This is a genomic window from Thermovirga sp., assembly GCF_017656375.1.
In the GTDB taxonomy this organism is placed as follows: Bacteria; Synergistota; Synergistia; order Synergistales; family Thermovirgaceae; genus Thermovirga.
The window spans coordinates 115343-163238 of the sequence record NZ_JACDOB010000002.1; the positions used below are offsets into that span (position 1 = coordinate 115343).

The 47896-nt window shown below is 41.4% G+C and carries 46 protein-coding genes and 3 tRNA genes (1 of these 49 only partly in view); 11 read left to right on the forward strand and 38 right to left on the reverse strand.

Annotated elements, in window-relative coordinates:
- The 13 genes from nrdD to hrcA form a co-directional block, all read right to left on the reverse strand.
- A protein-coding gene (gene nrdD / locus H0Z23_RS02005; protein ID WP_296867287.1) for an anaerobic ribonucleoside-triphosphate reductase crosses the window boundary here: on the reverse strand, positions 1-1836 show its 5' portion. Its footprint begins 324 nt before the window's first position; 1836 of the gene's 2160 nt are visible here — the first part of the coding sequence; the start codon lies at positions 1834-1836; its stop codon lies beyond the left edge, outside the window.
- The gene (gene nrdR, locus H0Z23_RS02010; protein WP_296867335.1) at positions 1826-2317 is read right to left on the reverse strand and encodes a transcriptional regulator NrdR; all 492 of its coding nucleotides are present in this window, start codon (positions 2315-2317) and stop codon (positions 1826-1828) included. Before nrdR ends, nrdD begins: the two co-directional genes overlap by 11 nt.
- Before the next feature lie 196 nt (positions 2318-2513).
- The gene (locus tag H0Z23_RS02015) at positions 2514-2966 is read right to left on the reverse strand and encodes a GatB/YqeY domain-containing protein (RefSeq protein ID WP_296867288.1); all 453 of its coding nucleotides are present in this window, start codon (positions 2964-2966) and stop codon (positions 2514-2516) included.
- 4 nt (positions 2967-2970) lie between these two features.
- Positions 2971-3147, reverse strand: a complete 177-nt coding sequence (gene rpsU / locus H0Z23_RS02020; RefSeq protein WP_014163487.1) for a 30S ribosomal protein S21 — start codon at positions 3145-3147, stop codon at positions 2971-2973.
- 28 nt (positions 3148-3175) lie between these two features.
- The gene (locus tag H0Z23_RS02025; RefSeq protein ID WP_296867289.1) at positions 3176-3517 is read right to left on the reverse strand and encodes a histidine triad nucleotide-binding protein; all 342 of its coding nucleotides are present in this window, start codon (positions 3515-3517) and stop codon (positions 3176-3178) included.
- 81 nt (positions 3518-3598) lie between these two features.
- Positions 3599-4660: a bis-aminopropyl spermidine synthase family protein gene (locus H0Z23_RS02030; protein WP_296867336.1), complete on the reverse strand. Its 1062-nt coding sequence runs from the start codon at positions 4658-4660 to the stop codon at positions 3599-3601.
- 48 nt (positions 4661-4708) lie between these two features.
- Complete coding sequence (gene mtaB, locus H0Z23_RS02035; protein WP_296867290.1) at positions 4709-6025, reverse strand: tRNA (N(6)-L-threonylcarbamoyladenosine(37)-C(2))-methylthiotransferase MtaB; 1317 nt, start codon at positions 6023-6025, stop codon at positions 4709-4711.
- A 4-nt stretch (positions 6026-6029) separates the two neighbouring features.
- A complete protein-coding gene (locus H0Z23_RS02040) occupies positions 6030-6743 on the reverse strand; it encodes a 16S rRNA (uracil(1498)-N(3))-methyltransferase (RefSeq protein ID WP_296867291.1) in 714 nt (237 codons plus the stop codon).
- Positions 6703-7599, reverse strand: coding sequence for a 50S ribosomal protein L11 methyltransferase (locus tag H0Z23_RS02045; protein WP_296867292.1), 897 nt, complete (start codon positions 7597-7599; stop codon positions 6703-6705). The genes H0Z23_RS02040 and H0Z23_RS02045 overlap by 41 nt, the downstream gene beginning before the upstream one ends.
- Before the next feature lie 41 nt (positions 7600-7640).
- The gene (gene dnaJ / locus H0Z23_RS02050) at positions 7641-8756 is read right to left on the reverse strand and encodes a molecular chaperone DnaJ (RefSeq protein WP_296867293.1); all 1116 of its coding nucleotides are present in this window, start codon (positions 8754-8756) and stop codon (positions 7641-7643) included.
- An 18-nt stretch (positions 8757-8774) separates the two neighbouring features.
- A complete protein-coding gene (gene dnaK, locus H0Z23_RS02055) occupies positions 8775-10604 on the reverse strand; it encodes a molecular chaperone DnaK (RefSeq protein ID WP_296867294.1) in 1830 nt (609 codons plus the stop codon).
- Between the two features lie 37 nt (positions 10605-10641).
- Positions 10642-11292: a nucleotide exchange factor GrpE gene (locus H0Z23_RS02060; RefSeq protein ID WP_296867295.1), complete on the reverse strand. Its 651-nt coding sequence runs from the start codon at positions 11290-11292 to the stop codon at positions 10642-10644.
- Positions 11289-12320, reverse strand: a complete 1032-nt coding sequence (gene hrcA, locus H0Z23_RS02065; RefSeq protein WP_296867296.1) for a heat-inducible transcriptional repressor HrcA — start codon at positions 12318-12320, stop codon at positions 11289-11291. Before hrcA ends, H0Z23_RS02060 begins: the two co-directional genes overlap by 4 nt.
- Before the next feature lie 159 nt (positions 12321-12479).
- Between hrcA and H0Z23_RS02070 the strand changes: the two genes are divergently transcribed.
- The 5 genes from H0Z23_RS02070 to H0Z23_RS02090 all read left to right on the forward strand — a co-directional run bounded on the left by H0Z23_RS02070 (position 12480) and on the right by H0Z23_RS02090 (position 17239).
- Positions 12480-13139: a histidine phosphatase family protein gene (locus H0Z23_RS02070; RefSeq protein ID WP_366928863.1), complete on the forward strand. Its 660-nt coding sequence runs from the start codon at positions 12480-12482 to the stop codon at positions 13137-13139.
- Between the two features lie 69 nt (positions 13140-13208).
- Positions 13209-14654, forward strand: coding sequence for an FAD-dependent oxidoreductase (locus H0Z23_RS02075; protein ID WP_296867297.1), 1446 nt, complete (start codon positions 13209-13211; stop codon positions 14652-14654).
- A gap of 114 nt (positions 14655-14768) precedes the next feature.
- Positions 14769-15980, forward strand: a complete 1212-nt coding sequence (folP, locus tag H0Z23_RS02080) for a dihydropteroate synthase (protein ID WP_296867298.1) — start codon at positions 14769-14771, stop codon at positions 15978-15980.
- On the forward strand, positions 15981-16466 hold the full coding sequence (folK, locus tag H0Z23_RS02085; RefSeq protein ID WP_296867299.1) for a 2-amino-4-hydroxy-6-hydroxymethyldihydropteridine diphosphokinase: 486 nt from the start codon (positions 15981-15983) through the stop codon (positions 16464-16466). It abuts the gene before it with no gap.
- A gap of 26 nt (positions 16467-16492) precedes the next feature.
- On the forward strand, positions 16493-17239 hold the full coding sequence (locus H0Z23_RS02090) for a hypothetical protein (protein ID WP_296867300.1): 747 nt from the start codon (positions 16493-16495) through the stop codon (positions 17237-17239).
- A 19-nt stretch (positions 17240-17258) separates the two neighbouring features.
- Here H0Z23_RS02090 and H0Z23_RS02095 read toward each other — a convergent pair whose 3' ends face one another.
- A complete protein-coding gene (locus tag H0Z23_RS02095; protein WP_296867301.1) occupies positions 17259-17459 on the reverse strand; it encodes a heavy-metal-associated domain-containing protein in 201 nt (66 codons plus the stop codon).
- A gap of 4 nt (positions 17460-17463) precedes the next feature.
- Complete coding sequence (locus H0Z23_RS02100; protein WP_296867302.1) at positions 17464-19683, reverse strand: cation-translocating P-type ATPase; 2220 nt, start codon at positions 19681-19683, stop codon at positions 17464-17466.
- A 136-nt stretch (positions 19684-19819) separates the two neighbouring features.
- On the opposite strand from H0Z23_RS02100, the gene H0Z23_RS02105 reads away from it, so the two are divergent.
- The 3 genes from H0Z23_RS02105 (at position 19820) to H0Z23_RS02115 (ending at position 21305) form a co-directional block, all read left to right on the forward strand.
- On the forward strand, positions 19820-20317 hold the full coding sequence (locus H0Z23_RS02105) for a nitrophenyl compound nitroreductase subunit ArsF family protein (RefSeq protein ID WP_296867303.1): 498 nt from the start codon (positions 19820-19822) through the stop codon (positions 20315-20317).
- Complete coding sequence (locus tag H0Z23_RS02110) at positions 20317-21003, forward strand: aromatic aminobenezylarsenical efflux permease ArsG family transporter (RefSeq protein ID WP_296867304.1); 687 nt, start codon at positions 20317-20319, stop codon at positions 21001-21003. The genes H0Z23_RS02105 and H0Z23_RS02110 overlap by 1 nt, the downstream gene beginning before the upstream one ends.
- Positions 21004-21134: 131 nt before the next feature.
- A complete protein-coding gene (locus H0Z23_RS02115; protein WP_296867305.1) occupies positions 21135-21305 on the forward strand; it encodes a hydrogenase expression protein HypA/HybF in 171 nt (56 codons plus the stop codon).
- A gap of 121 nt (positions 21306-21426) precedes the next feature.
- Here the strand turns inward: H0Z23_RS02115 and H0Z23_RS02120 are convergent, their stop codons facing one another.
- Positions 21427-23046 carry a carbon starvation protein A gene (locus H0Z23_RS02120; RefSeq protein WP_296867306.1) on the reverse strand — a complete coding sequence of 540 codons (1620 nt, stop codon included), beginning with the start codon at positions 23044-23046 and terminating at the stop codon, positions 21427-21429.
- Between the two features lie 45 nt (positions 23047-23091).
- Positions 23092-23565: a hypothetical protein gene (locus tag H0Z23_RS02125; RefSeq protein WP_296867307.1), complete on the reverse strand. Its 474-nt coding sequence runs from the start codon at positions 23563-23565 to the stop codon at positions 23092-23094.
- A gap of 149 nt (positions 23566-23714) precedes the next feature.
- Here H0Z23_RS02125 and H0Z23_RS02130 point away from each other — a divergent pair.
- Positions 23715-23789: transfer RNA gene (locus H0Z23_RS02130), tRNA-Val, on the forward strand.
- A 72-nt stretch (positions 23790-23861) separates the two neighbouring features.
- Here H0Z23_RS02130 and H0Z23_RS02135 read toward each other — a convergent pair.
- The 16 genes from H0Z23_RS02135 to H0Z23_RS02210 form a co-directional block, all read right to left on the reverse strand.
- Entirely contained in the window at positions 23862-25148 is a 1287-nt protein-coding gene (locus tag H0Z23_RS02135; RefSeq protein WP_296867308.1) for an adenylosuccinate synthase, read from the reverse strand.
- A gap of 2 nt (positions 25149-25150) precedes the next feature.
- Positions 25151-25903, reverse strand: a complete 753-nt coding sequence (locus H0Z23_RS02140) for a divergent polysaccharide deacetylase family protein (protein WP_296867309.1) — start codon at positions 25901-25903, stop codon at positions 25151-25153.
- Between the two features lie 53 nt (positions 25904-25956).
- Complete coding sequence (locus H0Z23_RS02145; protein ID WP_296867310.1) at positions 25957-27165, reverse strand: S41 family peptidase; 1209 nt, start codon at positions 27163-27165, stop codon at positions 25957-25959.
- Positions 27166-27211: 46 nt separating this feature from the next.
- Positions 27212-28420 (reverse strand): peptidoglycan DD-metalloendopeptidase family protein, encoded by a 1209-nt coding sequence (locus H0Z23_RS02150; RefSeq protein ID WP_296867311.1) that lies wholly within the window; start codon positions 28418-28420, stop codon positions 27212-27214.
- A gap of 21 nt (positions 28421-28441) precedes the next feature.
- Positions 28442-29200 carry a permease-like cell division protein FtsX gene (locus H0Z23_RS02155; RefSeq protein WP_296867312.1) on the reverse strand — a complete coding sequence of 253 codons (759 nt, stop codon included), beginning with the start codon at positions 29198-29200 and terminating at the stop codon, positions 28442-28444.
- A gap of 115 nt (positions 29201-29315) precedes the next feature.
- Entirely contained in the window at positions 29316-30011 is a 696-nt protein-coding gene (locus tag H0Z23_RS02160; RefSeq protein WP_296867313.1) for an ATP-binding cassette domain-containing protein, read from the reverse strand.
- Positions 30012-30013: 2 nt separating this feature from the next.
- A complete protein-coding gene (locus H0Z23_RS02165) occupies positions 30014-30958 on the reverse strand; it encodes a transketolase C-terminal domain-containing protein (protein WP_296867314.1) in 945 nt (314 codons plus the stop codon).
- Positions 30951-31814 (reverse strand): transketolase, encoded by an 864-nt coding sequence (locus tag H0Z23_RS02170; RefSeq protein ID WP_296867315.1) that lies wholly within the window; start codon positions 31812-31814, stop codon positions 30951-30953. Before H0Z23_RS02170 ends, H0Z23_RS02165 begins: the two co-directional genes overlap by 8 nt.
- A gap of 6 nt (positions 31815-31820) precedes the next feature.
- Positions 31821-32840 (reverse strand): polysaccharide pyruvyl transferase CsaB, encoded by a 1020-nt coding sequence (gene csaB, locus H0Z23_RS02175; RefSeq protein ID WP_296867316.1) that lies wholly within the window; start codon positions 32838-32840, stop codon positions 31821-31823.
- Positions 32837-34741: a DUF5693 family protein gene (locus tag H0Z23_RS02180; protein ID WP_296867317.1), complete on the reverse strand. Its 1905-nt coding sequence runs from the start codon at positions 34739-34741 to the stop codon at positions 32837-32839. The genes csaB and H0Z23_RS02180 overlap by 4 nt, the downstream gene beginning before the upstream one ends.
- Positions 34738-35349 carry a nucleoside triphosphate pyrophosphatase gene (locus tag H0Z23_RS02185; RefSeq protein ID WP_296867318.1) on the reverse strand — a complete coding sequence of 204 codons (612 nt, stop codon included), beginning with the start codon at positions 35347-35349 and terminating at the stop codon, positions 34738-34740. The genes H0Z23_RS02180 and H0Z23_RS02185 overlap by 4 nt, the downstream gene beginning before the upstream one ends.
- Positions 35334-35576: a DUF4321 domain-containing protein gene (locus tag H0Z23_RS02190; protein WP_296867319.1), complete on the reverse strand. Its 243-nt coding sequence runs from the start codon at positions 35574-35576 to the stop codon at positions 35334-35336. Before H0Z23_RS02190 ends, H0Z23_RS02185 begins: the two co-directional genes overlap by 16 nt.
- Before the next feature lie 6 nt (positions 35577-35582).
- On the reverse strand, positions 35583-36386 hold the full coding sequence (locus tag H0Z23_RS02195) for an undecaprenyl-diphosphate phosphatase (RefSeq protein ID WP_296867320.1): 804 nt from the start codon (positions 36384-36386) through the stop codon (positions 35583-35585).
- 5 nt (positions 36387-36391) lie between these two features.
- A complete protein-coding gene (locus H0Z23_RS02200) occupies positions 36392-38008 on the reverse strand; it encodes a Na/Pi cotransporter family protein (RefSeq protein WP_296867321.1) in 1617 nt (538 codons plus the stop codon).
- A gap of 36 nt (positions 38009-38044) precedes the next feature.
- On the reverse strand, positions 38045-39769 hold the full coding sequence (locus tag H0Z23_RS02205) for a ribonuclease J (protein ID WP_296867322.1): 1725 nt from the start codon (positions 39767-39769) through the stop codon (positions 38045-38047).
- A 38-nt stretch (positions 39770-39807) separates the two neighbouring features.
- Positions 39808-41073: a class II fructose-bisphosphate aldolase gene (locus tag H0Z23_RS02210; protein WP_296867323.1), complete on the reverse strand. Its 1266-nt coding sequence runs from the start codon at positions 41071-41073 to the stop codon at positions 39808-39810.
- 216 nt (positions 41074-41289) lie between these two features.
- Here H0Z23_RS02210 and H0Z23_RS02215 point away from each other — a divergent pair.
- Positions 41290-41364 (forward strand) — tRNA-Gln (locus tag H0Z23_RS02215).
- Positions 41365-41374: 10 nt separating this feature from the next.
- Positions 41375-41450, forward strand: a tRNA-Glu gene (locus H0Z23_RS02220).
- A 64-nt stretch (positions 41451-41514) separates the two neighbouring features.
- Here H0Z23_RS02220 and H0Z23_RS02225 read toward each other — a convergent pair.
- From H0Z23_RS02225 to H0Z23_RS02240, 5 genes are all read right to left on the reverse strand, one after another.
- Positions 41515-42687, reverse strand: coding sequence for an RtcB family protein (locus H0Z23_RS02225; RefSeq protein ID WP_296867324.1), 1173 nt, complete (start codon positions 42685-42687; stop codon positions 41515-41517).
- A gap of 21 nt (positions 42688-42708) precedes the next feature.
- Entirely contained in the window at positions 42709-43119 is a 411-nt protein-coding gene (gene speD / locus H0Z23_RS02230) for an adenosylmethionine decarboxylase (protein ID WP_296867325.1), read from the reverse strand.
- Between the two features lie 305 nt (positions 43120-43424).
- Complete coding sequence (locus H0Z23_RS09010; RefSeq protein ID WP_366928865.1) at positions 43425-43607, reverse strand: type I restriction endonuclease; 183 nt, start codon at positions 43605-43607, stop codon at positions 43425-43427.
- A 270-nt stretch (positions 43608-43877) separates the two neighbouring features.
- Positions 43878-45998: an ATP-binding protein gene (locus tag H0Z23_RS02235; RefSeq protein WP_296867326.1), complete on the reverse strand. Its 2121-nt coding sequence runs from the start codon at positions 45996-45998 to the stop codon at positions 43878-43880.
- Positions 45982-47499 (reverse strand): SIR2 family protein, encoded by a 1518-nt coding sequence (locus H0Z23_RS02240; protein WP_296867327.1) that lies wholly within the window; start codon positions 47497-47499, stop codon positions 45982-45984. Before H0Z23_RS02240 ends, H0Z23_RS02235 begins: the two co-directional genes overlap by 17 nt.
- Positions 47500-47896 lie beyond the last annotated feature (397 nt).

Genomic DNA, 47896 nt, shown 5'->3' on the forward strand with positions numbered 1-47896 from the left:
CTCTTCCACCACCCTGGTCACAGGATCAACAGGGGCATCATAAGCAAAATGAGTACTGTTAGTGTAATAAACCTCTCCAGTCTTAAGGTTGCCTTTAATATACATGGGAGCTAATTCAGGAAACTGCCTTATGTCAAGTTTCGCAAATCTGTAAGCCGTGCTCTCTGCCGGTGTCTGCTCGATAACAATCTTAAGCCCATGCCTTTCCGACAATTCCTGGCATTTGAGATCCATATACTTGATAACTGCCAGTCCAAGATCCATAGCATCTTGACCTTCGTGCAAGGATTTCCCAGTCAAATGCTGTATCATCTCTTCTAAGCCCAACACGCCTACAAGATAGCTCGCCTTTCTCATACGAAGGTAAGGCTCACCATCATGTTTTACACAAAGAGCTGCTAAGGGCCCCTCTTCCTCTAAAGACAATATCTCCTCTAAGAAACGTTTTTTGCACTCATGTGCCTTAACAACCAATTCAAGGGCCTCATCCAAAAGAGCAAATGCTGTATCGATATCCCCCATGCTCCTATAAGCAATCCTTGGGAGGTTGACAGTGACATTCTGAAGGGCACTGTACCTCATTTTCCAAGGTGTGGACGCTTCCTTAAGGTCTTCATCCGTCAATTCAAAGCTCAACCTGCAGCATTCGCTGAGCTTCGCCACTCCACCCCTGTCAAAAACAAAATACGTGTTTCCCTTCTCAGAAGCCACCTTGCAAGCCAAGTGCAAACACTCTTCCCAGCCGGGCTCCTTGAAGAAATCATCGGTAATATGAAGTAGAGGCTTCGGGAAGAAGAACGGCTGTCCCCTTTCATCTCCCTCAAGATATACTTCAAAAAGGGCCTTCAAGAACTTTTTAGCCTCATTGGAGTACTCTGAATATGTCTTCCCGGTAGGGATTCCTCCCGGGCCTAACGCTTCAACGTTCCTGAAATGTTTAGGTATCTCATAATACAAATTTATGTCTGTAAAGGCGACTTGTCCGCCTCTGCCTCCTGCCAGTTGGTTAAACTCAAAAATCATCATTTGAGCTAATTGCTTTATTCTTTTATAATCCACACCTACAAGAAAGGGTGCAAAGAACATATTCACAGCATCCCAACCGATAGCGCCAGCGAAATTATTCTGAAGCACCGACGTCATCTTGGACATGTGAGCTATAAGAACTTCTGGATGTTTCGCAGGAGAAGAAACACTTGTTATAGAAGGCAAGTTTATACCATACTTGATCACATAAGCCAGGCTCTGCCCCGAACAATAAGGCCTGTTTACCATCCCAAGATCATGAAGATGTATGTCCCCCGAAAGATGTGCCCTTGCTACGTCAGAAGGGAAAATCTTTTTTAGGGCATACTCCTTTAGGATTCGTTCAGCTATTGACAGATTTATTGACTCTGGGTTATGGGTTGTGTTGCTGTTCTCCCTATTGGGAGCCAAAAGCAACCTCTCCAAATCATAAAGTGGCAACCCTAACCTTGAATGATCTTTTAGCTTGGCGTCGAGGCCTCGTTGGAAAAGTTTCACATTGACGATTTCCCTTATCAAATCTGTAGTTACTCTTTTTCTACCATACCGAGATATATCTTCCTCTACCTCTATGGCTATTTCCTCCGCTAGTGAGGGCTCTACCCCTGCCTCCCTTATCATTGCATTCCTTATTTTGGTCAGGTCCCACGGTGCTTGTTCCTCTCCACTCAAAGCCTCAACCATCAATATCAAATCGGTTGATTCCTGGTTGTGAACAAAATCGCCGGAAGAATTAAAAAACAGGCCCTGCCTTCTTTTATAACCCACAGCACCATCATCAAAAATCCCATTAGAGCTGCTATTTCTCATGACTTTTATCCATCTCCCCTCTTCTCATCTCATCGGTGATGTACTTTATTTCCTCAATAAAACTGGACACATCGGTAAACTCCCTATAGACAGAAGCAAACCGCACATAAGCAACCTTATTTATCCCTCTCAGCTCCTCCATGGCCATCTCTCCTATTATTTGGCTTGAAATCTCATTTTGGCCGGAGCTTCGGAGATTATTTTCTATCCTGGTTACCGCCTCCTCCAACACGTCCAGAGGAATTGAAAGTTTTTCACAAGCTCTAGCCATTCCTTTCAACAGCTTGTCCCTATCAAAAGCTTCCCTTCGCCCCCCCTTCTTTACAACCCATAACACTTGGGTCTCCTCAAAGCGCTCATAAGTGGTAAAGCGCTTTTGACAATTCGGACATTCTCTTCTTCTTCTTACAACTCTACCTTCACTAACTGTCCTTGTCTCTAAAACTCTGGTTTCCCAAGCACCACATTGGGGACATCTCAAACCTACCACCACCATATATATTGTGTTTTCTGTTATTATAACACTAGATTTGCCGTTTTGGTATTATCAGATTGTTTTTACTTTTCTCAAACCTATAAAAAGCGGGCCGGTTAACACCGGCCCGCTTATATTTTTATATCATCGCATTATTTCTACTTATTATCCTAGAAATCCTTAATCCAAGACAAAATCATCGCTACCTAAGCAACCTCTCCACCACGTTTCTCACCGTAGCACCATCAGCTTTACCTTTTACATGAGGCATAAGCTTACCCATAACCTTCCCAAGATCCGAAATGCCTTTGGCGCCTGTTTCTTCTATTATCTTCTTCGCCAACTGCAGGATCTGCTCCTCAGATAGCTGCTCTGGTAGGTATTTCTCTAGAATAGACACCTCCGCTCTCTCCTGCTCAGCTCTATCTCTGACTCCAACAGCTTCGTATTGTTCAGCAGCTTCTTTCCGTTGTTTTATCATTCGCCTCAGTAATACTATATAATCATCTTCACTCAAGGAAGCATCCTTCCCTTTTTCAACCTTTTTGTTTTGTATGGAAGATTTCAACATCCTGAGGACATCTACTACTTTAGTATCGCCCTTTTTAAGCGCATCTACAAAGTCCTGCTGGATCTTTTTCTCAAACTCTTTCAACTCGCTACCTCCTCTTTTTTCTCCTGGCAGCCTCTCTCTTCCTTTTCTTTTCCTCGCTAGGTTTTTCGTAATGCTGGCGCCTGCGGGCTTCTCTCAAAACTCCGCCCTTGGAAACTTCTCTTTTAAAACGCCTCAAAGCATCTTCGAGAGATTCATTTTCCCTGCGTACTACCTCGGTCATTGCTCTTCCCCCCTTTCTAACGCCCACACTAACCCGGGGGCCATTGAAAAAACCGACCTGACAGTAAGTGTACATGAAGATGATGTACCGTTTGTCCAGCCCGGTCTCCACAGTTTACCACAACACGATAGCCATCCTCGACAAGTCCAAGATCTCTCGCAACCTTAGTTGCTGTACCCATAAGAACAGACCACAGCGAAGGATCTTCCACCTGATCTGCCGAGGATATGTGTTCCCTTGGAATAACCAGCAAATGAGTAGGCGCCTGGGGGTTAATATCCCTTATGACTGCTACTTTTTCATCTTTGTATACAAAATGTGCAGGCAACTCTCCATCTAATATCCGACAAAAGACACAATCACCATTCACCAACGGCCACCTCTCTTATGCGTGCCTCTATTTTAGAAAAGGTTTGTCATTTAGACAACCACCGCTTCAAAACTGGTTCACTTAAACTGTGGAACTTTCAGAATCATTATAGATATCAGAATCCGTTAAATCTTCGTTATCTAAAGGAATTTCTTCCACTACTTCCACCCTAAAAATAGAGGAATAATACCAGTTATCTACGGGTTTCACCTTAACTGGTGCCAATTTCCATGCCAACATTTCTTCAGCATAATTCCAATTGACATATTCATTGAAATTACGAATGATGTCTGTTACAACCAAGCCCTTATTTATAAGGACCTGTTCAAGCTGTCTCCACTTAACAAAGGAACTCTCACTGCTCGTCAGCCCAAAATAACCAGCTCCCCCCATACCCTTGAGAGTCGCAACCCCCCTTCCAACGAAAGCGGCTAAAGCAGCTACCGTTTCAGGTGGGTCACAGAAAAACACATCAAAGGACTTAAGCAAATCTTCAGGTAGCGGCTTTCGTAAATCATGCCTTCTTACCTCTAAATTAGAAAGCCCCAATTCGGCAGCTTTTTTCTTCTGGAAATCGACTATCCTCTCATCTATCTCTAACATTACGACTCTACGAGGAAGCTTCGTAATAGCCAAAGCAAGAGCAACCATATCATCGTCTCCTAGGACTATGATATCTCTGCCTCTTATATCTCCCCGACCATCAGCTAGAGATATTCTCGCAAAAGTAGTTTCCGGCGTAACATATGCCTGGTCGTATTGCCTTATAGCTTCAGGTCGTTCTTGATGCAATTCTAGGAATTTTTCATATGGTCTTTTCAAAGAGTCATCTAGAACTATAGTCCGCCCTTTACACGTAGGGCACAAATGGGTATGTAATGCCTCTATCCTCTCAGCCTTGCAGAAAGCTTCCCCCTCTTGAGTAAGTTTTATATCATTATCTTCTATCGCTATTAGACCGTCCCTTGCCATTAGTTGAATTAATTCTGCCACCATAGGTACAGGCTCTTCCGCAAGCTGGACTATCTTCCAAAAATTTGAACTCAGCATTATTGCCGCTAATACCCTCTCCACATCTCTCTCTCTTACCACAATGCTTGTATTCCGAGCTGCTTCTTCTGCGTAGCTCTTTATTTTATTCATAGAGTTCAAGACATTACCCCCCTTTAAATTCAATAGTTTTTAACTTTTTTATAATATAATACCATAAAGGTTGCCATCCTCGGCACTATTCACAAAAACCTTCACAACTTCATTTTGCATAGCTGAGCCATTGGCCTTAACTCTCAAAAAATGAGGTGTTAACCCCTCTACTATACAACAGGTACTTTCCTCTACCAAAACAGAAACGTTTTTACCTATCCATCTTCTGGCATATCTATCAAGTAAGCGATCCCTTAAAAGAATGGCTTCTTTTACTCTTTCGTGTATTCGCTCTTTTGTTAAGTCGCTTTTCAATGCATAAGCCCTCGTTCCCTTTCGGGCAGAATAGGGGAAAACGTGAATTCTGCCAAAAGCCAAACTTTCCACAAGAGAAAGGGTATTTTTAAACATCTCATCAGTTTCACCAGGAAAGCCTACTATTATGTCGGTTCCTATATGTACATCATCACCAAAAGCTTCTCTAAACCATGAAATCACCCTCGCAAAATCCAAAGAAGCATATCCCCTACTCATGGCTTCCAACACGCGGTCGTCACCGCTTTGAAGCGGCAAATGAAAGTGAGGGCACAATTTGCTAATCGATGCAAGCCTATACACCAAATCCCTGTCTATCCCAAAAGGCTCTATGGAGCCAAATCGTATTCTCTCCAGTCCATTTATGTCGGATAAGCTCTCCACCAAATCTGCCAATGTAGAACCTATATCTTTTCCATAAAATCCTAATTGAATTCCTGTCAAAACCACTTCTTTGCAGCCGTTGGCCACAAGGGTTTTCACTTCCTTCACGGCACTTTCCAGTGGCCTGCTAACTGGCCTACCTCGCACACTAGGTATAATGCAGTAAGAACAACTCCTCGAACATCCATCCTGCACTTTTACGAAAGCTCTAGTGTGGAAATGAGGTTTTGCAAGCAAGAGGTCGTCCCATTTTTCACAATATTGCAAGGATCGTCTCTCCACTATTAGTCTCTTTTCTTCCGATTCATCTAGAAGATTGATCAAAATTTCTGGGATACGGCTTTTCATTCTATTACCTACGAGGGCATCTATACCAAGAGCCTTGGCTTCATCTTCCGTAGACTTTTGTGCCCAACAACCGCACACCACTATTCGTGCTGCAGGAGAAAATCTTTTAAGTTTACGAATTAACTGTCTAGATTTGCGATCAGCCTCCTGTGTCACAGTACAACTGTTTATTATCGCAACATCAAACAAAGATTCTTTCACTATTACAGCACCGTACGCCTCCAAGGCTGAGGCTATGGCTTCAGATTCATATAAATTGCTTCTGCAACCAAGGGTTTCTATTCTTACCTTCTTACCCTTCAAAACTTCATGAGACATTAGATCATTCCTTTTCCAGTAGCATAGACAAAATAGCTGTTCCAACAGCTGCTGCCGTCGGGGATCGCATTATCCTGGCTCCCAGCCTAACTGGCTTGAAGCCAAAATCCTCAAGCATTTGCATCTCTGCTTCAGACCAATCTCCCTCAGGTCCTATTGCTATAGCCGCTTTGTCTTTCGGGGCACAGTCTAAAAGGTCAATACTTCCCCTGCCTAAAAATGCACCATACTTGAAAGCTGGCAAAGACAATGCATCTATGTCTTTTACCTTAATCACAGGAAATAATTCAGGTATACTAAAAGCTCTAGCTTGTTTAGTAGCTTCGCTCAAAATAAGCTTCCACCTTCTCATCTTTGCCTCGACTCGACTACCTTCGATCTTCACGACACTTCTTTCACAACGTAGAGGTACTATAGCTGTGGCACCACACTCAGTTACTTGCCTCAACGCCAATTCAAATGCTTCTGTTTTAGTCAAACCTAATAAGACCCAAAGTTCTCTTTTGGGAGAAGTTTTTATCTCCTCTTCCACATATCCTAGCAATTTACCCTCTTCAATTTTCAATCTGAGGATAAGCAATCTACCCTCCATCAGGGCTTCAACCTTTTGTCCATTTTTACATCTACGAACATTTAGCAAATGATGGGCTTCAGAAGGTTCTATTAACCAGGTCTTACTATCTATTCTCAGACTGCCCTCCAGACGTATTCTGGGCAACGACACCCCACCAATCTCCCTTCGTCGTTTCTTCTAACACTTTAAATCCTATTTCTTGCAAAGCCGAAATAAAAGGATCCCTTTCTTTCTTAACCAATCCTGAAAAAACAGCCCTTCCTCCCTTTTTTAGTTTGGAAGGTAAGGACGGCAAAAGCTTTATTAGCGGATCAAAAATAATATTGGCAGTTACAAGATCCACCAATTCGTGTAATCCATCAAGCAAATTGCCTTGCTCCACCTCAACTAAATCTTCAGGGATTTCGTTTAACTTCAAATTGGACTCCACTTCCTCCAATACAGCCGGATCCAAATCTCTAGCAAAGACCTTTTTCGCTCCGAGCTTAACAGCAGCTATGGCCAAAATTCCAGAGCCCGTCCCAACATCCGCTACAACATCACCTTGATTAACGCTCTTTTCCAAAAGCTCAAGGGCTATCTGAGTACTTTCATGATACCCTGTTCCAAAAGCCGTACCTGGATAAACTAAAAGGACACTCTTACCCTTTCGATCTTCAAAAGAATCCTTATGCCAAGGGGCCATGACTACTAATGCCTTGCCCACTTCTATAGGTGGAAAGGCTTCCTTCCATACAGTGTGCCATCTCTCGTTCTCAATTTTCCCAGCATCTATAATCCTTAACGTCGGCCAAGGTTCAAGCACCTCATTGATTTTGCTAATCCAATACTCCAAAGCATGCGATGACCTGTAGTAAGCTTTAACAGCTAATTTATCCTGTGTGTCAAGCAATTCAGAACCCATACTACCAGAAAGATCCACTAACGAGATAAGGGTTTCCTCTTCCATGCCTTTAGATTCTATGGTCACGTACCACCAGAAGCTACCTTTTTCTTCCATGGGGCTCTCCTCCTCCAATATTGCATCTTTACTCGAAATCCCTAAAGCAAATTCTTCAATTTCTCTAAGAACCCTCCAGATTTAACACTGACATTCATTTCCTTCGCAAGGGCTTCTATTAAACCTTTCTGCTTGTCCGTCAACTTTTTAGGTATATCGACAACAATATGGACAAGACAGTCCCCACGTCCTGGTCGCCTAAGCCTAGGCATCCCTCTTCCTTTTATCTTGAAGACGTGACCATTCTGAACGCCCTGAGGAATATCCAGCTTATATCTTCCATCAAGAAGCTCAACTTCTTTTTCGCACCCCAAGGCAGCTTCCGGAAAGGAAAGGTGCAAAGACATATGCAGGTTATCCCCTTCCCTTTTAAAAATATCATGAGAAGCAACGCTTATAACTAAAAACAAGTCTCCTGGAGGGCCACCCCTTAAGCCCTCCATTCCTTCTCCTTGGATCCTAAGCCTTACCCCTGTATCTACTCCTTTAGGAACAGTCACTTTAACTTTACGATAGACTCTTGTCTTTCCACTTCCACCACATTCACCACAAACTTTTTCTATGATCTTACCTTTACCTTTACACTCTGGGCAAACAGTGACGCTAACAAAAGAGCCAAAAGGAGTCCGTCTATGCTGTTCTACTTGCCCTGTTCCACCACACACAGAACAAACCTTTGTCCCGTACCCCGGTTCTGCCCCTGTCCCATCACATCTTTTGCAGCGTTCCCATCGTGGAACGGAAATTTCCTTAGAAACACCAGTAAGCGCCTCTTCCAAAGAAACATCAAGACGCATCTCTATGTCCTGCCCCTTCACGGGTCCCTGAGAAGCTCCTCCAAAATTACCAAATATAGAATCGAATATATCTCCAAAGATGTCGCCAAACCCACCAAAGGGACCAAAAGGGCCAGAGCCACCTTGGGCATCTCCTATTGTTCCAAATTGATCATACTGTTGCCTTTTCTGAGGATCACTCAATATCTCATAAGCAGCATTTATTTCCTTGAAACGCTGCTCAGCCTCGCTGTCTCCTGGGTTGGCATCAGGATGATACTTCCTTACCAGGCGCCTGTAAGCTTTTTTTATTTCATCTTGTGTAGCATTTCTTGGCACTCCCAATATCTCGTAAAGATCCTTGTCATCAAAGGCGCCCATTACCTGTCACCTCTCGCCCTACGCTCCATGGCCCTCATTAAATTCCGCATCTATTGTCTCTTCGCTTGCCTGGCTTTCAGCCTGATCACCTGTAGCGCTTCCCTTAGCTCCATCATTTTGACTGTAGATTTTAGATGACAACCCATGGAGAAGCTCTGTAAGCTTTCTGCTGGCTTCCCTTATGGACTGTACGTCCTCTTCTTTGGTTATTTTTCTCAGAGCATCCAACTCTGTTTCTAGCCTATTTATCTCCTCTTCGCTTAACTTATCTTTAAAATCTTTCAAAGTTTTCTCTGCAGAATAAATGAGGGCATCGGCCTCATTCCTGGCTTCCGCCAGTTCTTTTTTCTGCCTATCTTTCTGTTCGTTTGCTTCAGCCTCTTTGCGCATCCGCTCTATTTCTTCCTCCGTCAAATTAGACGATTCTATTCTTATATGTTGTTCCTTGTTCGTTCCCTTGTCTTTTGCACTCACCTTAAGGATGCCATTGACATCTATATCAAAAGTCACCTCTATCTGCGGAATTCCCCTAGGTGCTGGAGGTATGCCATCCAGTATAAATTTACCAAGAGTAACGTTGTCTGCCGCCATCGGGCGCTCGCCTTGCAAAACATGGATTTCTACCTGTGTTTGATTGTCAGAGGCTGTAGAAAAAATCTGGCTTCTGGATACAGGTATGGCTGTATTGCGTTCAATGATCTTAGTAAAAACTCCTCCCAAAGTCTCAATTCCAAGAGAAAGAGGCGTAACATCTACCAATATAATATCTTTATGCTCTCCCGAAAGGATTGCACCTTGTATGGCAGCCCCTACTGCAACACATTCATCCGGATTTATGCCTTTCGTTGGTTCTTTGCCAAGCAATTCAACTATCTTTCTTTGCACCATAGGCATTCTAGTAGAGCCCCCAACAAGGAGCACTTTATCTATATCTTTTACAGAAAGGCCCGAATCCTCTATGGCTCTCCTAGTAGGACCAACGACTCTCTCCAGCAAATCCCTGGTCATCTCTTCAAATCTAGCCCTTGTAAGAGTCATTTCCAAATGTTTCGGACCGCTAGAATCAGCGGTAATAAAAGGCAAAGAAATAGTAGTCTCCGTCATGGAGGACAGCTCGCACTTTGCCTTTTCTGCCGCCTCTTTCAATCTCTGCATTGCCATTTTGTCCCTCGACAGATCAATTCCCTCTGCCTTTTTAAACTCCGAAACCATCCAATCAATAATCTTTTGGTCCCAATCATCTCCTCCTAGATGGTTATCTCCAGCAGTAGCCAAAACTTCAATTACCCCATCATCTACCCCTACATCCAAAATAGAAACGTCGAAGGTTCCTCCTCCCAGATCGAATACAAGAACCTTATGCTCTCCACCTTTATCTACACCGTAAGCCAAAGCCGCCGCTGTTGGTTCATTTATAATTCGCATAACCTCTAGGCCTGCAATTTTCCCGGCATCCTTCGTAGCCTGACGTTGCGAGTCAGTAAAATAAGCAGGGACTGTTATAACTGCCTTAGTGACCTCTTCCCCAAGATATGCTTCTGCATCTCTCTTGAGCTTCTGTAAAATCATCGCAGAAATTTCCTGAGGAGTGTAGCTTTTTCCTTCTATTTCCACTTTATGGTCAGTACCCATATGTCTTTTAATAGATATTATGGTTCTTTCCGGATTAACTATAGCCTGCCTTTTTGCCAACTGACCAACAAGTATTTCTTTATCCTTTGTGAAAGCAACAACAGAAGGCGTAGTTCTCCCGCCTTCCGAATTAGGTATTACTATTATGTTATCCCCTTCTTTTACAGCAACACAGCTATTCGTAGTTCCAAGGTCTATACCTATAACTTTGCTCAACAAAAATCACCTCTTTCTGCAATATTTTACGTTAAAGCTATTCATCCTTTTTTGTCTCTTCAGCTGTGGATGTTGATTTGCCAACCTTAACTTTCGCCGCTCTCAGAACTTTGCCACCAAGGACAAACCCTTTCTGATACTCTTCTAACACCTTACCATCCAACTCCGGTTCTACTTCTTCTGCAGCCAAAGCCTCATGTACAGAGGGATCAAAGTCTTTCCCCTCAGATTCTATGGGTTCCAATCCCAACTTGCACATAACATCCATGAATTGTTTCCTGATTATCCTGATCCCGCTTTTTATTTTTTCGGCATCATCATTATCATTTGCCGAAAGAGCCCTATCTAAATTGTCGAGTACAGGCAAAAGCTCCTTTATGGTTTTTTCTGTCGCCAAAGCACTTAATTTTTCCTTTTCTCTTTCCACCCTTTGTCTGTAGTTATAAAAATCTGCCGTAGCCCTCAGAGCTGCGTCCTTAAGTTTCGCATTCTCCTCTTTTAGCTCCTCTATAAGAGCTTTGAGCTTTTCGTTTTCTTCCACTAGACTCTCCAGCGAAGAAGTGCTTTCCTCAACAGCGCTTTCATTGTTTTCATTCTCCTGGCCCTCATTTTTACCCAAAGAGATATCTTCTATTGCTTGTTCTGTTACCTCTCTTTTAGCATCTTCATGTTTTTTCTTTTTGGTCATATGTCATCCACCTCCTCTTCCACATCCGTCGAGATACTATCCAAAACAGCTTCTAAGACAGATATGGAACGTTCATAATCCATTCTGACAGGACCTATTAGCCCAAGCACTGTTTTTTTGCCATCTGCAATATTAGAAGCCATTATCACTGAACAATCTTCTATAGGAAACGCTGGATCCTCCTTGCCTATCATCACAGAAAGCCCTTTATCCGGCGAAAACTTTTGAACGAGCTCTGCGATTGAAGATTCCTCTTCCAGAAGAGCCATTACAACCTGCAATCTGCTCAAATCTGCGAAATCTGGAAGACTCAGTATGTTATGTTTCCCACCTGTAAACAGGTGGTACGAATCTTTCAACAGAAGAATATCCACTTCATTAAGGGCAGCTTTGCAATTTTCTGCATAAGACTGAAGTCCCTGCATTACGTATTTGAGCAATGCATCCCTGACCTTTCTCCATGACTTGCCCGAAGCTACCACTGTTATCCTTTGCGATAGTTCATCAAGCGTCTGCTGATCCATGTCTTGGGGAAGCTGCATCGTCTTGTGATGCAACAACCCTCCTTTTAAGATGACAATCAATAGCGCCGTTCGCTCTGCCACTTTGACAAACTCAACTTTCTGTAGCACCGCCTCTTCTGCTGGTCCTACAGCTGCCACTCCTATGCAATTAGTCAAATCCCCAAGCAACTTAGTGGCGTATCGTAATGCAGATTCAAGGTCGTCTCTCTTTTTTTTCAGCTCCCGAACCCAGTATTGATATTCATCTCCAGGGCTTCTTTGCCTTCGCAGTATGGCATCAACGTAAACCCTAAAAGCCTTAGGCGTAGGAAGCCGACCAGCAGACGTATGAGGTTGATAGAGAAAATCCATTTCCTCCAAATCTGCCATTTCATTTCTTATAGTTGCGGCGCTTCGCCCCCTTAGATAACGTTTAGCAATAGTCCTTGAGCCAACAGGCTCCCCCGTTTTTATATACTCATACACAACGGCAAGCACTATCTCTAGCTGTCTTTCCGTTAGCATAGCTTATCACTTCCCGTTCGCATTTTAGTTATTAGCACTCCCACCTAGTGAGTGCTAAAGACAGTTTTCACCGAAAGGTAGATTATCAACGAGATGGATTATTGTCAACTCTATTTAAGGATAAATGATGTATCATTTTATTGAAAGTCAAAAGAAAGGATGGTTGATATGATCTCAAGCCAGCAAAAAACCACCATTATACTAATAAGACATGGTGAGTGTGAGGGCAACAGAGAAGGACTATTTCGGGGAAGATGGGACTTTCCATTGAACGAGAATGGCAAGCTACAAGCACAAGCTATCGCAAAAGAAATTTCTGCAAACTTCAAACTAGATAGAATTTACTCTAGTCCTTTATCTAGAGCATTGGAGACGGCTAGGTCAATCTCCAAGGCTACTGGAGCCCAAATAGAGATCAGAAACGGTTTCAATAATATTTCATTAGGCTCATGGGAGGGAAAGCCCAAAAAGAAAATCAAAGAAGAATTTCCAGAAGAATGGAATATATGGCTCAGCAATCCAGAAAGGCTCAGGCTTAAAGGCGCAGAATCTATCTCTGACGTACAAAGGAGGGCTTTTGCCAATCTTAACCACCTAACCAAATTACACCAAGGCTCAACATTCGCCGTGGTTACCCACAGAGCTGTTCTAAAGCCTTTGATTGCTGGAACCTTAAAGATTGCTGAACCTTATTTTTGGAAAATTCATGTAGATACTGCATCTTACTCAATCCTTACTCACGACCCCAAAAGAGGATATTGTCTAATCCTACTTAATCAAACTAAACATCTCGATAATTTTATCAGCGAATGGGAATAGCCCCTTGACTTATACCTGCTGGGGTATAATAATTGCACCGAAGTGCTATTATTAAGGAGGCGGGTATTAATGAAACAAACTAGAAAAACAGGGACCCTCATAATAGGAGGAGGACCTGGGGGAAGAACGGCGTATGCAGCTTTACACCGTTCAGGCAAGAAAGATTCTCTACTTACAATGAACGTAGAACCTGTAGCGGTTTGCAGTCTACCTTATGGAGTAGGAAGGCGACTCATCCCTACGGGGCCAGAAGACACTATAGTAGATATTGCCAACTCACCGAGATTGCCGGCCGACATAGTTCAAAACACCATAGTCGGCGACGTAGTAGACATAGACCCGTCAGCCAAGATGGCCACAGTTAAGGCTGCCGAGTCAAAAGAGATAATAGAGGTAACTTATGAGAATGCCATATTTGCCACTGGAGCTGCTCCTTGGATTCCTCCAATAGAAGGCGTCCTCAAGTCCTCCGAGATGCCAGAAGAGATCACAGGAGAAGTGGTCTGCGTTGGGAAGCAGTTTGTTCCCAAGTCTCTTTTGGCCGATGGAATTTATGTAATGAGAACCGTAAATGACGGAAAGCGTTTGGATAAATTTGCAGAAGAAGCTAAAAGCGCAGTTGTCATAGGAAGCGGCGCCGTAGGCTTAGAAGTCGCGGAAGCACTATCAGATAGGGGATTAAAGGTCACGATAGTTGAAGCACTACCTCACATAACATCTGCTTTGGATGAGGATATGGCTAAAATACTGGAAACAAGGCTGAAGGAAAAAGGAATAGATGTATTTGTAAACAAGCAAGCTGTATCATACGACAATGGAACGTTAACTTTGAACGATGGCACAAAACTTAAAGCTTCAGGCGTAGTATTCGCCACAGGAGTTAGAGCAGACATTCGGCTAGCCACTAAAGCAGGCCTAAAGATAGAAAAAGGTATAGTTGTAGACAAGAACATGAGGACAAACGTTCCTAACATTTATGCCATCGGCGATGCAGTACAGATAGAAGATACTGTAAGTGGGAAAGGTATATTGCCTCTGATAGGAACTCTGGCAATGAGACAAGGGCTCATAGTCGCCCTCAATATAGCAGGCAAACCAACAGAACATCCTCCTGCAACATCGTGGGGAGTATCGGCCCTATTTGGCCTTCATTGGGGCAGTGTTGGCCTAACTGAAGAGCTAGCCAAATCATTGGGAATGAAAGCCGAAAGTATAGTCTTACCTGTAAGGACTCGGGAACCTGTCATGCCCGACAGTAAACAAGGACATTGGAAAGTAATCTTCTCCACAGAATCCAATGATTCTGTGAAGAAAGGGCAAATATTGGGCTTCCAAATAGTTTTGGACGGAGATTCTCCGCTGTCCATAACAGAAAGATTTATAGATATAATAACAAGACATGAAACTGTGCCAGAGCTTATAAATCACTTCTATATTCATAGCCCCTCTCATAACCCCCCAGATGATCCCTATATGGGAATCATGTTCCGTTATGGAATAAATAATTTTAATTAAACAAAATCAAGATCAAGGAAAGTGGATAGTTAACTATCCACTTTCCTTGACTACACAAGCTGCCTACCATATCATTTCAACCATCAAACATAAATAATGCAGGAGGGGAATCCAGTGCTTCCATATGCCACAAATATTCGATGCGAAAAAGATCTTCTAAATATACTAGAAAAGGTAAAAGCAGATAAAAGATCTTTTCCCTATTTCAATGCAAAAAAAGAAACTTTCGCTCTTTCCTTTAGAAACGTCGATTACCGAGCAGCAAACGCACTAAAGCAGGAATTACTATCTCGAGGTGGAGATGTGATAGTCCATAAAGACGTAATACAGGGGACTATAGAAAAAAGCAATGTAGTACTATTAGGAACAAAAAGCGCTCTAGAGAAACTTACACAAAAACTCGAGGCAATGCCGTATTGGGGATTAAACGAAATAAAGGAAGGGATTGAAAAATTCCTTAAAAACGCTCCCCAAAAGGAATGGAACCTTACTTTAAGCAATGGAGAAATTATAAAGCTAAACTCTAACACTAAAATCATGGGCATACTTAACATCACTCCCGATTCCTTCTACTCCACAAGCAGAGTAACGGATCTGGAACAATGTGTAAAAAGAGCCTTTGATATGAAAGAAAAAGGTGCCGTTATATTGGATATAGGAGCAGAATCTTCTCGTCCTGGATCAGATCCTGTATCGGAAGAAACGGAAAAAGAACGACTCCTGCCTGTGATACAAAGGCTCAGAAAAGAAGGATTTAACCTACCCATATCCGTCGATACGACAAAGGCAGAAATGGCAAAAGCCGCACTTGGAGAAGGTGCCAACATAATTAACGACATCTCTGCAGGTATGCTAGATCCTGAAATGTTCCGCGTGGTTGCCCAGGAGAAAGCACCTATCATTCTCATGCACATGAAAGGTACTCCAAAAACAATGCAGATAAACCCCAAATATGATGACCTCCTTGGAGAAATCCTTGACTTCTTCAGCGAAAGGATAAACGCTGCCAACTGTGCAGGCGTAGATGCGGAAAAAATTGTAATTGATCCGGGGTTAGGTTTCGGCAAGACAAAGGAGCACAATTTAATAATACTGAAGAACCTTAAAGCTTTCTCTGCTTTAGGCAGACCCGTGCTTATAGGCCACTCAAGAAAAAGTACTATTGGAGCAGTACTGGAAAAAGATGACCCTAAGGATCGCTTACAAGGCACCTTGGCCATAACCGCTTTATGTGCCTGGGAAGATGTACCTCTGGTTAGAGTACACGATGTAAGTGAAAATTATGATGTCGTAAGAATGATAAATGCCATAAAGGAGGTCAAATAGGTGAGCCTTGTAGCTATAAGCATGGGAAGCAACTTGGGCAATAGGCTAAGTTCGTTGAGAAAGGCGATTCTACTCCTCAAAAAGGAGGGCTTTAACATCATAAAGACAAGTGACGTCTTTGAGACCCCTCCTTTTGGAGTTACCAATCAACCTAGATTCCTCAATGCTTGCCTATTGATGGATACAGAAATAAACCCTGCCGATTTGTTAGAAAAATTAAAAAAGATAGAAAATGAAGTAGGAAGAATTCAGAGGTTCCGGTGGGGTCCAAGGGAAATTGACCTGGATATCATTTTTTATGATGAGAAAGTAATAGATGGGCCTTCACTAAAAGTTCCTCACCCGCACATGCACGAAAGACCGTTCGTACTGATTCCTTTGAAGCAAATATCTCCACAGTGGGTTCACCCCATCCTTAAAAAGACAGTAGAACAAATGGCCGAAGATTTACATGAATGTGATATCTTGAGAATAACAGAACTGTAATTATTTTTAAAAATGGGAGACTAAAGATGTATTTGATAAGAAGGGGTATTCAAATTTTTGTAATCTCGATATTAGGCTTTATGCTTTTAGGTTCTCCTGCCATAGCGCAGATGAAAATACTATCTGTGCCAGGTTGCCCCTTCTTCGTAGTAGTAAACTTTTCAAGAGGCCTGGTGGAATCTGCATATTTTAGAAGCCCTGCAGGAATACAAAAGCTCCTTCCCATAGAGGGGAGTCTACTGATTAGCCAAAAATACTCGAAGTTTGACATGGATAAGGATCTAACCAAAGACATTCTTTGGGTCCTAACCTTCGGAGAACCAACAAATAGACAAAGAGGACTTCAAATGTGGATTGGCTACTCAAGTCGTCAAAAGACCATATGGGTAGACATATGTCCAGTAGCAAGCACCCTTTGGGATTACTTACCCATAAAACTTAACCTTCCAGAGGGTGTTTTGCCTTATGTCCTGCCTCAATTGCCCAAATATGATGATTTACCCCCATTTGGAGGGCCCAAAACATTGACTTTCGTCTGCACCATAAAACTGACAAATAATGGTCCTAAATTTGTGCCTCAACCTGAGGTTTACAAACAGCTTCTGAAAATAGCGGAGCTAGTAGCGAGCTCAGAACGGTACCCTAAACGCAAGGAATCGTATTTCTATCTAATTAACGACTATAAAAATCTATCTTCTGGCACGCCACCAACATTAGATGCTCTAAAAAGCATCCAATGGAAACGCATCCTTACATTACGCTGGAATAACTAAAAATAAAAGACTAACAAAACTAGCTGGTCACGCTTGCTGGATAACCGATTTCCTCTAAAAGTCTCATTATTTCCTGTGGATTTTCGGTCTCAACCATCACCAATTTCTCCGGCAATGAAACTTTTGCGTCCTCATAGCCAGCATTGGCCAGAACTTGTGTTATCCGCCTAACACAATGCTCGCAAGACATATCTGGAACTTTAAAAACAACCTTAGGCATATTATCAATCCCCTTTTATCCTTAAAGAGTTTAGTACTACCGATATAGAGCTCATAGCCATAGCAACTTCTGCAATGGCCGGATGCAACATACCTGCCATTGCCATTGGGATAGCCACTATATTATATAAAAAGGCCCAAAACAGATTTTGCCTTATTACTTTGAAAGTTTTTCTGGATAACAAAATACTCTTGGCTACTTTAGCCAAGCCTCCCTTTACTATGACAATGTCGGCACTATCAATCGCAAGATCTGCCCCTGAACCAATAGCCACACCAACATCTGCACCCTTAAGGGCTGCAGCATCATTCATGCCATCACCGGCCATCATCACCTTTTTGCCGGTTTTCTGCCAAAATCTGATTATATCCAGCTTTCCCTCGGGATGAACTCCGGCTTTAACTTCTTTTATGCCTAATCTATCAGCTACTGCCTTCGCTGTAATAGGGTTATCACCTGTAGCCATAACTATTGTTATACCTTCATCGTAAAGAGCTTGAACAGCCTCCTTTGAATCACTCCTTATTGGATCTTCTATAACAATAAATCCTAATAACTTACCATTCTTCCAGACTTCAACGACAGTCTTACCTTCTTCCAAAAACTTTGAATATGCTTCTGTAACTTCGGGCTTACCCACTTTATAGTCATTTCCTTGATATTTAAAAAATATCCCCTCTCCAGTTCGTTCTTCCAGCCCCTCAACTTCTACTTCAGTTTTTTCGAGGGCAGAAATAGCTTTAGCCAAGGGGTGATTAGATTGCCTTTCTGCAGCTGCAACAATTTTTAGTTCATCTTCAGGCACAGTGTAATATGTGACTACAGGATTACCCTCTGTCAATGTGCCTGTTTTATCTGTCACAATCACTCCTATATCTTTGGTAGTTTGTATAGCTTCAGCGTTTCTTATAATAAGCCCCAGTTTGTAAGCCTCACCTGCAGCTGCGACCAGGGCCATAGGAGTAGCAAGGCCCAAAGCACAGGGGCAAGCTATAACCAACGTCGCTACCAATACGAAAATAGCAGAAGATATAGGATCATTAGGAACTGCAATCCAGGGCAAGATATGGCCTATCTTGAATACGTATGAGTAAAAAACATCACCGTTGAAATACCATAGAAGGGAGGCTAAAAGTGCCAAAAACACAATTGTAGGAACAAAAAACAAGGTGATTCTATCAGCTAGCGCCTGCAGAGGCACCTTTGTTCCTTGAGCATCCTGAACCAAATCTATCATTTTTGACAGGAATGTATCATCACCCACTTTAGTCACTAAAACCTTTATAGGGCCAGTAAGATTAATAGACCCACCTGTTACAAACGAGCCTTTTTCTTTGGCAACAGGAATCGCCTCTCCTGTTATCATAGATTCATCTACCGAAGAAACGCCCTCCTCTATCACTCCATCAACCGGTATCCTCTCCCCCGGCTTAACAAGCACAAGAAAGTTTTCTTTTACAGCATCTATCGGTACCATTACCTCTTTATCTTCAACAATAACTCTCGCTTCCCTTGCCTGAAGCTTAATAAGAGAACGGATTTCCTTGGTTGCCTTATCACGTAACCTGGACTCTATATACCGACCTGTAATATGGAGAGCAACTATCATAGCGCCAATAGCTCCGAAGGAAACTATAGGCACTCCCAACAAAGCCAGTCCTGCAGTAAGCCACGAGGCAGTGGCACCTAGAAAAATAAGGACATCCATATTGGTATGAAAATGAGAAAGAGCTATCCAGGCTCCTCTGATGGTGCTTCTTCCAGAGTAAAATATAACTACCCCACCTGCCACAAACTCAATAACCTCAAAATAGGGAATATAAAAACCTAACATATGCAAGAACATGGCAATCGAAAGAGGCAAAGTAATAACCAAAGCCCAAAACAAAGCTCTCTTTGTATCTTGATATCGTTTTTGCTCTATACTTTCTGAGGCTTCCTGTGAAGCTTCGTACCCCACTTTCGCTACTGCCTGTTTTAACACCTCGAAAGTAACACCTTCCTCAGCGATAACAAAAGCCGTTTCAGTAGCAAGATTGACTGCAGCAAAACTTACGTCTTCAACTTTATTCAAAGCTCTTTCAACATTTTTAGCACAGGTTGCACAGGTCATACCCAAAATTTTAAAAGAGAACTTCACATACTTATTTTCATCTTCCGTATCACTATTACTATTATTTATGACACTATTTTTATCGGACTCGCGGTAAACAGCTCGTTCCATTCAGATCACCTCATTTCCCTTTACTTGCTTATTTGCTCCTCTAGGTTGAATTGGAAACATTATTTAACGTATAATATACCATGTAAGGTATTGTTATAGAAATATCAAACAACACTAGGGTTGGTGAAACTAACTTATGAGCATAAAACGAGTGACAGGTTTGGCTTTAGTTTTTTTTGCAGTTATTTGCATGCTTGCTGCATTTATTGACCTATATAAAACTTTTGATAATAAAAACGCCATATCTGCAAAAAAATCAGACATCACCACAGCCTCTCCACCGGAAAGTGCTAAGCGCACAATTAGGGTATATTTCTTTTATGGCAATGGTAAGTGTCCCACCTGCGACGCAATAAAAGATGCAACCATAGAAGCTATTTCAGATATAGAGGAAACATACTTCAAAAAATGTGCCATAAATATAGAGTGGAAAGGAATAAACATCGAAGAGGCAGGAAATGAAAAATACATAACTCGATTCAATCTTTTTTCTACCACTGTGGTACTTCAGGACTCAGCAGATCACAAAAACTGGAAGCGTTTGGATGAAGTGTGGAACTTGGCTTCAGACAGGGAAATTCTTAGAAAATATATTAAAGAACAAATACTTAAGTTCGCGGGAGGGTGCTCATAATGGATGTTATACTCTTATCTTCTTCTGCTTTATGGTTAGGAATACTCGCATCCATAAGTCCATGCCCTCTTGCATCCAACATTGCTGCTTTTTCTTTCATTGAGAGGGACTGTACACACCGCAAACAAGTCCTAAAGGCAGGGTTATTCTACACGCTGGGCAGAATAGTGACCTTCACATTTCTGGGCTTCCTGATGGTCAAAAGTACCTCGTCTGTACCTATTATATCTATGGCACTGCAGAAGCACGGTAATATGTTCTTAGGCCCAATCCTAATAATAGTAGGGGTTTTTGTCCTTGACTTACTCGAAATCCCCCCTATGAAGATAACCTCAAGAATACGAGTTTGTAACTCTCATATTGGCAGTTCAAAAGGTGCTTTCCTCATGGGAATTATATTCGCACTAGCTCTATGTCCGGTATCTGCTGCCCTGTTCTTCGGCGGTCTTATCCCTCTGGCTGTAAAGGCGCAAAGAGCTCTTCTGCTTTCTGCCATATTCGGTCTAGGAACAGCTCTACCAGTAAGCTTACTGGCTTTTTCCTTATCCTTAGGAATTACAGCTTTTATAAAATCAGAACAAAAGCTTCAACACATCCAGATATGGATTAGGGGCACCAGCGGTCTTGTCATGATATTCATAGGACTTTATTTCTGCATTGTTTATAACCTCAAAACCTTAATTTGACTTAACTCAAGAGGCAAGAGCAAGTAACAATCATTTATTTACTTACTTACAAGAATTTTTTATTATAATAATCGTGGATTTCTAAAAATATAACAAGCAAAAAAAATCGGGCACAATGGAGGTGTTACGATATGAAGAAATTCAAGTGTCTCCATTGCGGGCATGTGTTCGAAGTAGAAAGCATATCGCCAGGTTTAAAATGCCCCAAGTGTTTGAACAGATTTGTGGAACTTGTTGAAGGCGAACCTATTAAGGGAAAATCGTGGAGCAGCAAAAGTTTCAGCGTTCCAAAAATAAAATAACTACCACTACTCTTTTCCCCATTAATCTGTAGAACTATGAACGTAAAAGTAAAGAGGCTGGTTATATTCTACAACCAGCCTCTTCTTGCAAGTATTTATTTAGCTTTTTTGTTCAGCATTTTTATTCAGCAGCATTACTTTCCCCTGCGCTTGGGCCATGGCCAGACAAGGCATCTTTTGCCTCCTTAACCAGCATTACAGCAAGAATGACAAGCAATATTGATATACCTGCGAGAAGGGGATTTTTTATGTTAGCCTTGATCAAAAAGAACAGGGCTGCCATCGTAGTAGCAATCATAAAGAAGAAAGGATACATGGCAAAAGCATTGTTCTTCTTAAGCCCCAACTTCACCCATACAGCAAGGGCCAAAAGCGCCAGGGCTGCAACCAGCTGATTTGAAGCTCCAAATACAGGCCAAATAAGCTTCCACGCAGGAGTGCCTCCAGTTTTGTAATAGAGAAGGACTAAAGCCACACCCACACCTATAGCTGTAGCTACATAGCGGTTTATTTTCATATCAAAAAATTCCTGGAACTGGTATCTTGCAAGCCTAGTAGCAGTATCTAACGAAGTCAAGAGGAAAGAGTTCAACGCCAAAAGCCCCAAAGAAGTTCCAACTTTAGGATTTATACCTATCAGAGAAGCAAACTGGCCAAGGCCTTTCCCATAAGTCACAGTGGGTCCACCTTTCAGGATTCCTCCTGCCATCATGACCGTCCCAATAGCTATAACGGCTACAACTCCTTCAAGAAGCATAGAACCGTAACCCACCAACTTGGCATCCGTTTCCTTACGAAGCTGCTTAGATGTCGTTCCGCTTCCCACAAGAGAATGGAATCCTGAAATAGCTCCACAAGCAACAATTACGAAGAGCATAGGCCAAAGGTAAACCCCTTCAGTTGGGTTTACCCCTTTGAAAGCCGGAAGGTTAACTTCAAACTTGCTTCCAAATATCATGCCTATGGCACCCAATAATACAGAGAAATAAAGCATATAAGAAGCTAGATAGTCCCTGGGCTGCAAAAGAAGCCATACTGGAAGGACAGAAGCAAAGAATATATATACTGTAAGAATAAGCCTCCAGGTATTTTTGGAAAGGGCAAAAGTAGACTGCACCCACTCATTGCCGCTAGCAAAGAAAACTGCCCCTATAACTATAGGAACCATGACAACAGTTACTACACTCAAAGAAACTCCTCTTTTATATATCAAAACCCCGAAAATCATGGCCATGAATATATAAAGGGTACCAGAAAAAGCTACCGCAGGATCTGCAGCAAAGGTACTGGCCGAAAGTTCCAAAAAGACTGCTATAACCAAAGTCAAAGCAAGCCACGTAAACGTCAAGAAGAGCCTCTTACCTTTTCTTCCTATCCATTTATCCACGACTTCACCGACAGATAGCCCCTTGTGGCGCATAGATGATACAAGGGCACCCATATCATGTACACCACCTAAAAAGGCGGACCCTATCAAACACCATAAATATGTAGGCAACCATCCAAAAAGATTGGCTGCAGCTATAGGTCCAACTATGGGCCCTGCTCCAGCAATAGAAGCAAAGTGGTGTCCCAAAAGAACAGCAGGATGCGCAGGAACATAGTCTACACCATCGAAATACAGCTCAGATGGGGGTTTATTGTCTTCGCTGAGGCCATATACACGTGCTTGAAATCTTCCGTAAAAAACATAACATATAGCAAAAAAGACCACCGCACCTATAAAAAGACCCGCATACATTTTCTGCACCTCCTATTCAAAATATAAATTTTCGTTCAAAACCTGTCATAACTCTTCTTGCTTGACAGCTTCCCTCCTTTCTGTTTTGTCGCTAATCTTGCTCGAAACAACCAAAGCATTTCTCACAAGGGTAGCTAGATCAGAAAATTTTCTATGAACCTTTTTGTCCTCCGGATGATAAAAGAACAAATCAATCCAACCACGGAAACCAAATAAAAAGCTCTTGTGAAACATCTTGGTATGAGTTAAGGCGGGGTTTTCTGTCACTAAAAGAACGCGCTGAGTCATAACATCTGGTATGGGCTTCCACTGCTCCAAAATTTTTTGAGCCGAAGCCAAGCCTTGATGGCTAAAGATTACATAATCATAAGCATAATACCTGGCAATCTCGCCCATAAGAGAATCTTTCTTGAATGTTACTTTCCGATAAAACCCTCTCAAATCATGCCATTCCCACAGCGTAAAACCGTATTCTTCCCAAAAAAAATTAATTTCAAATACTTTCCTATGGGAAAACAAAACATTCACCACCTTGTGTTTAATATTCATTATACAATACTGCTTAAAATGTGCAATATATTATCACGGTACAATCAATGCCTAACAACGCTTATTCAGGAAAAATGAAGTTGCAAAAATATGTTTTGCCATATATAATGTCCGGCGAAGGGCGACTAGCTCAGTGGGAGAGCGCTTCCTTCACACGGAAGAGGTCACAGGTTCGAACCCTGTGTCGCCCACCATATAAAGTAAAAAAGGAGAGGAGCTTTTGCTCCTCTCCTTTTTTTACCCAACCATTCACGGATACAACAAAGTTATATTCCTCTTCTTATAGCTTGTTCCCTTTCTGGTCCCACTCCTATCAAAGTAATGGGAATCCCCACCTTTTCTTCGATGAATTCTACGTACATCCTAGCCTCTTTCGGAAGAGATTCAAAAGTCCTGCAGTCTCCTATATCCTCTGGCCATCCTGGCAATTCTTCGTAGATAGGTTTAACTTTCTCCAAAAAAGTACTACTTCCAGAAAAATTCTCAGTCTTACCCTCATCACTGATATAAGACGTGCAAACATGAATTTTGTCTAGTCCAGATAAGACATCCAACTTTGTAAGAGCCAACATGGTTATGCCATTTACCCTCACTGCATAACGCAAGGCAACCAAATCCAACCACCCACAGCGCCTTGGCCTACCTGTAGTTGCCCCGTATTCTCCACCACGCTCTCTAAGTAAGTTAGCGGTTTCCTCACCAGCTTCTGTAGGGAAAGGACCAGCTCCAACCCTAGTGCAATAAGCCTTAGCAACCCCTATAACATTGGAAATGGAAGATGGGCCTATCCCCAAACCTGTCAAGCCTCCACCTATGGTGGCATTAGAACTCGTAACATAAGGGTAAGTCCCATGGTCTATGTCCAGAAGAGCTCCCTGGGCTCCCTCTAACAGGACTGTCTTTCCTTGCTGCAGAGCCTTTTCAATCTCCAAAGAACAATCTCCTACAAAAGGAGCTAATCTTGCCCCCCATTCCTTGGCTTGTTCAAAAACTTTGCCGAAAGCTAAAGGCTCTTCGTTATATACCTTCGAAAGGATAGCGTTTTTCAACTCTAAATTATAGGAAAGCTTTTCTCTCAACACATCTTCATTCAACAAATCCTCAACCCTGATACCACATCTACTTATCTTATCAACATAACAAGGCCCTATTCCTCTTTTCGTGGTACCAATCCGTCTTCCAATACCACGGAATCTCTCTTCCATACCATCAAGGAATTTATGATAAGGCATAACAACATGGGCAGCCCCGCTTATTATCAATCTGGCTCTATCTTTATGTTTTTTCTGAAGTTCTCCCAGCTCCTCTAGCAATTGATCTGGATCTACAACTACTCCATTGCCAATTATGCATGTTTTACCAGAGAAAAGGATACCCGAAGGTAGAAGATGAAATACATGTTTCTCACCTTCCGCTATTACAGTATGGCCCGCATTGGCACCTCCTTGGAATCGAGCAACCACATCAACTCTTGACGCTATAGCATCTACGACCCTTCCTTTTCCTTCATCGCCCCATTGGGCTCCTAATAAGGCTTCAATCTTCCCTCTCACAACTATTCCTCCTCTATGCCCAGAGGGTAATTTTCAAGATATTCAGGCACAGTGACAAATTCTACATCAGGATGGGCACTTTTGTATATAGATTCCAAAAATATAATGGTGTTTTCTCTTACGTGGCAAATTCCTACAGCTCCCCCATTTTTTTTGGCTATCTTCTTAAGCTGAGCGAATCGATTCTTCATAACATTTATATCAGGATCTCCATCAAGAAACACCCTATTCCTTGCACTTGGCACTCCTGCTTTGCGAGCAACTTCGAAAGCTACTGAATTAGAGCTAGTCCTACTATCTAAAAACAGCAACCCCTCCGCTGCTATTTCATCAATCACTGCAGTCATAACTCTCCTGTCAGATGTTGCCCTTGACCCTCTGTGGTTATTAAGGCCACACGTCCCTGGAAGGGACCATATGGCATTTCTTACAACTTGCCTAATCCTGTTATACGACATATTCACCCCCACAAGAAAGGGCCCTTTATCGGAATCAGAATAAGCTTGCATAGGAAGATGAACAATAAAAGGTATTCCTCTATTTCTCGCCATTTCTGCTATTTTTGCACTGTAAGACTTATATGGGATTATGGCCCATGTTAACGGTAAATCAATATCTGCTATCTTCTTTGCCTCTACTAGAGAAAAACCAAAATCGTCAACCACTATAGCCACTTTTGGCTTATTAACCGCAAAGGCACACGTTCTATCATAAAAACAAGCGCAGATTATTACAGTTAAAAAAATCCAATGCAAAACTGTCGCTTTTATGTAAATCGACCTTCCTTCTTCTTGCAAAGCCCCTAGTTTTAAGGCTTAACCTCCTGCAGTGTGAGCTTGTTAAGCTCTTCTAGAGCTCTTTTAAGTTGTACATCCTTTGTATGATCTTTCTGAAACTCTCCCTCTACCACTACGTTGGGTTCTAAGCCCTTCTTATCTATAACTGTACCATTAGGCGTATAGTATTTAGCTATAGTAACGAAAATACCGGATGCATCTGGCAGGTAGAACAACGTTTGCACTGACCCCTTACCAAAGGTCTTTTTGCCCATTATCGTAGCCCTTTTATGGTCCTTAAGAGCACCAGCTAGAATCTCTGACGCACTGGCACTCCCTTCATTCACTAAAACCACGATTGGGCTATCCGTCATCCTGCCTGGTGTGCCATAATAAACTTCGTTGGCCCTTTCAAAACGTCCCTTAGTGCTAACTATCACCCCATCGTCTATAAGTAAATCCGCAACCCCTATGCAGGCATCTAAAAGGCCTCCAGGGTTGTTTCTTAGATCCAAGACAATCCCTTTTGCGCCCTTTGAAATAACGTCATTAAGAGCATCCATAAATTCTTTCTTTGTCTTTTGATTAAATTGTATTATTCTTATATACCCAAATTTATCCAACATCTCATGCCTTACTGTGTGTATTTGAATAAGCTCACGGGTTATTTCAAATTTAATAAGGCCCTCATGGTCTTCTCTTCTAACCCATATAGTTACTTTGGTCCCTGGTTCTCCCCTAAGATTCTTAACAACCTTGTCTTGATCCCATCCATAAATCACTTCGTCACCTATTTTTACGATCTCGTCCATGGGCTTAACGCCTGCTCTCTCTGCAGGCGTATCTTCAATTGGGCTTATTATCAGTGTCCTACCATCTCTCTGCCCAATATATATTCCAAGTCCTCCATATTCTCCTTCCATTTCTATCTCTTCATTTTCTAATTCTTTGGGATCCACGAAACGTGTATATGGATCTCCCCAAGATTTAACCATTCCTTCGATAGCTCCATAAAGGATCTCCTCTTCCTTTATGTTCTCTGGGGGCTCAACGTAGTAAGTTTCCATTATTATTCTAGCTTGCTTTATCAACCACAACTCTGAAGGACTAAAAGGCAATAATTCCTTTATCTCTGGGTTCTTTAATATCTTGTCTTCTTCTGCAAAGGTTATCAGAACCCCACCTGCAAGGATAATACCGATAATAACTCCGATAATCACATCCCTAAATCTCTTCCACATTTCCTACGTCCACCTCTCTAACGACATCTGATGTGATGCTTACTATCTATCGCCTTAAATACTTCATAGGGTCTACAGCTTTGCCATTTACCCTCACTTCAAAATGAAGGTGGGCTCCTGTTGTTAAACCTGTTTTCCCAACGTTTCCTATGGTTTGTCCTGCTCTCACCTTACTACCCTCCGAAACAGACACCCTCGAAAGGTGAGCATAAACTGTAGTTAGATTGCTCCCATGGTCCAAAACAATTATCTGTCCATATCCATTAAGCCAACCCGTAAACAGGACCTCTCCATCGGCCGCTGCCTTTACAGGACTTCCTTCCTTTGCGCTTATATCCAATCCGGTATGCACCGTTTTCGTCTTGAAAACAGGATGTACCCTCACCCCGAATCTACTAGTAATTTTTCCTCTCACAGGCCACCGCAGTTTTCCTCCCTTATACGTAAGGACAGCAGAAGAACTTCTAGAGGCCAATTGTCTCTTCTTTGAGATTAAATATCTTATTTTATTTTTCAATTCCTCTTGAGCATCCTGAAGTTCCTTGGCTGCCTTCATGTGAAGTTCTTTCCGTTTAGAGATCCTTTTAAGCAACTCTTCTCTCTTTGCTTGGGCCACTCTCAGCGCACGTTTTTTGCTCTCAAGTTCAGCCTTCTGCTTAATTAAAAGCCCTTTATGAGCTTCTAGTTCTTTCTTGGACTCCTCAAGTCTCTTTGAGGAATCCATCAATGTTGAAATTAATCTCTTGTCTTGTTCAGATATCCTCCTTAGCAGGAATACATTGTTTAGAACTTCATGAGCGCTCGATGCTGATAAAATAAGATTAAATTGTGCAACATTACCATATTTATATAAGGCCACAAGACGCCTCGTTAATATTTTTTTGGCTGAGTCAATATTTCCATTGGTTTTAGATATTTTCTTAGTAAGTTCCTCTATTTTCATTTGAGTGCGCTTCTCTTTAAGGTTCAAAAGCTTGATTTGCTGTTCTAATAACACTATATTCTGCCCTATTCCCGAAAGATCTTTTAAGATATTTTTCTCCTTTTTCTTGGCTTGCAAAACCTGGCGCTTATGGTAATTTATCTGCCTTTTTATCGTCTCAAGGCGCTTTTCTTCTATTTTGATCGAAGTATCTAAATCTGAAGCGGCGGAGCTACTTGCAAGAGCAATCGTTGATATAAGACATGCTGAAATTCCCCCTCCAAAAAGAGCTATAAAAAACAATAATATGGCTATGCAGCGCCTTTTATACATCACCTCTACCCCCCAACAGCACTAATGGGGCCTCATAGCTTGTCTAACAAACTTGGAAACTGCCAGCCAACTACAGATCCATCCCACAGTCAACCCTCCACCAACTAGCAAAAGCCATAAATCCATAACAACCGCTCTATCTGTCATAAAATTTAAAAAGGGCATGCTGGCCTTTAAGGCGCCCACAACCCTATCGTATGATAAAAACACACTTGCTCCTGCTAATAATGCCCCTAATGCACTTATGATGGATCCATGAAGAACAAAAGGGAAAGCCACAAACCCAGGCGTAGCACCTATTAGCAGCATTATCTCTATTTCCTCTCTCCTAGCATATACTCCGATTCGTATGGTATTGAAAACCACCAAGGCACCTACGGCTAACGCAATGGCTAATACCCCAAAAGAAAACTTTGAGATGAATCTTGATATTATCTCTAATCGTTTCGCCAACTCCCCTGCATATACTATATCCTCCACTTCTTCCATGGACAAAAGCTCTCTAGCTACGACTGAAACAGCACTAGCATTCTTTAGCTTTATTTCCACACTCGGGGGGAGAGGGTTATCATCAAGCAAAGTTAAAACATCTGCCTGATTCCCAAGCCTCGCTCTTAATATTTCCAACGCTTTGTCCGGTGTAACAATCCTAACCGAATCAACACAATCCAACTTTCCAATCTTATCAGCCACAACCTCTGCTGCAGTTCCTTTTTTATTTACGTAAGCTGTAATCACAAGATTATTTTCTATTCCTGCAACAATATGCTTTGTATTCATTACAAATAAAATGCTGCAACTCATCAAGAAAAAAACCGCCACAGTCGTAACAAGTGTCAGAAAACTTAGAGTAATATTTCTTGTAACCAATCGGAACGCATCACGAAGGACATAGCTAAAAGTCGTCATTTATCTCAAACCTACCCTTCCTTTCATCTCTTACAACGCGTCCCCCTCTCAAACTAATAACTCTCTGCCTAAATTCATCAACAATATATTGGTTGTGAGTAGCCACAACAACTGTAGTTCCCATAGCATTTATTGATAGTAGAATTTTCATTATGGCCTCTGCGGTTTGCAAATCCAAATTCCCTGTAGGCTCATCAGCCAACAAAATACTGGGACAATTTATAGTAGCCCTCGCTATAGCCAGCCTCTGCTGCTCCCCACCAGAAAGCTGCTCAGGATAAAGAAATCGCCTACGCCAAAGACCCATTTTGTCCAGGATCTCATTTGTCCTCTCTTCTATAAGGTCTTTAGGCATTCCTATCGCTTCTTGGACGAAGGTTAGGTTTTCATAAGCCGTCAGGTGGGACAGCAAACGAAAGTCTTGAAAGACCACCCCTATTTCCCTTCTGTAATAGGCAATATCTGTCATACCTAATTTGCGCAGATCTGTTCCTCCGACTAACACTCTTCCTTTAGTGGGAACTACCTCTCTCGTTATAAGGCGCATTAGAGTAGTTTTGCCCGACCCTGTAGGACCTACCAAATAGACAAAATCACCTTGCGGAATAGTAATATTTATGTTCCTGAGAGCTAAAATATCTGGAGGGAACTGCTTTATGACGTTCTCTATTTTTATTTCCATGCTTACCTCCTTCTCAAAGCCCAAACTTGAGCAGAAGCACCTACTATCTCTCTGTAAGTCAATCCATAATATTCCTGAAGCTCCCTCGCTGTACCACTTTGACCATATCTGTCAGCAACTCCTACCAACCTTATAGGAACAGGGTACTCCTCGCTTATTACTCTAGCAACAGCCTCACCAAGGCCACCAATAACATTATGCTCCTCAGCAACCACACAACATCCTGTCCTCCTAATGGAAGCAAGGATTTGCTGGACCGCCAGAGGCTTTATACAATAGCAGTCCAAAACCTCAGCATTTATGCCTTGTCGCCCAAGGATCGCCGCAGCTTTAAGGGCCTCATGCACCATAATCCCACAGGCACATATTGTCACTCCATCTCCAGGTCTTAGTAACTTAGCCGCTCCTGGGTGGAAATCTTTATCATCTTCTTTATAAATTTCCGGGGTGGGCTCTCGTCCTACCCTCAAATAAGCTGGCCCCTGTATTTCACCTAGGAGCAGGGTCAACACTGCCGCTGAATGAAAATCTGAAGCTACAAAAACCTTCATATTGGGCAAACTTCTCATAAGAGCAATGTCCTCTGTCATCTGATGAGTGACGCCATCTTCCCCTACCGTTATTCCACCATGGGTGCCAACTAGTTTTACATTTAGGTTAGGCATGGCAACACAAGTTCGGATCTGCTCATACGCCCTGGTAGTAAGAAAAGCAGCAAAGGAGCTTACAAAGGGGAGTTCTCCACAGAGAGCCATACCAGAAGCTACTAAAACGGCCTCTTGTTCTGCTATTCCCACATTAAAAAACCTTTTATTAAAGGCTCTTCTAAAACCCTCCGTACGAGTTGAAGTTGCTACATCCGCATCTACAACAACCACATCTTCTCTTAGGCGACCCAATTCACATAGGGCCTTTCCAAATCCATCACGGCTACTCTTCTTATCCACTTTGCTCTTCCCCTTCTTGGAAATATGCCTTGTCAAATGCCTCCAGCTCCCTAAGCGCTTCTTCCATTAGAAGACGAGTAACAGGTTCCGTTGGACGAAGCAAGCCTTCCTCTATTTTCTTTAGCCCTTTCCCCGGTCGTGTTCTAGCCAAGATTATGGTAGGACTTCCTTTATGCATGTTTATTTCTGTGAAAACTTTTTCTAATTCTTTCAGGTCATGCCCATCGCACGAAAGCACCTTCCACCCAAAAGCCTCAAGTTTTTCCTCCATGGGTTCCAAATTGCTTATATTCTCAATTCTTCCCTCCATTTGGCATCCATTAACATCGACTATTGCCGTAAGGTTATCCAATTTGTAATGGCTAGCATTCATTATGGATTCCCAAACAACTCCTTCCTGAAACTCTCCGTCACCTAACAAACAATATACCTTACTGGCAGACTTTCTTAACCTCAAAGAAAGGGCCATACCTACAGCTATGCCTAGCCCCATCCCTAAAGAACCGCTGGACGCATCTATTCCCGGAGTCCTGCGATACTCAGGATGCCCTTGCAACATAGAACCAAGCCTCTTGTAACTCCAAAGCTCTTCTCGGCCAAAAAAGCCTAGCCGTGCTAAAACAGCATACAAAGCTGGACACGCATGTCCCTTGCTAAAAACAAGACGGTCACGCCCTTCCCAATTAGGCCGTTGAGGATCAACCCGCATGACTTCCCAATACAGATATACAAGTATTTCCACAACCGAAAGGGAAGACGCTAGATGGTTTGCGTTGGCAACTCCTATAGTCCTTACTACGTCTTTTCTAACTTCTAACGCCGTCTTCGCTAAGAACTTCTCTCTGTCTTTGTCCATATCAAATCACCTTATAATTTCGTTTACTGCCCGTTTCATCGCAGTCTTTATTTCTTTCTTGGCTACCGCCAATTTGTTCCCTATTGTATCACTTTCACGAGGTACAACTTTTAATACATTTTCCGGCTCCCAAACGGGAAGTCCCCATTCTTTAGCAAATTCCCTCACCTTGGGGTCATACGGGATTGCAGTGGGAGCCAAACCTGCCATCAATGACAACACACAAAAATGAAGACGCATCCCAACTGCTGCCCTCCCGCACTTCATTACACCTATAGCCTCTTCTAATGTAGTAACGGTTTTTATCTCCTTGATGTCAATAACACCTTCCTTACTCAAGCAATTCATACAATCTACATCTTCCTCAGAGAGAGCAACCCCAGTTATATTTAGCTTCTTCTTCCGCGCAAAGCGCTCCACCGCTTCGGCACCTCGCCTTTCTAGGGCACCGCCCCAGGGCCTAAAATTCACTAAAATATGGTTTCTAGCCTCAAGGCAAGAAGGTGTAGAATCTTCCCATAAGTATAGAACTGGATCTGGGGCCAAGCAGCCCTTTAAACCTCTCCCCTCTATCCATTTTAAGGCCTTTTGATCTCTTACTGCTATAAAATTGCATTTTTTATATGCATCTGCTGTAAGATACTTAGAAATACTTCTCCTTAGGGGACCTATAGAGTTACCAAAAGCCCAAATCTTACAACCTGCCAACTCTGCAATTCTGACTACACCCCAATAGTAGAAGCATGAACGAAAGCTAGTTACGTCCTGAAATAATCCTCCGCCTCCCAACAACAAACTCTCCGCTTGTTTCAAGATATTCCATAACGCTATAAGGTTATCCCTTTTTACCGACTTTACTGCAAATTTCCTTTCGGAAACGCCAGGTAAAGAAGAAAGAAGGACCATCTCCTCTTTCGAGATTCCTTCCTCTTCCAACAACTTTATTAAGGCTTCAGCAAGAAGCTCATCACCTAAATTGCCAAAACCGTAATATCCGCACAACGCAACTTTAAATCTCCTGCTCATTCTACCAACAAATGCCCCCAGCGGTTCCATGCAGGAATAATCACATATTTTATAATTGCCACCATCAATAATCCTAAAAGGAGCCCTGTCCACAACCCATTAAAAACTCTCAATAAGGTAAAGGACAAATGAGTGTGGAAATGACAGAAACTATTTACCATGGAAGCAAAGGCCAAAACGGCTCCAAGACGGAATACCTCCCTGTACCTAGGCCAAAGCTTGCAACGAACCGTGTAATACCACACCACAAGGCACGGATACCCAATCATAAGTTCCTTCGTCCTAGGCCTTGCTATAAGCAATCTTTCTAGCAAATCTCTGGTTGCTTTCTCCCAACCTGGAACCAGAGAAACGTTGCCACTTCTTATAAGCAAAATCCCTGCTGCTGCAACCAAGAAGACAAAAAGCACTATCTCGCCCCAAAGGGGTGGCCTGGACATAACTTCTTCCAAAGATTCAGGATGAATTCTTCTTTTTAGGTCCAAAATCAAGAGCAAAACAGGAGGAACGAGTAAAGTAAGTTTCACTCCCGAAAAAGTGCTCATCCTCAGCATGTACCAGGTATTTCCAAAAACTGCTGCTATCACAAGCCCTACTGCTAAGACAACTAAAAACCCACTAAGTATCCTAATGACAGGCTTATCGTCTTTCTCTAAAGCTAACCAAGCCCCCTCAAAAGCCCCAAAAGCCGCAGCAATGGCACCATATACTCTAAAGATAAACCCAATCTTACTTATCGGGAAAACAGAAGCTAAAGCTAAAAGCAAGACCCCAAAAGCCACCTTTTTGCTCAAAGTCGATTTCTCCGTCAAAAACCTGAGAGAAGCCCTCCACACCAAAAGGTATACTACAAGGGCCAGCGCAAAGTAAGACAACCAATGAGTTTTTACCAAAGGATAAGTAAGAGGCCACTCTGTGGTTATTCCCAATCCCTCCAACCTAGCTTTCAAAGCTCCCATTTCCATGATTGTGCTATCCAACCTGGAGGAGGATAGAAACTCAGGAGAACGAAGATACAACAACCTCACAGAACGTTCTTTAGCAGCCCTTGCAAACCTCTCTAAAAGAACATCTCTGGACAACCTTCGGCTCACAATCTCTTCTTTGGTCACACTGTGCAATGGCAAGACCATGGGGAAAACCGCTCTTTCCAGCTGACTTGCCCCTAACTGTTTTGAAAACTCTATATCAGCTACTGGGATTGAATGTTTCTTAAGAATGGCACCGATTTTGCTTACATCAGGAAATCCTGCCACAACTAATCCACCAGGAGCAATAGCCTTTATACCAGGGAAATTAGATAAAATCCAATCCAATGCCAAAGCAACGTTTTGCGTTTCCACACCTGGAGCAGAACCAGGCCTGTAAACTATGGGCAAACTTGTCCTTTGGGCTAATAACAGAGAGTAAAAGTCAGGCATTATGCCAGCATCAAAGGCAAAAGCCTCATTGAAGGGGAAAACCACTACTATTCCTTTTGATGTGTGCAAAACTTCTACATTTGGATATTTCTTAAATGAATACTCTAAAACCGCTCTTGATACTTCTTCGCTTACGTCGCTATCTAGCATCAATGCTGCTTGCGAAGCCTTAGGGTAATCAACCTTAGGCAAAAAATCTGATGCCACACCATATTTGTATGGAGCAACCCCCTGCATCAACTCTTCACCTGTAAGCTCATTTACTGCAATGGCAGAAAGTCCCCTTTCCCTTAGCTCCTCTGCCACCTGCAAAAAATCCCTTCCTGATTCATACCCCATATTAATAAGATCTTGCGCTTCCAAAACAAAACCTACCGAGTTGTAAGTTTCTTCAACTTGCCAGCGATTACTCAACCCTGGTATTGAAGCTAAAACAGCCAACAATAGTAGTGCAGCGAACGCAGAAATTTTCTTACTCATCTATTCAACCCCCATTGCACATTGAGAGGGATCCCCAACCTTTCAAGCATCTTACTCAACCTAAATAAAGGCAAACCCATCACGTTATAGAAACAACCTTCTATTTTCTCAATTAACAAAGCCCCTCTACCTTGTATTCCATATGCCCCTGCTTTATCAAAACACTCCCCTAAACTGACATAAGCTTCAATGTCCTCCCTCATCAGAGACCTAAACCAAACTTTCGTCTTCTCAGCATCGGTTATACATTCATTTCTGTAAGATAAAGCAATGGCTGTTATAACATCATGCTGTTTGTTTGCAAGGGTCCTTAACATAAAATATGCTTCCTCCTGATTTTTGGGCTTGCCAAAAATCTTTTCGCCAAGAACGACCACTGTATCAGCTGCAATAACCAAAGATTTAGGATATATTCTCGCTATATCCTCGGCTTTTCTTCTGGCAATTTGAATAGCTCCTTCTTCCGGATCTGCACCTTGAGGAAAATCTTCCGGTACATTGGAAGGAACCACACTAAAATTCCAGCCCAGCCCCTGCAAAAGCTCTTTCCTTCTCGGTGACGCTGAAGCTAAAACCACATGGAGATCCTTTGTCATCTCAAAAACCATATACCTACCAACGCTCCTACAAAAGTGCCTAAATTTATTTTGAAGGAACAGGCCAACCTTAAATTCATAAACAACAAGTCTAACGACCCAGTATCAAATCCTACATCTACGACATTTTTGAAGTATTTAGCAAGCATATCGAACCTGCTCAAGAAAACACCCAAAAAAGTCCCCAAAATAACAAATATTACAAAAATACACCAACGACCAGAACGGTTGTTCGCCATAAAACATCAAACTCCTTTCATTCCAACAAGAAGCGCCATCACTCCAACAATAAAACAATAAACCGCAAACCATCGCCATTTGCCAAACAAAACTACTTTTTTGAGAATTTTCAGGGCAAAAAGGCCACACGCAAAGGAACTAACCACGCCCAATAACCAATCACTCGGAAGAGATGAAGTAAAATTATCGATAGTGCCCGCTTCTAAAAGCTCCAATACCGCAGCGCCACTTATTGCCGGCAAAGAAAGCAAAAAAGAGAACCTAAAAGCTTCCTCTAACGAAAACCCTCTTGCCAAAGCAGTTACAATCGTTATCCCGGACCTGGAAATTCCAGGTATTACTGCTATCCCCTGAGCCAAACCGACTACCCAACCAGACTTTAAATCAGGCTTAGTAGCCGTCCCCTTTTTGCCTGAACCGTACCACAAAATACCACCTGTCATAATTAGCGACATTCCCACCAATAACGGGGACTGAAACATATAGGCTACTTTTCCTTTTATCAAAATGGCTATAACAAAAGTGGCCACATTCCCCACTATAACTGCCCATCCCGTTTTCCAACCCCATGAACTTCTAAGGTCTGCTCTTATAAAACCTAAAAACCACTCCCTCAAAGCCTCTAAAATAGATTTATAAAAGAAACATACCGTTGCTAACATGGTCGCAATATGGAGCAATATATCAAAGGGTAAAGGTGGCTCAGAAAAACCCAAAAGAGTTTGAGCCAAAACCAGATGGCCAGAACTCGATACAGGCAAAAACTCAGTTAATCCCTGCAAGATTCCCAAAAAAAGCGTCTTAATCATATTTTTTATTCCTCGTTCCTAGCCTGCTCGATGTCCTTGACCAATAACGCAATATTGTGAGCATGGTCACCAATTCTTTCAAGGTTGCTAAGTATATCTATGAACACAACTGCCGCAGAAGGCTGGCATATACCCTTGTTTAACCTTTCTATGTGGCGTTTCCTTAAATTTCTTTCCATCTTGTCTATTTCAACTTCCAGCCACAGCACTTTTTCAACTTTGCCCAAATCCACATTTTCCAAAGTTTCAATAGATAATGACACAGCATCTATGACCATTTTAACCATATCTTTGAATTCTTCCTTTGCCTGATCCGAAAAAACAACGCCGTTTTCTACTTTATATTCGAACAGTTCTATCAAGTTCTCCCCATGGTCTCCTATACGCTCAAGGTCACCTACTCCATTTACGTAGAAAGATAAAGACTTGGATTGTACTGGAGGTAAAGGCTCTTGCATAAGTTCTGTAGCATAAACAGTTATCTCCCTTGTAAGCTCATTGACACATCTTTCCGTTTGAAGGACCTGGCTTATCACTTTGGTATCCTCTTCCATAAACGCTCTATTGACATCCCTCAACATATCTTTCACTAGTAGGCCTAACCTTACCATTTCCTTTCTTACCGCCTCAACTGCAGCAATAGGAGAAGCAGTTATAAGGTTGCGGTCCAAAAAACGGGGTCCCATCTGGACAGCTTCACCGATGTCTGGTACAACCTTTTTTACAAATTTCTCAAACAAACCTGTGAAAGGCAAGAAGATCATAGTATTTATTACGTTAAACATTGTATGAGCATTTGCTATCTGTCTTGATATATCATGGGAGGTCATCATTACAATTCTGATAAAGAAAGGTAATATGGTCAAAAAGATGACAACACCAATTATTTTGAAGAAAACATGAGCAAAAGCAGCCTGCTTGGCTGACCTATTTAATCCCAAAGAGGCTAACACTGCTGTTATGGTAGTCCCTATATTATCACCAAAAAGAATAGGGATAGCAGCTTCTAATGGGAGAAGCCCTTGGGAAGCCATAGCCATGGTTAAACCTACTGTAGCCGAACTTGATTGAACCACCATAGTGAGAGCAGTACCAGCCAATACCCCTAAAAGAGGATTATGGGAAAATGCCAAAAACAAACCTTGCTGATCTCTTAAGAAATACATGGCATGCTCCATAGTATGCATTCCAACAAACAGCAAACCGAAGCCTACTATACCATTTCCTACATATTTCTGCTTTTTTGTTCTACCGAAAACAGCGAAGACCATTCCTACGCCTATAACAGGCAAGGCAAAAGCTGAAATTTTGAAGGCTATTATCTGGGCCGTTATTGTGGTACCTATTGCTGCTCCCATTATGACACCTATAGCCTGCTTAAGGGTCATAAGCCCCGCATGAACGAAGCTGGTAGCCATTACAGTTGTAGCACTACTGCTTTGAATCAGCATAGTAACTAGCGTTCCAACTAAAACACCTTTAAAAGGAGTGCTGGTTAAAGCGGCTATTAACTTGCGCATTTTATCCCCAGCCAGATCTTGTAGCGCCTCGCCCATAATCTTAATACCATAAAGGAAAAGCCCTAAACCACCAATTAAGTTGAAGATGACGCTAGTAGACAAAGTTATCTCCTCCTGGCTGTAAAATTTAGGTTTTTATCATCTTTCCACAAAAGAAATCAACGGCATTATTACAGGGGAAGACCTCGCAGCCACACCAAGTTTTTTGAGCGATTCCCTTATGCGACTCTTCAAGATAGATGTCAAGTAATCCTTGTCACCCTGTCTTTTACCCCGTGCCCTCTCAAGAGATATTCTTACAACCTTCAAGATTTCTTCTCTTAGGACTACAGCATCTTTGATGTGAATAAATCCCATAGTCTCTATAACAGGTTCCGTCATAAGACGCCCTTTAGAGTCAAGCACTATCGAAATCACCATTAACCCTTCCTCTGAAAGGTCTTTTCTTTCTTTTAACAAACTGCCCTGCATTTCCCCTATAGCCATGCCATCTACGAGCACACCTTCTGCAGGGGCCGCAAATCTTTTAAGGCTAGCTTTATGCATGTTTAGCCTTAAAAGATCGCCATTTTGCATCAAAAAAATATTCCTTTTTGGTATCCCCATTTCCTGAGCAACATTGGCATGTCTCACCAAATGCCTATATTCACCGTGAACAGGAACGAAATATTTAGGTTTAACCAGGCTGAGCATCATTTTCAATTCTTCTCTTGATGCGTGTCCAGACACATGCACTTGCTGATCCTTGTCGTAAACTACATCACACCCACAGGAAAACAATTGATTAATAGTCTTGCTAACCAACTTTTCATTCCCCGGTATAGGAGAAGCAAATACAGCTACCACATCTTTAGAATCCAAGGTTATATGCCTATGTTCTCCTTTACTCATTAGGACTAAACCAGAAAACGGCTCGCCTTGACTTCCTGTGGTAAAGACCACTATTTTTTTTGCTGGCATCTTTTCTATATCCTCAGCTTTCACGAACAGGTTATCATCTGCCGTAATATAACCCAGTTCTCTTGCAAGTTTCACGTTTTGGATCATACTTCGGCCTACAAGGGCAACTTTTCTGTTGAAGGCAGCAGCAGCATTAAAAACAAGTTGGGCTCTGTGCAGGTTACTAGCAAAAGCTGCTATTACTATTCGTTTGTTCCTATACTGGCGAAATAACCGTTCCAAGGTTCCTCCAATCACTCGTTCTGAAGGAGTAAAACCGCTCCTTTCAACATTTGTGGAGTCGGATAGCATCAACAATACCCCTTTTCTGCCGAACTCAGCAAAGGCCGCATAGTCTGTAACCTTTCCATCAACAGGGGTAGGATCTAGCTTAAAATCTCCTGTGTGCACGACAGTTCCTATAGGGGTATCTATAGCGAGACCTACACCATCAGGTATGGAGTGACATACAGAAATAGTCTTAATAGTGAAATTATTTCCTAGCTTGAACACGTCCCCGGCCTCAAATTCCTTCATCTGCAAGGGGTAATCAGGAGCAGCGTCCAAAAATTTGTTGGCTACCATTCCTAAAGTCAACTTTGTCCCATATACAGGGACATCAAGCTGCGGAAGGATAAAAGGTAAGGCACCTATGTGATCTTCATGTCCATGGGTCAAAATAAGACCTTTTATTTTATCTTTACGTTCCAACAAATAAGATGCGTCAGGGATCACAAAATCTATCCCTAACATTTCCTCATCTGGAAACATCAAACCACAATCAACTACTATCATTTCGTCCCCATATTCCAGGGCAAACATGTTACGACCTATTTGGCCAAGCCCCCCCAATGGCACGAAAAGCAACTCTCCATCCTTTATTTTGCCATGTCTTTTTCGGCTTTTGCCGATTCTTTTTGCCATTAATTCACCTCCGACCCTAACTCGCTAAGCTAAGGGCCCTAATCAGAATAATCTTTACCCTGATTCAGCTTCTTCCTGTTAGGAACCTTAGCCTGCGTGTAATCACTACGCTTAGTTAAAATTTCTCTGCATGGAGCGCAATTATGACTCTCTCTCTTCGATACAAGTTCCATAACCAGGTCCGCCGTTCCCTCACAATTGAAGCAATCTATAAACCTCTCAGCCCACTCTGCAGTTTCTTCCACAATGGCCTCTTTGATCTGCTCCGGCAAAGACATGATCGCATCGTGGAAAGGTTTGTTAGCTTTCTTATAGTTACCGTCCTTACGAGAAAAGCCTTGAGAATCAGCCCATTTTACAATTTCCATCCATAAGTCTTGAGGTATGCCTCTTTTGGGGTCCTTTACAAATTCGCCATTTTCAGTTATGGCGTTGCCTGTTTCTGGATCCATCATTAGGCCAAAGACTATATTCTGCCATAACGTCCCAACATTGCCTTTATTTATGCCGAATTTTGGAAATAACGACACTTTATCTAAGGGTGTTCCAGAGATACCATGTTGAGCTATAGAAACTCCGAATTTAGATATTGCATCTGCCACTTCTTTTGTCCTTTCAAGATCTATACCTTCTTTTTCACCCTTGCTTGTGTCGTAAGTCCCGTGTTTGCTCCCATTTGATATGGCAAGATAATCTGGGAATATTCCCCAAGCATTAAGCCCACCTATGAAGAAAAGGGCTTCCTCTACAGTAGTCAGCTCTCCTGGTCCCTTAATTTCGCCAACCTCTACCTCAAGTCCTAAGTACGCTGGAACAGACATGGCTATATCTCTTGTATAGCAAAAGTTCTCCCAATCAGGGTTATGAGAAGCATCAATTGCGACAGATGTCCATCCCTTTGAAACAATGCTACACAAATTCGTAACAGCCTCCAGTAAGTCGCCCTTCGACTTTATTCCATAGTGGTCAACATGCAGGCCAAAAACCACACCATGTCCCAATTCAGCGGAATAACGGACTGCAAAATCGGGGACATTGTCAAAAGTGCACCCACAATAGGTAGCTTCAGACTTGGCCAGCTCTAGCAACACAGCAGCCCGTTTCTTCTTGGCAGCCTTAAGTACCCCCTTTATGGTTAAAGGGTTCCTGACATTAGCAGCAAGAACTATGGCTCCTTTTTGTTTAGCGGCATCGGCTATATCTCTGCCACTGACCAAAGCTACTGGTTCATTTCCGTATATTGCCTGGACGTTCAATGGCCTTTTGTTTAATAGTTCTTTATATCCTGCAGATTCGATTTTCATTGTCAACACCTCCGGAACATTATTATTCACACTAAACCTAATATTTTATAACATGAAAAGTATATCAGGGCATGTTAAAAAATCAGATTTCACAAGATCTAAGGGATTTTATTTTTTATGCATCAAATTTATACATCAAAATGGACTTGCATTAAGAGCAAAGCCATGATAATATAACCGGCGCCGTGGTAGTACGTTGCCACTGCCGGTAGAAGTTGGGGGATCGTCTAATCGGCAGGACGCTTGACTCTGGATCAAGAAGTCGGGGTTCGAGTCCCTGTCCCCCAGCCAATTAATAAGTGGCCCCATCGTCTAGTGGTCTAGGACTCAGGGTTCTCAGTCCTGCAACACGGGTTCGAATCCCGTTGGGGCTACCATGAAAGCAAGCGGTGTCCCTCATTGGGACACCGCTTTTTAACTGTATTTGTCAGGCTCTAAATCTTATTCAGGAGCTTTGAGGTTGTAGGCGGGCTTAAGTATTTTTTCTATCTCAACAGTTTCTTTCAGCTCATCTTGTATATCTTCCCAGCTTTTGTACGCCATTGGAGCCTCATCTATTGTGTCTTTGCATATCGAAGTAGAAAAAACTCCTTCCATGCTCTTTCTAAAAGTCTCTAAAGTTATTTGTCCCTTCTCGAGCATCCTTTTCATCTCTCTCCGGCCATGAGCCCTCCCTGCACCATGGGGTGCGGAGTAATTAAATAATTCGTTGCCCCTGCCAACTCCGAGCACGACTCCCTCTGCCATGTTGAGGGGAATGATGACTTTCTCACCTTTGTGGGCTGAAATGGCCCCTTTCCTGACTATTCCATCTCTTTGGCTTATGTAATTGTGAACGCTTTGAATCACGCTTTCTATTTTTAACGATTTGCCCCAATATTTCAGGATGATCGCTAAAATAGCCAAACGATTGAGCTCAGCGTATCTTTGCGCCACAACAAGCCATTTCATGTAAACCTCTCCGCCTTTATCCATTGGCAGATACTCCAAGCCAGAGGGCAAAGGTTCTGCCCTCTTTTTACAGAGGTTTTTGGCTTCTCTTTGAAAGAAGTTGGCCACATCGTACCCAAAATGCCTGCTTCCTGTGTGCACTATCAGGTACAGATCCCCTGCCTGTGGGTCCTGGTCTATTTCTATAAAGTGGTTGCCCCCTCCCAAGGTTCCATACTGGGACCACGGGGGAATTTTGGTTTTCCTTCCCACCTTGCGGCCATAAAAACCAGCTTCTGCTTGTTCAGACAGGTCCATCATTTCTTCATACATATTAGGGTAGGTTTTCCGGATAACGGCAAGGGCATTTTTGTCTTTATGGTGTTTCATTCCGAGGGGGATCTTTGCCCGTATATACCTGTCCAGGTCCCCAAAGTTTATATCATCTCTTTTAAGCCCCTCAAGGCATACAGCTGAGACACCGCATCCTATATCTACTCCAACCACATTGGGTATGACTCCACCTTCAAACCTTCCAGTAAAGCCTATGACACAACCAGCCCCAGCATGGCAATCAGGCATAATAGCCACCAGACCCTTTACTACGGGGTGGTGGCTAATGTTTTCTATCTGCTTCAATGTCATTTCGTCAACTTTTTTGGCATGAATAAGCACTTCTACCATGATTAAACACAACAATCTTTTTTATTTATCTTTTTCCAAAACTTCTTCCCATGTTACAAGCGAGTGGTAAAATTCATGATCTCCATTATCTTCCAAACCTCTCGTTATTTCTGTGACATGTGTATGTTTAGCTTCCACCATTTCAAGAACGTAATCCACAGCTTTCTCTGGAAGGCTTTCTGAACCACAAGTATATATATCCAATGCCACATATCCTACTTCTGGCCAAGTATGAACGGACAAGTGGGATTCACTTATAACCACTACTCCACTTACACCATTTGGGGGGAAACGATGAAAAGAAACAGCCCATATTTGAGCATTGGCTCTTCTTCCAGATTCAACAAGAATTTCTTGCATCTTATCCACTTCCCCTATAACAGGAGAACAGCCTGAGGCTTCAACTATGAAATGAACTCCTCTTGGGTTCAATATAATCGCTCCTTTCTTTTCCTTAGTGCTGAAATTGTGCTCCTTCAGTTGAATCAGCTTGTTGCTTTTATTTTTACATTATACATCCTAACCAATGTGTTTTGGAAATATATTAGGATAGGTTCTTACCTGCGCAGGGACATACAATTACGTAAAAACCAGAAAGCCGCTGCTAGGTCTATGGTTTAAGATCAAGTTCAATATTTTGCACAAATTTGCTTGAAACTCTGGTTGAGGAAGAGCTTATTTTGTCTTGATAGGACGACGCAAAACAACCCAGGAACATGCTGAGACAGCTTGAAAGATCAATCAGAAGTTTTTGTAGTAAAAAGAAGGTTTCTATCTTGCAAAAAACAGGCAAGAAAATCATTATCCTCAGGATTACCAAAATCGATTAATTTCACTATATCCCTTTTTTCTTCACCATCTTTTCTGTATGTTACTCTTACTCCTTCTGTAAGCAGTCTATGAAAGGCTTCATTTTTGATATTAAAAGGGGATTACGTAGGTACAGTGGAAACTATTCTAATAGCATCATTTATGGCATTTTCAGGTATTAGAGGGTTTATATTTTTTAGACTATTCTCAAGTACACCAAATAACACAACATCTTCACAAGATTTACACAAGATTTACGATTTGCGATTTTTGAACGGTTGTTTCCTGAATCTGGAGCAATATCCGACCCAAACATATAATCCCAGCTAAGGGGTTGTAATAGTTACAGAGCAAAGGTTTCAATGGAAGATTCGTTGAGGTTAGGGTGTGTCATTGCTGTTTTCCCTTTCATTAGATTCTTTTAATTGTTGCCAATCATAGACTATAGGTCCCCAGTCTATATTCCTTTCTTCCTTATTTATCCATACATTCCAGAATTCAGGATCTTTTGATTTAGGTCTTTGTTCTTCTGACAACTCATTCATTTCAACTAATACGGGAAGAGGTGTTACCCAACCTAACAAAATAGCTTTTCGAGAAGGTAAAACCGGGAGTTCGTTAAGGATTCCTCCCATTGTGTCTGGAACTAATTTTTTCACCATTTCCTGATCCCGATCGCTGACAATTCTATGTAATAAAAAAGTATTACACTGCGATAAAACCGTTTGTGACAGTTCTGAAGGTCTTTGTGATGCTAAGACCAAACCAACACCAAATTTTCTCCCTTCTTTGGCAATTTTTTCAAAAATCTGTGTGCATAATCTTTGACCAGAAATATTATCATCTTCTGTTTCATACCTTTTAATTAAATTATGTGCTTCGTCTACAACTAAAACTGTTGGCAAGGTTTGTCCAGTTTGTTTTTTATAACGATGATGTGCCTCAAAAATAATACGAGCCATTACTGAGACAACCAAATAAAGTATCTCTGATGGCAATAGCGAAAGATCAACAATAGTTATTGAAGGATGGTTATCATTGCTACCAATATATTCTTCTAACCATTTTTCAAACTTAATTTCGCTAGATGTTTCTGTATTTATTACCGAGGCTATTCTTTTGTCAGTAAATAAACTTCTTACTCGCATTAAAAAGAAATCAAGATACTGTTGTTGGTTGGCTTGTTGTGCTAATCGTTCTATATGGGCTAAGAAATCTTCATTCTTGAAAAACACGGGGGAGTCCTCATCCGGACCTTCATAAATCAAAATTCCACCAAGTGGCTCTAAAAGATTGCTTAAATTTTTAATTACTTCCTCAATATCATTTTTTTCAAAATCTTCATAGTATTCAATAGTTTCATTATTCTCGTTAGTAAATGTTTTATAATGATTCAGCTCTATCCCCTTTAATTTATTTTTTACATTATTAAATTCCATCTTTATTTCATCATCTAAAATATTTTCTATATCTTTAGATATGTCATTGATTATACTCTTTAATTTTTTCCCAAAATCATTTTTTCCTGGCTTGCCTTTGAAGGCAGTTACTCCTTTGTTTAAATCACTTTTTATTTCGATCAAACAACTTGAATAATATCTGCGTAAATAATAAATTTTATTATCCTTCTCTATGTCTACATTTTGAGAATTCTTAATTTCCCTTAATGCTCTTCGCAATATAGGTCTTTGCGTCCTTGCACTTGCCTGAGCAATTGAAGCCCACTCCCAGCTATTCCACATCCAAGAAGGTACTTTTAGTTGTTGAGCCTCTCCTTCTTCTCTAATTTTTACCTCATAACTTTTTACATTCCCAAGTTCTTTAAAACAGGTTCCATATTCTCCGTTGGGATCAAATATAATAAAACGAGCATTAACCGATTCATTGTTTGCACTTTCATTTTTCGCTGATTCTATTGACCACCTGATAAGGCCAGCCACAGAACAGGATTTACCACTTCCCGTATTTCCAAGTATGGCCAGATGTCTTCCAAATAATTTATCGGGATCAACAAATACTGCTGCATTAGCAGCCATTGGTGAGACACCAATTTTAATTCGTGCATTTTCATCCTTGTTTTGAACAATAGCTTTCAATTGTTCCTGACTTGGAACAATTACAATATCCCCTACTGATGGATAACTATACACACCCCTCTCTATTTCATATTTACCATCTTTTTCTTTTAATATTCCTAATGGAGAAAGGGAAAGTTTTCTGAGCGGAAAAGGCAGATCAACTAAATCAAAGTCTTTATATCCTTTTCTTTTGGGATAAGGTGAATACTCAATGCCTATCCATGTAATTATACCTATTAAAGCACCAGCTTCATTCGGAACAAGTAATATACCATTGACCCTTGGAAATAACTGTGGCACACCAGTATTCAAGGAAGTACTTAGCGGAGCATCAGTTTCAAGAATTACCTTTATTTCTTTGGGAGAAACAAATTCAACAGTGCCTATTGACCTGTGCCTTATATTGTCAAAATTCTGATTCATTGGTTCCTCCTTTTAGTGAATTTTTATCCTGAGAATCAGTTTGCATCATAATTTTTCTTTTTTCTAATAACCTTGCTTGTCTGTCTGTAATTCTATCAATTGCTGGTTTGGGCAAATAATAACTGGTTAAGTTTTCAAAATTTCCTAATTCATTCCCTATCAACAAAGTTAGCTGGGCCTCATTACATTGTTTTATAAAATTCTCAATTCTACCATTCGCTAAATCATAGGAAATAATAACCAGGTGTGTTGAAGGTATGGTTAGCATATCTAATATTATCCTGTTGATATGAGAATCTCCAAAACCATAACCATAAGTTACCAGTACAGAATTTGGACGGCAAATAGCTGTCGAAAAATCTCGAAAAAGTTCTGAATATGGGAAAAATGTTGTTTCTAAGGCTTTGGCAGAATTGGGGTATATGACAACTCTATCAAAGGGATTAGCGAAGAAATCCTCATTAACATTTTCGCCAAATGGCAAAGGTATTTTAACAATTTGATCATCCTCAAATTTCCAATCAATAGAACCATGCAATTTTGTTAATTTTACAACACCTTCTACATATCTTGGCTCACCCCTGATTCCTGGTGGGTTGTAGTGATAATCAAGATCTATTCGATGAAACCGCATAATAGGTTTGAGTTTCCCAATGAACCTATCTAATGTGAGAATACCCGCCTCGTCTAATCCATATTCAATAAACCTATCATAATTTGTAGTAAAGATATTCAACCTATCTCTGGTTGCGGTTCTAGTTGAAAAACTTAGTAGGAATCGTTCCAATAACAATAAATGATTCAAAAATAAAAATAGAAGTTTATCTATCAAATCATTTAAATCATTTTTTTTCTTATCATCACATATAAATCCATCACATATAAATGGGTATTTATTACAGAATTTTTTAACTGTTTCTTTTATGTCTTCTATAACTTTCGTTTTTTCTGCATCATTACTCACTTTTAATTTATCTTTTAAATTTTTGATTTTTTCATATATTTCCCTTTCATTTTTTTGTAATTCTAGTTTTTGTAATTCTAGAAAGTGATGTTCATATTTTATAATTAAATCGATAAGCTGTTGTAATTTATCATTAATTTCTTTTTTTAATTCTTTTTCTTTTTTGGTGTAATCAATAATTTTATACCCTTTTAAAAGCTCAATAGCAACCCTTAAATCATCTTCAAAATTAGCTTCGCCTCTGCCCAAATTTTTAGCCTCTTCATCCGCTTTATTCTTAATCTTTTCTTTATAATTGCCTTCAAACTCTATTCTTTTCATCATTGAACCGCCGCCAGTTAGCGCAACCGACAATCCACTTCCTATAAGCAAAGACAAATGCTCGCTCTGAAATAATGCCGTAAGCCATGGTTCAACTTTTTCTCTAATTTTTTGTCTATTATATTCATTATTTTTTTTATATTCATCAGTTTCAATATCTATTTGTTCATTTGAAATGAACAAAATATTTGGCTTACTGAACTCCATTCTTTCCATGATTATTCTCCTTTTCTATAAATTCAAAATTACTTTTTTCCTCCCTCATTCCTCCGCTCATTAGTTCAGGAGATAAAGTATCCCTTATTTTCTCTAATGTGCGTGTTTTTGTTGGTCATACTTGATTTTCATAAAAACAAGTTTACACCAAGCTTTAATTTTATCAAATAAATTTTAAGGATAACACAGGCAGCCTAATTTCTTTATTTGGGATGGGGGATATATGCTTGAGCACCTCCTACTTAATCGAGCTATAAACTTAAAGTGCGTTTGAATAATCAATGAAATATGAATAAGATGCCTAGATTTTTATAGTATATAGTCTAAATTGTTTTCATATCAAGTCCCATATTTTGTGTAAACTTGTCCAGGTCTCTGGTAATAGCTTATTAGCTCA

What these genes read in the sequence shown, in the direction of transcription:
- rpsU (WP_014163487.1), bottom strand. Translation starts at nt 3,147, where the DNA reads ATGACCGAGGTAGTACGCAGGGAAAATGAATCTCTCGAAGATGCTTTG.
- H0Z23_RS02030 (WP_296867336.1), bottom strand. Translation starts at nt 4,660, where the DNA reads ATGAATAAAATAAAGAGCTACGCAGAAGAAGCAGCTCGGAATACAAGC.
- mtaB (WP_296867290.1), bottom strand. Translation starts at nt 6,025, where the DNA reads ATGTCTCATGAAGTTTTGAAGGGTAAGAAGGTAAGAATAGAAACCCTT.
- H0Z23_RS02045 (WP_296867292.1), bottom strand. Translation starts at nt 7,599, where the DNA reads ATGGAAGAAAAAGGTAGCTTCTGGTGGTACGTGACCATAGAATCTAAA.
- dnaJ (WP_296867293.1), bottom strand. Translation starts at nt 8,756, where the DNA reads ATGGGCGCCTTTGATGACAAGGATCTTTACGAGATATTGGGAGTGCCA.
- H0Z23_RS02060 (WP_296867295.1), bottom strand. Translation starts at nt 11,292, where the DNA reads ATGACCAAAAAGAAAAAACATGAAGATGCTAAAAGAGAGGTAACAGAA.
- hrcA (WP_296867296.1), bottom strand. Translation starts at nt 12,320, where the DNA reads ATGCTAACGGAAAGACAGCTAGAGATAGTGCTTGCCGTTGTGTATGAG.
- H0Z23_RS02070 (WP_366928863.1), top strand. Translation starts at nt 12,480, where the DNA reads ATGGTTGATATGATCTCAAGCCAGCAAAAAACCACCATTATACTAATA.
- H0Z23_RS02075 (WP_296867297.1), top strand. Translation starts at nt 13,209, where the DNA reads ATGAAACAAACTAGAAAAACAGGGACCCTCATAATAGGAGGAGGACCT.
- H0Z23_RS02090 (WP_296867300.1), top strand. Translation starts at nt 16,493, where the DNA reads ATGTATTTGATAAGAAGGGGTATTCAAATTTTTGTAATCTCGATATTA.
- H0Z23_RS02095 (WP_296867301.1), bottom strand. Translation starts at nt 17,459, where the DNA reads ATGCCTAAGGTTGTTTTTAAAGTTCCAGATATGTCTTGCGAGCATTGT.
- H0Z23_RS02100 (WP_296867302.1), bottom strand. Translation starts at nt 19,683, where the DNA reads ATGGAACGAGCTGTTTACCGCGAGTCCGATAAAAATAGTGTCATAAAT.
- H0Z23_RS02105 (WP_296867303.1), top strand. Translation starts at nt 19,820, where the DNA reads ATGAGCATAAAACGAGTGACAGGTTTGGCTTTAGTTTTTTTTGCAGTT.
- H0Z23_RS02110 (WP_296867304.1), top strand. Translation starts at nt 20,317, where the DNA reads ATGGATGTTATACTCTTATCTTCTTCTGCTTTATGGTTAGGAATACTC.
- H0Z23_RS02115 (WP_296867305.1), top strand. Translation starts at nt 21,135, where the DNA reads ATGAAGAAATTCAAGTGTCTCCATTGCGGGCATGTGTTCGAAGTAGAA.
- H0Z23_RS02120 (WP_296867306.1), bottom strand. Translation starts at nt 23,046, where the DNA reads ATGTATGCGGGTCTTTTTATAGGTGCGGTGGTCTTTTTTGCTATATGT.
- H0Z23_RS02145 (WP_296867310.1), bottom strand. Translation starts at nt 27,165, where the DNA reads ATGTGGAAGAGATTTAGGGATGTGATTATCGGAGTTATTATCGGTATT.
- H0Z23_RS02150 (WP_296867311.1), bottom strand. Translation starts at nt 28,420, where the DNA reads ATGTATAAAAGGCGCTGCATAGCCATATTATTGTTTTTTATAGCTCTT.
- H0Z23_RS02155 (WP_296867312.1), bottom strand. Translation starts at nt 29,200, where the DNA reads ATGAATACAAAGCATATTGTTGCAGGAATAGAAAATAATCTTGTGATT.
- H0Z23_RS02160 (WP_296867313.1), bottom strand. Translation starts at nt 30,011, where the DNA reads ATGGAAATAAAAATAGAGAACGTCATAAAGCAGTTCCCTCCAGATATT.
- H0Z23_RS02170 (WP_296867315.1), bottom strand. Translation starts at nt 31,814, where the DNA reads ATGGACAAAGACAGAGAGAAGTTCTTAGCGAAGACGGCGTTAGAAGTT.
- csaB (WP_296867316.1), bottom strand. Translation starts at nt 32,840, where the DNA reads ATGAGCAGGAGATTTAAAGTTGCGTTGTGCGGATATTACGGTTTTGGC.
- H0Z23_RS02180 (WP_296867317.1), bottom strand. Translation starts at nt 34,741, where the DNA reads ATGAGTAAGAAAATTTCTGCGTTCGCTGCACTACTATTGTTGGCTGTT.
- H0Z23_RS02185 (WP_296867318.1), bottom strand. Translation starts at nt 35,349, where the DNA reads ATGGTTTTTGAGATGACAAAGGATCTCCATGTGGTTTTAGCTTCAGCG.
- H0Z23_RS02190 (WP_296867319.1), bottom strand. Translation starts at nt 35,576, where the DNA reads ATGGCGAACAACCGTTCTGGTCGTTGGTGTATTTTTGTAATATTTGTT.
- H0Z23_RS02195 (WP_296867320.1), bottom strand. Translation starts at nt 36,386, where the DNA reads ATGATTAAGACGCTTTTTTTGGGAATCTTGCAGGGATTAACTGAGTTT.
- H0Z23_RS02205 (WP_296867322.1), bottom strand. Translation starts at nt 39,769, where the DNA reads ATGGCAAAAAGAATCGGCAAAAGCCGAAAAAGACATGGCAAAATAAAG.
- H0Z23_RS02210 (WP_296867323.1), bottom strand. Translation starts at nt 41,073, where the DNA reads ATGAAAATCGAATCTGCAGGATATAAAGAACTATTAAACAAAAGGCCA.
- H0Z23_RS02225 (WP_296867324.1), bottom strand. Translation starts at nt 42,687, where the DNA reads ATGGTAGAAGTGCTTATTCATGCCAAAAAAGTTGACGAAATGACATTG.
- H0Z23_RS02235 (WP_296867326.1), bottom strand. Translation starts at nt 45,998, where the DNA reads ATGAATCAGAATTTTGACAATATAAGGCACAGGTCAATAGGCACTGTT.
- H0Z23_RS02240 (WP_296867327.1), bottom strand. Translation starts at nt 47,499, where the DNA reads ATGGAAAGAATGGAGTTCAGTAAGCCAAATATTTTGTTCATTTCAAAT.